Source organism: Bradyrhizobium campsiandrae (assembly GCF_014529705.1).
Lineage (GTDB): Bacteria > Pseudomonadota > Alphaproteobacteria > Rhizobiales > Xanthobacteraceae > Bradyrhizobium > Bradyrhizobium campsiandrae.
Map to the genome: position 1 here is coordinate 1 of NZ_JAANIH010000003.1, position 57,671 is coordinate 57,671.

General features: G+C 64.7%; 47 protein-coding genes and 1 pseudogene (1 of these 48 running past the window's edge). 14 read left to right on the forward strand and 34 right to left on the reverse strand.

Features of this window, described 5'->3' with window-relative positions:
* The 3 genes and pseudogenes from G8O24_RS02590 to G8O24_RS02600 form a co-directional block, all read right to left on the reverse strand.
* A pseudogene (locus G8O24_RS02590) lies at positions 1 to 250 on the reverse strand (glycosyltransferase family protein); the annotation flags it as partial.
* Between the two features lie 203 nt (positions 251 to 453).
* Entirely contained in the window at positions 454 to 2,031 is a 1,578-nt protein-coding gene (locus G8O24_RS02595; RefSeq protein ID WP_188096185.1) for a lipopolysaccharide biosynthesis protein, read from the reverse strand.
* 109 nt (positions 2,032 to 2,140) lie between these two features.
* A complete protein-coding gene (locus tag G8O24_RS02600; RefSeq protein WP_188096187.1) occupies positions 2,141 to 2,833 on the reverse strand; it encodes a hypothetical protein in 693 nt (230 codons plus the stop codon).
* 303 nt (positions 2,834 to 3,136) lie between these two features.
* Between G8O24_RS02600 and G8O24_RS02605 the strand changes: the two genes are divergently transcribed.
* Positions 3,137 to 6,733 carry an autotransporter outer membrane beta-barrel domain-containing protein gene (locus tag G8O24_RS02605; protein WP_244645705.1) on the forward strand — a complete coding sequence of 1,199 codons (3,597 nt, stop codon included), beginning with the start codon at positions 3,137 to 3,139 and terminating at the stop codon, positions 6,731 to 6,733.
* A gap of 118 nt (positions 6,734 to 6,851) precedes the next feature.
* On the opposite strand, the gene gspM is transcribed toward G8O24_RS02605, so the two are convergent.
* The 9 genes from gspM to G8O24_RS02650 form a co-directional block, all read right to left on the reverse strand.
* Complete coding sequence (gspM, locus tag G8O24_RS02610) at positions 6,852 to 7,445, reverse strand: type II secretion system protein GspM (protein ID WP_244645706.1); 594 nt, start codon at positions 7,443 to 7,445, stop codon at positions 6,852 to 6,854.
* The gene (locus G8O24_RS02615; RefSeq protein WP_188096189.1) at positions 7,442 to 8,479 is read right to left on the reverse strand and encodes a PilN domain-containing protein; all 1,038 of its coding nucleotides are present in this window, start codon (positions 8,477 to 8,479) and stop codon (positions 7,442 to 7,444) included. Before G8O24_RS02615 ends, gspM begins: the two co-directional genes overlap by 4 nt.
* 1 nt (position 8,480) lies before the next feature.
* Positions 8,481 to 9,389 carry a type II secretion system minor pseudopilin gene (locus G8O24_RS02620; RefSeq protein ID WP_188096191.1) on the reverse strand — a complete coding sequence of 303 codons (909 nt, stop codon included), beginning with the start codon at positions 9,387 to 9,389 and terminating at the stop codon, positions 8,481 to 8,483.
* A gap of 182 nt (positions 9,390 to 9,571) precedes the next feature.
* Complete coding sequence (locus G8O24_RS02625) at positions 9,572 to 10,276, reverse strand: general secretion pathway protein GspJ (RefSeq protein WP_188096193.1); 705 nt, start codon at positions 10,274 to 10,276, stop codon at positions 9,572 to 9,574.
* Positions 10,277 to 10,284: 8 nt separating this feature from the next.
* Positions 10,285 to 10,683: a prepilin-type N-terminal cleavage/methylation domain-containing protein gene (locus G8O24_RS02630; RefSeq protein ID WP_188096195.1), complete on the reverse strand. Its 399-nt coding sequence runs from the start codon at positions 10,681 to 10,683 to the stop codon at positions 10,285 to 10,287.
* Positions 10,661 to 11,170 (reverse strand): prepilin-type N-terminal cleavage/methylation domain-containing protein, encoded by a 510-nt coding sequence (locus G8O24_RS02635; protein ID WP_188096197.1) that lies wholly within the window; start codon positions 11,168 to 11,170, stop codon positions 10,661 to 10,663. The genes G8O24_RS02630 and G8O24_RS02635 overlap by 23 nt, the downstream gene beginning before the upstream one ends.
* Positions 11,133 to 11,588 carry a type II secretion system major pseudopilin GspG gene (gene gspG, locus G8O24_RS02640; protein WP_188096199.1) on the reverse strand — a complete coding sequence of 152 codons (456 nt, stop codon included), beginning with the start codon at positions 11,586 to 11,588 and terminating at the stop codon, positions 11,133 to 11,135. Before gspG ends, G8O24_RS02635 begins: the two co-directional genes overlap by 38 nt.
* Before the next feature lie 37 nt (positions 11,589 to 11,625).
* Positions 11,626 to 12,837 carry a type II secretion system F family protein gene (locus tag G8O24_RS02645; protein WP_188096201.1) on the reverse strand — a complete coding sequence of 404 codons (1,212 nt, stop codon included), beginning with the start codon at positions 12,835 to 12,837 and terminating at the stop codon, positions 11,626 to 11,628.
* A 310-nt stretch (positions 12,838 to 13,147) separates the two neighbouring features.
* Positions 13,148 to 14,836, reverse strand: a complete 1,689-nt coding sequence (locus G8O24_RS02650; protein WP_191093029.1) for a GspE/PulE family protein — start codon at positions 14,834 to 14,836, stop codon at positions 13,148 to 13,150.
* 186 nt (positions 14,837 to 15,022) lie between these two features.
* Between G8O24_RS02650 and gspD the strand changes: the two genes are divergently transcribed.
* Positions 15,023 to 17,362 (forward strand): type II secretion system secretin GspD, encoded by a 2,340-nt coding sequence (gene gspD / locus G8O24_RS02655; RefSeq protein ID WP_368736591.1) that lies wholly within the window; start codon positions 15,023 to 15,025, stop codon positions 17,360 to 17,362.
* 145 nt (positions 17,363 to 17,507) lie between these two features.
* Here gspD and G8O24_RS02660 read toward each other — a convergent pair whose 3' ends face one another.
* Positions 17,508 to 18,155 (reverse strand): tetratricopeptide repeat protein, encoded by a 648-nt coding sequence (locus tag G8O24_RS02660; protein WP_311972293.1) that lies wholly within the window; start codon positions 18,153 to 18,155, stop codon positions 17,508 to 17,510.
* Positions 18,156 to 18,194: 39 nt separating this feature from the next.
* Between G8O24_RS02660 and G8O24_RS02665 the strand changes: the two genes are divergently transcribed.
* A complete protein-coding gene (locus G8O24_RS02665; protein WP_188096207.1) occupies positions 18,195 to 19,388 on the forward strand; it encodes a CaiB/BaiF CoA transferase family protein in 1,194 nt (397 codons plus the stop codon).
* On the opposite strand, the gene G8O24_RS02670 is transcribed toward G8O24_RS02665, so the two are convergent.
* From G8O24_RS02670 to G8O24_RS02705, 8 genes are all read right to left on the reverse strand, one after another.
* On the reverse strand, positions 19,366 to 20,904 hold the full coding sequence (locus G8O24_RS02670; protein WP_188096209.1) for a tripartite tricarboxylate transporter permease: 1,539 nt from the start codon (positions 20,902 to 20,904) through the stop codon (positions 19,366 to 19,368). The genes G8O24_RS02665 and G8O24_RS02670 overlap by 23 nt on opposite strands.
* 11 nt (positions 20,905 to 20,915) lie before the next feature.
* Positions 20,916 to 21,458: a tripartite tricarboxylate transporter TctB family protein gene (locus G8O24_RS02675; RefSeq protein WP_188096211.1), complete on the reverse strand. Its 543-nt coding sequence runs from the start codon at positions 21,456 to 21,458 to the stop codon at positions 20,916 to 20,918.
* A 71-nt stretch (positions 21,459 to 21,529) separates the two neighbouring features.
* The gene (locus tag G8O24_RS02680; RefSeq protein WP_188096213.1) at positions 21,530 to 22,504 is read right to left on the reverse strand and encodes a Bug family tripartite tricarboxylate transporter substrate binding protein; all 975 of its coding nucleotides are present in this window, start codon (positions 22,502 to 22,504) and stop codon (positions 21,530 to 21,532) included.
* Positions 22,505 to 22,736: 232 nt separating this feature from the next.
* Positions 22,737 to 26,630: a beta strand repeat-containing protein gene (locus G8O24_RS02685; protein WP_188096215.1), complete on the reverse strand. Its 3,894-nt coding sequence runs from the start codon at positions 26,628 to 26,630 to the stop codon at positions 22,737 to 22,739.
* A gap of 562 nt (positions 26,631 to 27,192) precedes the next feature.
* Entirely contained in the window at positions 27,193 to 27,990 is a 798-nt protein-coding gene (locus G8O24_RS02690; protein ID WP_188096216.1) for an enoyl-CoA hydratase/isomerase family protein, read from the reverse strand.
* 32 nt (positions 27,991 to 28,022) lie between these two features.
* Entirely contained in the window at positions 28,023 to 29,216 is a 1,194-nt protein-coding gene (locus G8O24_RS02695; RefSeq protein ID WP_188096218.1) for a pyridoxal-phosphate-dependent aminotransferase family protein, read from the reverse strand.
* A 115-nt stretch (positions 29,217 to 29,331) separates the two neighbouring features.
* Positions 29,332 to 30,615: an MFS transporter gene (locus G8O24_RS02700; RefSeq protein ID WP_188096220.1), complete on the reverse strand. Its 1,284-nt coding sequence runs from the start codon at positions 30,613 to 30,615 to the stop codon at positions 29,332 to 29,334.
* Between the two features lie 54 nt (positions 30,616 to 30,669).
* A complete protein-coding gene (locus G8O24_RS02705; protein WP_188096223.1) occupies positions 30,670 to 31,872 on the reverse strand; it encodes a pyridoxal-phosphate-dependent aminotransferase family protein in 1,203 nt (400 codons plus the stop codon).
* A 132-nt stretch (positions 31,873 to 32,004) separates the two neighbouring features.
* Between G8O24_RS02705 and G8O24_RS02710 the strand changes: the two genes are divergently transcribed.
* The 4 genes from G8O24_RS02710 (at position 32,005) to G8O24_RS02725 (ending at position 37,641) form a co-directional block, all read left to right on the forward strand.
* Entirely contained in the window at positions 32,005 to 32,754 is a 750-nt protein-coding gene (locus G8O24_RS02710) for a GntR family transcriptional regulator (protein WP_188096225.1), read from the forward strand.
* 106 nt (positions 32,755 to 32,860) lie between these two features.
* Positions 32,861 to 35,830, forward strand: a complete 2,970-nt coding sequence (locus tag G8O24_RS02715; RefSeq protein ID WP_188096227.1) for an FAD-binding and (Fe-S)-binding domain-containing protein — start codon at positions 32,861 to 32,863, stop codon at positions 35,828 to 35,830.
* Positions 35,823 to 36,251, forward strand: a complete 429-nt coding sequence (locus tag G8O24_RS02720) for a GlcG/HbpS family heme-binding protein (protein ID WP_188096229.1) — start codon at positions 35,823 to 35,825, stop codon at positions 36,249 to 36,251. The genes G8O24_RS02715 and G8O24_RS02720 overlap by 8 nt, the downstream gene beginning before the upstream one ends.
* A gap of 508 nt (positions 36,252 to 36,759) precedes the next feature.
* The gene (locus G8O24_RS02725) at positions 36,760 to 37,641 is read left to right on the forward strand and encodes a right-handed parallel beta-helix repeat-containing protein (RefSeq protein WP_202988739.1); all 882 of its coding nucleotides are present in this window, start codon (positions 36,760 to 36,762) and stop codon (positions 37,639 to 37,641) included.
* A 191-nt stretch (positions 37,642 to 37,832) separates the two neighbouring features.
* Here the strand turns inward: G8O24_RS02725 and G8O24_RS02730 are convergent, their stop codons facing one another.
* Together G8O24_RS02730 and G8O24_RS02735 are read right to left on the reverse strand one after the other, a co-directional pair.
* The gene (locus tag G8O24_RS02730; protein ID WP_188096231.1) at positions 37,833 to 38,615 is read right to left on the reverse strand and encodes an enoyl-CoA hydratase/isomerase family protein; all 783 of its coding nucleotides are present in this window, start codon (positions 38,613 to 38,615) and stop codon (positions 37,833 to 37,835) included.
* Positions 38,616 to 38,726: 111 nt separating this feature from the next.
* The gene (locus tag G8O24_RS02735; RefSeq protein WP_188096233.1) at positions 38,727 to 40,817 is read right to left on the reverse strand and encodes a molybdopterin oxidoreductase family protein; all 2,091 of its coding nucleotides are present in this window, start codon (positions 40,815 to 40,817) and stop codon (positions 38,727 to 38,729) included.
* Positions 40,818 to 41,066: 249 nt separating this feature from the next.
* On the opposite strand from G8O24_RS02735, the gene G8O24_RS02740 reads away from it, so the two are divergent.
* Genes G8O24_RS02740 through G8O24_RS02755 form a run of 4 tightly spaced genes read left to right on the forward strand, consistent with a single transcriptional unit; the run spans position 41,067 to position 45,321 of the window.
* Positions 41,067 to 42,014 carry a tripartite tricarboxylate transporter substrate binding protein gene (locus G8O24_RS02740; RefSeq protein ID WP_188096610.1) on the forward strand — a complete coding sequence of 316 codons (948 nt, stop codon included), beginning with the start codon at positions 41,067 to 41,069 and terminating at the stop codon, positions 42,012 to 42,014.
* Positions 42,015 to 42,026: 12 nt separating this feature from the next.
* Complete coding sequence (locus tag G8O24_RS02745) at positions 42,027 to 42,497, forward strand: (2Fe-2S)-binding protein (RefSeq protein WP_188096235.1); 471 nt, start codon at positions 42,027 to 42,029, stop codon at positions 42,495 to 42,497.
* Positions 42,494 to 44,626, forward strand: coding sequence for a xanthine dehydrogenase family protein molybdopterin-binding subunit (locus G8O24_RS02750; RefSeq protein ID WP_188096238.1), 2,133 nt, complete (start codon positions 42,494 to 42,496; stop codon positions 44,624 to 44,626). Before G8O24_RS02745 ends, G8O24_RS02750 begins: the two co-directional genes overlap by 4 nt.
* The gene (locus G8O24_RS02755; protein ID WP_188096239.1) at positions 44,623 to 45,321 is read left to right on the forward strand and encodes a molybdate ABC transporter substrate-binding protein; all 699 of its coding nucleotides are present in this window, start codon (positions 44,623 to 44,625) and stop codon (positions 45,319 to 45,321) included. The genes G8O24_RS02750 and G8O24_RS02755 overlap by 4 nt, the downstream gene beginning before the upstream one ends.
* 131 nt (positions 45,322 to 45,452) lie before the next feature.
* Here the strand turns inward: G8O24_RS02755 and G8O24_RS02760 are convergent, their stop codons facing one another.
* The 7 genes from G8O24_RS02760 to G8O24_RS02785 all read right to left on the reverse strand — a co-directional run bounded on the left by G8O24_RS02760 (position 45,453) and on the right by G8O24_RS02785 (position 50,810).
* A complete protein-coding gene (locus G8O24_RS02760) occupies positions 45,453 to 46,745 on the reverse strand; it encodes a TRAP transporter large permease (protein ID WP_188096241.1) in 1,293 nt (430 codons plus the stop codon).
* Positions 46,736 to 47,281 carry a TRAP transporter small permease gene (locus G8O24_RS02765; RefSeq protein WP_188096243.1) on the reverse strand — a complete coding sequence of 182 codons (546 nt, stop codon included), beginning with the start codon at positions 47,279 to 47,281 and terminating at the stop codon, positions 46,736 to 46,738. The genes G8O24_RS02760 and G8O24_RS02765 overlap by 10 nt, the downstream gene beginning before the upstream one ends.
* Positions 47,282 to 47,348: 67 nt before the next feature.
* A complete protein-coding gene (locus G8O24_RS02770; protein ID WP_188096245.1) occupies positions 47,349 to 48,320 on the reverse strand; it encodes a TRAP transporter substrate-binding protein in 972 nt (323 codons plus the stop codon).
* Between the two features lie 22 nt (positions 48,321 to 48,342).
* A complete protein-coding gene (locus G8O24_RS02775) occupies positions 48,343 to 48,501 on the reverse strand; it encodes a hypothetical protein (protein WP_188096247.1) in 159 nt (52 codons plus the stop codon).
* 387 nt (positions 48,502 to 48,888) lie between these two features.
* Positions 48,889 to 49,617, reverse strand: coding sequence for a Crp/Fnr family transcriptional regulator (locus tag G8O24_RS02780; protein ID WP_188096249.1), 729 nt, complete (start codon positions 49,615 to 49,617; stop codon positions 48,889 to 48,891).
* 248 nt (positions 49,618 to 49,865) lie between these two features.
* Complete coding sequence (locus G8O24_RS45100) at positions 49,866 to 49,991, reverse strand: hypothetical protein (RefSeq protein ID WP_283815490.1); 126 nt, start codon at positions 49,989 to 49,991, stop codon at positions 49,866 to 49,868.
* A 105-nt stretch (positions 49,992 to 50,096) separates the two neighbouring features.
* Positions 50,097 to 50,810, reverse strand: coding sequence for a Crp/Fnr family transcriptional regulator (locus G8O24_RS02785; RefSeq protein WP_188096251.1), 714 nt, complete (start codon positions 50,808 to 50,810; stop codon positions 50,097 to 50,099).
* A 153-nt stretch (positions 50,811 to 50,963) separates the two neighbouring features.
* Here G8O24_RS02785 and G8O24_RS02790 point away from each other — a divergent pair, with 153 nt between their 5' ends.
* Complete coding sequence (locus G8O24_RS02790) at positions 50,964 to 51,281, forward strand: c-type cytochrome (RefSeq protein WP_188096612.1); 318 nt, start codon at positions 50,964 to 50,966, stop codon at positions 51,279 to 51,281.
* A 13-nt stretch (positions 51,282 to 51,294) separates the two neighbouring features.
* Here G8O24_RS02790 and G8O24_RS02795 read toward each other — a convergent pair whose 3' ends face one another.
* Genes G8O24_RS02795 through G8O24_RS02805 form a run of 3 tightly spaced genes read right to left on the reverse strand, consistent with a single transcriptional unit; the run spans position 51,295 to position 54,311 of the window.
* Complete coding sequence (locus G8O24_RS02795) at positions 51,295 to 52,398, reverse strand: ABC-type transport auxiliary lipoprotein family protein (RefSeq protein ID WP_188096253.1); 1,104 nt, start codon at positions 52,396 to 52,398, stop codon at positions 51,295 to 51,297.
* A 3-nt stretch (positions 52,399 to 52,401) separates the two neighbouring features.
* The gene (locus G8O24_RS02800) at positions 52,402 to 53,172 is read right to left on the reverse strand and encodes an ABC transporter ATP-binding protein (RefSeq protein WP_188096255.1); all 771 of its coding nucleotides are present in this window, start codon (positions 53,170 to 53,172) and stop codon (positions 52,402 to 52,404) included.
* A 2-nt stretch (positions 53,173 to 53,174) separates the two neighbouring features.
* Entirely contained in the window at positions 53,175 to 54,311 is a 1,137-nt protein-coding gene (locus G8O24_RS02805; protein WP_188096257.1) for an ABC transporter permease, read from the reverse strand.
* Between the two features lie 168 nt (positions 54,312 to 54,479).
* On the opposite strand from G8O24_RS02805, the gene G8O24_RS02810 reads away from it, so the two are divergent.
* Together G8O24_RS02810 and G8O24_RS02815 are read left to right on the forward strand one after the other, a co-directional pair.
* Positions 54,480 to 54,755 (forward strand): hypothetical protein, encoded by a 276-nt coding sequence (locus G8O24_RS02810; RefSeq protein WP_188096259.1) that lies wholly within the window; start codon positions 54,480 to 54,482, stop codon positions 54,753 to 54,755.
* The gene (locus tag G8O24_RS02815) at positions 54,756 to 55,244 is read left to right on the forward strand and encodes a phage holin family protein (protein ID WP_188096261.1); all 489 of its coding nucleotides are present in this window, start codon (positions 54,756 to 54,758) and stop codon (positions 55,242 to 55,244) included. It abuts the gene before it with no gap.
* Between the two features lie 9 nt (positions 55,245 to 55,253).
* On the opposite strand, the gene G8O24_RS02820 is transcribed toward G8O24_RS02815, so the two are convergent.
* Positions 55,254 to 57,671, reverse strand: partial view of a bifunctional acetate--CoA ligase family protein/GNAT family N-acetyltransferase gene (locus G8O24_RS02820; protein WP_188096264.1) — the 3' portion only. The gene runs 273 nt beyond the window's last position; only the last 2,418 of its 2,691 coding nucleotides appear in the window; its start codon lies off the right edge, out of view; its stop codon occupies positions 55,254 to 55,256.

A 57,671-nucleotide genomic window follows, 5' to 3' on the forward strand; every position in this document is an offset into this window, starting at 1 on the left:
CCTCGGTGCGATGATGCTCGATCTGGGCCTTGAGGATTTCGGCAGCGGTGGCGCGCGCGTTCATGCCTTGCTCGCGAGCCCAGACCCGCTGGACCTCCAAATCGTCGCCGTAAGCGAAGAACGCCCAATCGGCGCGCTGATCGATCGGCAGCAGGATGTGGCATCCGGCATGCCGGAACTGCTTGAAGACATCCATCTTGGCAGCAAAGGTCGCGCAATTCCTGGTCAGGTCGCGAAGCCGCGCACGCATCCCGGGATAATACCTGCAGTTCTGGAAAAGCCTCACAAACGAGTCCGATTGTCTTGGATGGGATGTCTTGGATGGGATGTCTTGGATGGGATGACCTGGATGAGATCACCTGGAGAGGATGATTTGGGGTGGTGTGGCCCGATCAGGGCAGGTCGCCGGCACTCAACCGCCCGGATCGGTGAAGGTCAAGCAAAATCCGTGGGTTAGCGGGGGATAGCGGAGATCAATGTTTCCCGGAATCCCTTGATGATCAAAAGGCTTGCCGCCGCAGAGGCAAAGATCAGCCAAATCGCGCATTCGGCGAGGAAATGGATCAGTCCTGCCCCTGGCGCCAGCCACGCGGCAAGGACGCCTGCGCACCAGCCGGACAGCACGATGAAGGCGGAAACCAGGACGAGAAAGGCGGTGTGCCGAACAGGATGTTGCAGTGTCTGTCCCATGACCACGAAGGCCAGCAGGCCGAGCTGAATGAGGATGTCGCTCGCGACGATGGCAACGGCGGTGCCGAGCGGTCCGAGCCAGGGCGTCAGGACAACGGACAGTGCCAGGAACACCACGAACTGCAGTCCCTTGCTCCGGATCAGGAGATTTCCGCGATTGCTATGGGTGGCGAAGGCGAGCGCCAGCCACGAGGGCGCAGCGGCGGCGGAGCCAAGCAGCAGGACGACGGCAAGGGGTGCATCGTAGGGAATACTGCCGTGGGTCCAGAGGCTGAAGAAATCGCCCCAGAAGGGAAGGATGCCGGCCACGATCAAGCTGGCAAGCACGGTCACGAAAACCGACCCCCTCGCATAGAGCCGGCTCAGGCCCTTGCGGTCCCCAGTTGCGTAGTCGTGACCGAGTTCGGCGGCCAGCGGCATCGCCAGTTGCAGACCGAGCCCGCGTACGAGGCTCGCGATGACGCGGGTCAGGGCCCATTGCGCCACCGCCACGCGATCGGCCACAAGCGCGGAGACCAACAGCACCGGCAGGTTCACAAGCGCGAGTTCAGTGAGGTTCGCAATCGAAAACGGAAGCGCTCGGCCGAACTGAGCAATGCTCCAGCGCAGCGAAGCGAATGAGAGGCGCGGCCGCACGGCGGCGGTGAGAAATGGAAACAGGCGTGGCGCATCGATCAGCAAGAAGCCGGCGAGGCAGATCTGCAGTGAGACGAAGGCGATCGCGACCGCCAGCACGGTTCCGAACCACATCAACGCAATCAATTGCGCGATCTGCCCGAGCAGGAGCGAGACGTTCTGCGCCCAGATCGTCCGGCCATACTGGCCGCGCGCGCGGTAGAGGCCGGAAACGAGGTTCGAGGGCAAGGTCAGTAGCGTGCCGAGCGTAATGACGACAAAAGCGGAATCGAACGAAGCCGTGTCGCGAAAGCCCAGCAGCACTGAGGGCTGGAGCAGTTGCGTGGCTGCAAGCAGCAATACGCTCAGCACCGCGACGAGCGTGACGTAGATCCGCAACATACGGGCGAAGTATCTTGCCGTGCGCCTATCGCAATCGGCGCGCGACCTGAATGCCAGAAAGCGGTTGATCGCGCGAAGCTGCAGTCCCGAATCCGCCACGACGACGAGGCCGCCCGCGGCATAGATCGCAAGCCACGCCGCGAGCAGGTCGCCGGTCCAGACATGCAGGAACGCCGGGATCAGCAGCAGTTGCTGGGTCAATCCCAGCGCCATCTGCACCAGATTCGCCGACCAGCCGTGAATGAGCCGGCGGGCACGCCCCCCAGCACCGATACCATCAGGACCATCGACCTTGCCGGGCGCGTCAGTCTGCGTGTCGGTCAAGCCGCATCCTTCTCGGCCATGTAAGCGTTGAAGTCGCGTCTTAAGGCGGTTGAACGGCTTAGGCAATGGCGCGCCGAATTCATCCCCGCCGCGCCGGCCGATGCCGCGCTCAGAGCCCGTCCGCCTCGCCGTTCTTCGGCGTGGAACGCGGCACAAAGGGAGCGAACGAGCTGCCGGCCGTGGTCGGCACCGTCAGCCTGCTGCCGCTGTCCGCGGGGGCGGCCGCAGGCGATCCCACGGGCGCGATTGTTCCGTCCGGCCGCTGGAGCGTCAGCACCTCGCTGCGATCGCCCTGCTTGAACGTCACCTCACGCGGCTGAACCGAGGTCAGCGACCAGCCGCCCAGCGCCTCGCCTTGCCGCATGCGGACGACCTTCTGGTCGGCGCGGTTGACGAGGATCGCGATGGCATCCCCCTCGCCCACCACAGCCCCGACCAGCAGCAGCGGCGGCGGTTCGATCGGGTTTGGCGGGGACGCCGCCTGAACCTCCTCGACCGGGGCGGCCGCGACCGCGCGCGGCGGCGGTCGCCGCATGGCCGAGAAGATCGGTCGCTCCTGGGTTGCGGTCAGCGCCGACAGCGGCACCGACCACAGCGGATTGCCGCGCGGCGCCGGCCTGGCTGCAGCCGGAGCAGGTCCGGCAATCGGCCTCACCGCGCCGACATCGACGCTCTCGGCGGGACTGCCGGCGACGTCGTCGGACAGGATGTCCAGGCGCGACGATGTCGCTGCCAATGCCGCGGCGGTGCCAAGCACCGCAGCCAACGCGGCCAGTCCCGTCGATCTCAGCCAGGCGGACATCGCTGCTTCCCTTGCTGCCGGTCGCGCGCGGCAACCGTCCCAAGCTAAAGCCGATACGCCTCGCCTTCAACCCGCTCCCGGCCGCTCGGACCTTGCCTTCCGGTCCGCCCGTTGCAGTGCGTAAAAATGTTGCTTGACGGCCACGACGGCCGAAATAGCAACCGAAACGAGCGGGAACTTGATGCAAATCGATGGCCGTTCATTGCCCCCGGTTGCGGCGCCGTGGAATCATGGCGCCGGGCGCGGCCTTCCCCTGCCTGCATTTGGCTGCACTGATTTGCTTTGGCGATTTGCGAAGGGCTCATGACCGGACCGACCATGGCGCGCGGAAGGATCGATCACCGGCTGCGCGCCGTCGCCCGGCATACGCTGGCCACCCTGCTCGCGACCACCGCGCTCGGCGTCGTCGCGGCGCACGCCGTCGACGGCAGCTGGGTCGGCGGCACGTCCAACGAGTGGACGGACGGTACCAATTGGAGCTCGACGCCCGCCGTGCCGGACGGCACGGCGACCTTCTCGACCACCGGCCCGACCGCCGTCATCACCAGCGGCATCGTCAATATCGGCAACGTGATCTTCACCGCCGCGCCCAACGCGCCGGCCTATACCATCTCCACCGGCGACATCTTCGTGGTCAACGGCGCCGGCATCTTCAACAATTCGACCAACACGCAGACCTTCACCGTCGGCGCCAGCATGGTGTTCCTGAACACGAGCAGCGCGAGCGCCGGCAGCAATGTCGTGACGTACAGCGTCAGCGGCGGCGCGATGAGCTTCAACGACAGCTCGACCGCCGGCACGGCGCAAATCGCCAATGGCGGCGACATCGAGTTCAACAACACCAGCAGCGCCGGCACCGCGACGATCGTCAACAACGCGGTGGTCAATTTCAACGACACCAGCTCGGCGAGCGGTTCCAGCATCACGAACGCTGCGACGGGCTTCGTGACCTTCAGCGGCTCCTCCACCGCCGGCACCGCAGCGATCGACAACTCAGGATCGTTGAGCTTCACCGGCCTTTCGACCGCCGCCAGCTCCACCGTGACCACCCAGAGCGGCGGCATCACGAGCTTCACCGGCACGGCGAGCGGCGGCAGCGCCCGCTTCATCACCAATGCCGGCGGCACGGTCGACATTTCGGGCCTGACCAACGGCGGCACGACGTCAGGCTCGATCGCGGGCGCCGGCAATTACGTGCTCGGCGCCAACACGCTCACCACCGGCAGCCTCAACACCTCGACCCAGGTCGACGGCGTGATCTCCGGCAGCGGCGGCGGGCTGACCAAGGTCGGCACCGGCACCCTGACGCTGACCGGCGCCAACACCTATACCGGCGCAACCACGATCTCGGCGGGAACGCTGGCGCTCTCGAATTCCGGCAGCATCGCCTCGTCGAGCGTCGTCACGGTGAATGCGACCTTCGACATCTCGGCGCTGACCCCGGCATTCGCCGCGATCACGACGCTCGGCGGCGCTTCGAGCGGCATCGTCAACATGGGCAGCAAGGGGCTGTTCATCACCAACGGCTCGACCGAGTTCGCCGGCGTGATCCAGGGCACCGGCGGGCTGGAGGTGTTCGGCGGAACGCAGACGCTCTCGGGCGTGAACACCTACTCCAACACCACCCAGATCGATGCCGGCGCGACGCTCGCGCTGAAGGGCAGCGGATCGATTGCGAACTCGGCGAGCGTCACGTTCACGCCCGGCGCAGGCGGGACATTCGACATTTCGCAAACGACCTCCGGCGCGTCGGTGAACGCGCTGGTCTCCGCCACCGGTGGCAGCTTCGTTTCGCTGGGATCGAAGACGCTGACGATCACGGGCGGCAGCCTTTACGGCGGCGTGATCCAGGATGGCGGCATCGCAGGCGGCGCCGGCGGCAATCTCGTCATCGCAAACGGCGCCACGCAGCAGCTCTACGGGACCAACACCTACACCGGCACCACGACCATCGCCGCGGGCGGCCAGCTCGATCTCATCAATTCGGCCGGCAGCAACGGCAGCATCGCGACTTCGAGCAACGTCATCGCCAACGGCCTCTTCGACATCTCGGCCCTGACCGCCGGCTCTTCCATCAGATCGCTGTCGGGCTCGGGCAACGTCAATCTCGGCGCCAACACGCTGAGCATCACCAACGGCAACGGCACCTTTGCGGGCATCATCGGCGGTGCGGGCGGCGGCCTGACCATGGCCGGCGGTACGGAGATCCTGACCGGCGCCAGCACCTACACCGGCGCCACCACCGTGAACGGCGGCAGGCTGGAGGTGGACGGCTCGATTCTGAGCGCCAGCACCGTCAATGCCGGCGGCACGCTCGCAGGCACCGGCGCGGTCGGTAACGTCGCAGTGACCGGCGGCACGCTCGCGCCAGGCAGCACGGCCAATCCGTTCGCGCCGCTGACGATCAACGGATCCCTCAGCTTCACCGCCGCCTCGACCTATCTGGTGGAGGTCTCCTCCACCAGCGCGAGCCGCGCCAATGTCACGGGCGCCGCGACGCTCGGCGGCGCGAGCGTGAGCGCGGTGTTCGGCTCCGGCACCGTCAAGAAGCAGTACACGATCCTGACCGCGGCCGGCGGCCTCGGCGGCAGCACCTTCAATCCGACCGTCGTCTCCAACATCCCCTCGATCAACGCGAGCCTGAGCTACGACGCCAACGACGTCTTCCTCAATATCGGCATCAACTTCGCGCCGGCCGGCGGCGGCCTCACCGTCAACCAGCAGAATGTCGCGAACACGCTGGCCAATTTCTTCAACACCACCGGCGGCATTCCCGCCGCCTTCGCCGCGCTGACGCCTGCGGGGCTGACCACCGTCTCGGGCGAACTCGGCAGCGGAATCATCCAGGCCGCGATCAACGCCGACGGCCAGTTCATGAACCTGATGCTCGACCCGACGGTGGTCGGCCGCTCCGCCGGGTTCGCCAAGGCCGGCAGCGTGGCGCAATTCGCCGACAGCGACGAAGCGGCCGCCTATGCCGCGATGCGGCTCGCCAACGCCAGCGAGCGCGAGGCCTATGCGATGGCGAGGAAGGCGCCCTCGCTGCTGTCCGCGCAGCCGAGCAGCCGCTGGAGCGTCTGGGCCGCCGGCTATGGCGGGGCGGCCGAGGTCGGCGGCAACGCCACGGTCGGCTCGCAGGACCTCACCGCGCGCGTCTGGGGCGGCGCGGCCGGCGCCGACTACAGAGTCTCGCTGGACACGCTGGTCGGCTTCTCGCTGGGCGGTGGCGGGCTGAACTACTCCCTCGCCAATGCGATGGGCGCGGGCTCCGCCGACCTGTTCCAGGCCGGACTCTATGGCCGGCACAATTTCGGCCCGGCCTATGTCGCCGCCGCGCTCGCCTATGGCTGGCACGACGTCACCACCAACCGCGCCGTCATCGGCGCCGACCAGCTCCAGGGCCGCTTCAAGGCCGATACCTTCTCGGCCCGCTTCGAGGGCGGCTATCGCTTCGCGACGCCTTTGATCGGCATCACGCCTTACGCGGCGGCGCAGGTGACAAACTTCAACCTGCCCAACTATTCCGAAGTCAGCCTCAATGGCGGCGGGCTGTTCGCGCTGAACTACGCTTCGCAGTCCATCACCGACACGCGCTCCGAGCTTGGCCTGCGCACCGACAAATCCTATGCGATGCAGAACGGCGTGCTGACCTTGCGCGGCCGCGCCGCCTGGGCGCACGACTACAATCCGAGCCGCGCCGTCACCGCGTTGTTCCAGACCCTGCCCGGCACCAGCTTCGTCGTGAGCGGCGCCAGGGTCGACGCCGATTCCGCGCTTCTGAGCGCCGGCGCCGAGATGAAATGGCTGAACGGCTTCTCGATCGCCGGCACGTTCGACGGCGAATTCTCCGGCAACGTCACCAGCTATTCCGGCAAGGGCGTGTTCAAATATAGCTGGTAAGCATGATCCGGACCCGAAGGGCCGCGTTAGCGCGAAGTGTGCAGCGGTTGTCCGAAAAGATCGCGCTCAAACAATAACGCGATGACGATTCATCCTGATCTCATCGCGCTTTGGCGACCTATTTCCCCGCCTGCCACTGGCCGGAGACGCCCAGGATCACCCTGACGCGACCGGGGCCAGCCTCGTTCTGCGCGGTGGCCTGCGGCACCTGGACATCGAGCTGATCGACGAACAGGAACGGCATGCCGGCTTCGAGATCGTAGAGCACCTTTTGCAGCGCGGGCTGGTCCAGCTCGCAGCTGACGACGAGACCGACGAAGCCGTCCTTGGTCTGCGCGCCCGACACGTCGACCTGCGAGGACTGCACCGAGCCGCCCTGACTGCCGACCGCGGCCGCAACCCGCTGCAGCAGATTGGCGCCCGCCACCGTCACCGTCGGCCCTTCCAGGAAGGGCGTGCCGGGATGCTCGGCCGAAAGCACCGCGGCATTCTTGGCGGCCCCCTTGCGGCCGCGCAGCTGGTCGAGCAGGTCGGAGGTCTGCGCCAGGGCCTGGCGGTGGGCGATCACGTCGGCCATCGACAGGCCCGCCATCAGAAGCAGCCCGCCCGTCACCGTGAGGTAGAGCATGACTGCGATCAGCGGCGAAGAGGTCAACCACCGCGCGGCCGTGGTCTCGCTCGCCATCCCACCACTGCTCTTGCTGCTGCTCATGGCGCGTTCCTCGCCACGATCTGCGCCTCGATGTGGAAGCGCTCGCCGGGATCCGAGGGAGTGCGCGTTGTCGGGGCGTAGAAGGTGGCGCGGGTGAAATGCTGGGACTGCTCGATCAGCGGGATCAGCGAGGGCGCATCGCGGGTGATGCCTGATATCTGGAGCTTGTTGCCGGCCAGATGCATCTCGGTGACGAAGGTGTGGTCGGGCAGGAGACGGCTCAGCGATTCCAGCACGATCACGCTCGCCGGCGTGTCGTATTTGCGCCGCTCCAGCAGCGCCAGCGGCGAACGCTCGCCGCCTTCGACACCGCGGATCGCGGCGCGGCGCTGGGTGATCTGTCGTGCGAGCTCGCTCTCCTGCGCGCTCAGGCTGTCGGCGAGATAGCCCGCGATGACCGAGCCGAGAACGGCCGCGATCGCGGCAACGGCCAGCACCGCTTGCAGCGTTCGGCTGAGCCGCACCGGATCGATCGCGCCGCGCGATTTCTGCTCGAACACTTTGATGCGCCCGCCTTCAGGCGCTTCGGTCAGAACCGCGATCGCGGACGGATGCAGGCCGGACAGAGCCTCGACATAGCCTGTCGCGAGCCGGCGTGGCGCGGCCGCGATCATCGTGGTGATGCTCTCGCGGCCCTGCGCCACCGGCGCGCTGCAACCGAACACGGCTTCGCCCGCGCTCCAGGGCGTCAGCCGGTCGATCTGCGCCCGCACGATGCCCTCGAGGAAATCGGCCGCACGCATCGGCAGCTCCAGCGGTCGGAACAGAAAGCGCGCCGGCCGCAGCACGATCTCGACGCGGCAGCCAAGGACGACCGGCGCAAGATCGGCGCCGGCGAACTTGCCGTCCTCGAACACAATCGCCGTCGGAGCGCCCTCCGTCTTTGCGGCCTCCAGCGCGAACGCGCCGGTCTCGCCCTCGACCAGCCGCACCAGGCGTGGCCGCACCATCCGCTCCAGGCCGGCAACCGCGGCGTCCGCCACCGTACCGGTCCAGGCATCGAAAATGGCGCGAAGCGTGCCGAGCGAACTCATCTCACAGGGGCTTTCCGGCCGAGCCGTCGAACGCATTGTGCCACGACAAGACACGATAGGGTTCATCGCCGTTTTCGAGAAGCAGGATCACGATCTCGGCCGAGCTCTGCCGGCGCGACGGCGCCTCGGCGGTCACGTTGACCCGATAGGCCTTCGAGCCCTCGATCGTCGCGCTGGCGCTGCCGGCAAGCCCGATCAGGGACCGCCGGTCCACATTGGGATCGACCCGGTCGCGCAGCAGCCGCTGCAGATTTTGCGGCGTCATGTCCGGCAGCGCCGCCACCACCTGAGGCGCAGCGTCCACCACGTTCACGGTGCGCATGTTGCTGAACACGGTGACGAAGGGCAGCACCCGCTCGATCACGACAGGCGGGATGCCGCGCACCAGCCACAGCTCGTCGCTGTGGGGAAACGGCGCATGGCGCGGCAAATAGGGCGCGCCGAGCGTGCGATAGAAGGAATCCTCCGGATTCTCCAGGCCTGGCTCGGTCGACGACCGCCACGCCAGGATCCGATCGGCGTAGTCAGACGCATCCGCCGCGGAGACGCCCAGCCCGACCATCAGGCCCGCGAGCACGGCCTTCGGCGCCATGTTGAGATCGATCCGCGCAGCCTCCGAGCGGAAGGTCACGGCCACCCGGCCAGCTCCGATACGGGCATTGAAGGTGCCGCTGGTCGGGCGCGTCGCCTCGTTCTGTGCGGTCAGCCGATAGGCCGCGAGCTCGATGCCGGCGTTCGTCAGGGCATCGGCCTGCAAGTGGTCGGTGTTGACCGCGACGGTGGCCGCCGAGTTGGTGACATAGGTCAGGTAGATCAGTGCGAGCCCGGCCAGCGCAGCCAGCATCCAGAGCACCACGACGACGATGAAGCCGCGCTCGCTGCGTGCATGGAGGAGACGATGCGGCGGCATCGGCACTCGGCTCCCTCTCCCGCTTGCGGGGGAGGGCTGGGGTGGGGGTGTCTCCACATTGGGATTGTAAGAGACCACACCTGAAATCCCCGCTCGGCGAGACCCCTCACCCGCCACGCTCTGCGAGCGTGTCGGCCTCTCCCGCAAGCGGGAGAGGCGAAGGAGACCCATGACCCCGCCGCTCACAGCTGTTGCTCCTCTTTCTGCGCCTGTTGTGGCCGGCTGGCCGGCGTCACGCAGGTCGTCGGATTCTTGGCCCGCGCGCACTCGGCCGGCGCCGTGATATGCGGCACCACCGCGGCCGAGACCGCCAGCATCTGGCCGGTGCCGCCGTCGCGCACCGTGATGCGGATGCGATCGGGCAGTTGTCCCTGCCCATGCCAGGTCGGCTGCCACGTCCGGTCAGGCCCGGCATAGGCGAAGCTGACACGGAACGGCGCGCGGATCAGCACCACCTGGTCGACGAAACGTATCTGCCCGCCCGTTGCCATCGGCTGGAACGGCGCGCGCTCGCGCACCAGCGCGAGCCCCTCGGAATCGGCCTTCTCGACCAGGCGGATGAATTCGAGGCCCGGGCGCAGGCTCGGGCCGAGCGCGGTGCGCAGGAACGTCACCGACAATTCGGCGCCGTCGAACAGCGGCGCCTTGGCATCGCCATTCACGGCGATCTGCTCGGCGACGGAAAGATCGGCAACGATGCGGTCGATCCCCGTGGCGAGCCGCTCGGCACGCTGCACCCGTGCAATGCCGCGATTCCAGTTGGGCAGCCATTGCGCCGTCACGGTGGCCAGTGCAGCCAGGATCACGGTCATCAGAAGCGTCGCCAGCAGCACCTCGAGCAGCGTGAAGCCGGCCTCGGAAGCAAACGCGCGGTGCCGGCGTTTCATTGAGGCCGTCATCGATTTGGCCTCGGCGCCAGCTTCACCGTCGTAACCTGGATCGCGGCGCCATCGGCGCGCTGGAGACGCAGATTGACCACCAGCGGCACGAAGCGATCGGTCCCGGGATCGCCGCCGGCGACGTTCATTGGCGCGACATCGACGCGCCAGCGGCTGCCGGCCAGCTCCCCGCTCTGCCGGCCGGGCTTCAGCAATCCGCGCGCCGGCAGGTCCGCCAGCAATGTCTCTGCCGTACCTGCCAGCGCCAGATGCTCGTCGATCGAGCGCGTGCCCTTCGTCGAGACGGCGATAGCCGAGCCGATGGTGCCGAGCACGATGGCGATGATCGCGAGCGCGACCAGCGTCTCGATCAGGGTGAAGCCGGCGGTGCCGTCAGAGCAGCTTCTGCGGGACAATCTCGACACCTCCGGTCAGCCAGTTGACCCTGATCTCATAGCCCATGCCCGGACGCGCCAGTGCGATCGTCCCGCCGCACGACATGCCCGACGGAAAGAAATCGATCGTTCGTCCGGTGGCGCGATCGGCGCAGCGCGCGGCCAGTGTCGCCTGCACGACGACGTCGGGCGGCAGGCGGATGGTCTGCCCGGTGACGCCGGAGCGGATCGCGCGCGCCTCCGCATCCACGAGGGTTGCGACCCAGACCTGGCGGCGCAGCGCGGAATTGCGGTCGGACTTCAGCAGAGCCGCGGTCTCGACCGCGTAGCTCTCGAGCTTGGCCCGCGTCGTCGAGCGCGGGATCCCCGGCAGGATGATCGCCGCGAGAAGGCCGACGATCGCAAGCGCGCACAGGATCTCGATCAGCGCGAAGCCTTGCTGACCAAAGCCTTGCGCATCGCAAACCGGTTCAGCGCGCGCCGCTGACAATGTCGGCTGCCGTTCCACTGCCGCCCTCCTGACCGTCTGATCCGAGCGAGATGATCTCGTAAGGAGCATTCGCGCCCGGCGACCGATAGACATAGCCGTGGCCCCAGGGATCGTTGGGCACGACGCCGCCGCGCAGGTAAGGCCCGTTCCAGCCCGGCAGATTGTTGCTGCGCGTCAGCCCGATCAGGCCTTCGTTCGAGGTCGGATAGCGGCCGAGATCGAGGTAATACAAATCGAGCGCGCTGGAGAAGCTCTCGATCTGGATCTTCGCCGCCTTCGCCTTGGACTCGCTGAGATAGTTCAGCACCCGCGGCCCGACCAGCGCCATGATCATGCCGATGATGGTGATCACGACGAGCATCTCGACCAGGGTGAAGCCGGCCTCTCCGGAAGGCGTGCGCCGCAGACGGCGCCGCGACGATGGATGTCTGGTCACTTCAGGCCCCTCCCATTCCCGTTCACGCCATCCTCGACTAACCGACGATCTGGCTCACCGACATCAGCGCGGTCATCACCGATGTGATCAGGCCGCCGACGACCAGCGAGATCGCGATGATCGCCGCAGGGCCGGCAATACCGACCGCACGATCGAGCGTGCGTTGCAGCTTGGCCTCGTAAAATTCGGCGACCCGGCCGGACAGCATCGGCAATTGCCCGGTCTCGTCGCCCAGTCTCAGCATGCGCACCGCCATCGCCGGCAACGCCTCCGTCTCGGCCAGCGCATCGGAGAGCTTCGAGCCGTGGCGGACGCGGTCGGCGGCATCGCTCCAGACCGTGGACGATCCCGTCGTCGCCATCATGTCGACGAGGATGCGCAGCGTGGTGGTGAGGTTGACGCCGCTGCCGAGCAGCAGGTCGAGGTTGCGGCAGAACAACGCCGTGCGATACGCGCCCATCACGTTTCGGATCGCCGGCGCCTTCGTGAACAGGTTGGTGATGCCGCGGCGAACGCGCTCCTGTCGCAGCAGCAGCCATGCCGCGGCGATGAAGGCCGCCAGCCCGGCCAGCACCGCATCCGAATTGCCGCGTAGGAAAGTGGAGATGTTCAGGAATACGCCGAGGATCGGATCGACCCTGGCACCGAAATCCTGCAGGACGCTGGCGAACTGCGGCAGCACGAAGGTCAGGAAGAACAGCAGCACGCATCCGGCCGCGCCGAGCACGAAGACAGGATAGCGGATCGCGTCCGTCAGGCGCCGCCGCAACGCCTCGCTGCGCGCGCGTTCGCCGGCGAGCACCTCCAGCACCTGGTCCAGCGACCCCGAGGCTTCGCCGACCCGCACCAGGGCGATATACATCGGCGGAAACAATCCTTCATGCCGCGCCAGCGCCTCGCCGAAACTTTCACCGGAGACGATGCGCGTGCGGATGTCGGCGACGACGGGCCGCAGCCGCCCGACATCCGGATCGGCAGCGAGCAGCTCCAGGCCGTCATTGATGCGGGCGCCGGCGCGCAGGAGCAGCGCGAGGTCGCGGGTGAAGGTGGTGACGTCTTCCGGCCTCGGCCTGTTGAAGATGCTGAGCGCGCCGCGCGCGGCACCGCCCTCTTCCGGCGTGACGTTGTCGACCAGCACGAGGCCAAGCCGCTCGATCCGCTGCGCCACGTCGCCCGGCGCCGGCGCGGCGATGGCGCCGGAGACCAGTTCGCCGTTGGCATTGAGGGCGCGGTAGCGATAATTCGGCATGTGTTCTAAAGCTGCGTAGGCTTAGGTTGAAACAAGCGGCCGCACGGTCGGTGCACCTCTCCCGCTTGCGGGAGAGGTCGGCGCGTCCCGGGCGATGCAAAGCATCGTCCCGCGCGCCGGGTGAGGGTTCTATCCTCTGGGGGGGTCTCGATTGCGGAGACACCCTCTCCCCAGCCCTCTCCCCCAAGCGGGAGTGGGAGCCCAGCGCCGATGCCGCGGCATCGTGCAACGATACGCACTGGCCCTGTCCACAGGCGTGAGAGGGAGCGCACTTCCCTCGTCGCAACATTTGAACCTGATCTCATCATGCTCAGCGCACCGTCGTCACCCGGAAGACTTCGGGCACCGTCGTCAACCCGGCCCGGCATTTGGCGACTGCATCCTCCAGCATCGTCGTCATGCCGCCGCGCATCGCGGCGGCGTCGATGGAGTGCGAGTCGGTCTGCGGCCCAATCAGCGCGCGCACCTCATCGGACATTTCGAGGATCTCGAACACGCCATTGCGGCCGCGATAGCCGGTGCCGCCGCAGCGCTCGCAGCCGCCGGCCTCGTGCACGACCTCGCCGCATTTGAAGCCGATCACGGCAAAGCGCGGATCCCTGGCGAGATCGGCCTCGGTCAGCGCGTGCGGCGCCTTGCAGCGGTCGCACAGCATGCGCACCAGGCGCTGCGCCACCACCGCGCGCAGCGTCGATTTGAGCAGGAAGCCTTCGACGCCGAGATCGATCAGGCGCGGCACGGCCGCCGCCGCCGTCTCGGTGTGCAGCGTCGTCAGCACGAGATGGCCGGTGAGCGCGGCATGGATGGCGATGTGCGCAGTCTCGGCATCACGGACCTCGCCGACCATGATGACGTCAGGGTCCTGACGCACGAAGGCGCGCATGGCGGAGGCGAAGGTCAGGCCGATCGACGGCTTGACCTGCGACTGGTTGATGCCGGGAATTTCGTACTCGACGGGATCCTCGATGGTGAGGATCTTGCGCGTCGGTTCGTTGAGGATCGACAGCATGGTCGCAAGCGTCGTGGTCTTGCCGCTGCCGGTCGGGCCGGTGATCACGATCATGCCATGCGGCATCGCGAGCAGGCGCGTCATCACGCTCTCGTCGCGAGGCCGCAGCCCGAGCCTGTTCATATCGAGCAGGCCACGGTCGCGCGGCAACAGGCGGATCACGGCGCTTTCGCCATGCTGGGTCGGCATGGTCGCGACGCGAACGTCGATCTCATTGCGCCCGAGGCGCACGCGCGCCGCGCCGTCCTGCGGCAGCCGCCGCTCGGCGATGTTGAGGCCGGCAAGAATCTTGATGCGCGAGATCAGCGCTTGCGGCGGAATGCCTTGCGGCGCCGGCAGCGCGCGCAACAGGCCATCGACGCGCATGCGCACCGTGAGCCCGGCGCGGAACGGCTCGACGTGAATATCGCTGGCGCGCAAATCCAACGCACGCTCCAACAAATCGTTGAGCGCCCGCACCACCGGCGCGCCGCTGGCGAGATCACGCAGGCTCTCGATATCGTCGTCGGACCGCTGCGCGGCGTTCTTGCCGCTCTCGTCGACATTTGCGTCATCGGCATCGGCCCGCTGATCGAGGACCGTTGCTATGTCCTCATACGACGCCACCACGACATCGACCGTCGCTCCGAACACGATCTCGGCAGCGCGCATGGCAGCCGTGTCGGACGGATCGGCAACCGCCAGGTGGAGACCCCCGTTCGGCACGCTGAAAGGAAAGATCGTGGACTCGCGCAGGAAGCGGCGCGAAAAACCATCCAGGCGGGGCGTGGTCGTGAGCAGTTGCGGAAGACTGAGCCGCGGCAACCCAAAATAGTCCGACACTTCGTCGGCGAAGTCGGCTGCGGAGAGATCGGTCGCTTCCCAGAATTCGCGCAACGGGCGCGTGAGTGCGGTCGTGCCTGACGTCTCAACACGAGCATGGGCCCGCGGCGGCAGCGCATATTTTTCCAGGAGGTGCTGGCGGAAGCCATCAGCGGAGCGAACTTGCATCGCATTCACTGCTCTGACCTTGTCACTCGAATGCAACAGCTTCCGCGTGTCACCGAGGTGCTTTGCGCTTGACACATTTTCTTAGCAAAAACATAATCGTGGCGCAAATTGTCGAGCGCCCGAGCCAAGGGGGATCGGACGCAGCTCACGGTCACCTCCAGCGTTGGCAGGCGTATCTTGTGTGACGTGGTCCAGCCGCTTTTGCGCCGCCGCTCCGCGTTGACCGGAACGCTGCTGCTGTTGTCGTCGGCCCTCCTGCTCACAGCCTGCATCGTCACATCAGATCAATCGGTTGAAGCGGATCCGAAGGATCCGCGCGCCCAGGATATTGCCGACAAGATCCGCGCCCTGGACCTCCAGGCGCGGCAACCTGCCGACGCAGCAGCGAGCGGCATTGGCCAGGCGAAATCATCGAAACCGGCGATCTATCTGAGTGATGGTGCAACGCCGCAAGGTGGGGCGCTGCCCGAACGCGACAATGGCGGCAGCGGCTACGACCTCAATTTCGAGAATGCCCCCGTGGCGACCGTCGCAAAGGTCATCCTTGGTGACGTACTCAACACCGGTTACACGATCGATCCTCGCGTGCAGGGGACCGTGACACTTGCCTCGGTGCGCCCGGTCCCCAAGGCGGATGCGATCTACGTTCTGGAGAATGCGCTGCGCATGTCCGGCGTGGCGCTGGTGCGTGACCGCACGGGATATCGCCTGTTGCCGGCGCCCGAAGCCGGTCCCGGCGGGATCGACCGATCGGCGGGCGGCGAAGCCGGCCAGGGCATCACCGTGGTGCCGCTGCGCTATACCTCGGCACAAAACATCTTCAAGCTGCTCGACGCCTTCGGCGTGAAGGCCTCGACCATGCGTCCCGACAATTCCCGCAACACCCTCATCGTCAGCGGCAGCGGGGCCGACCGGGCGAGCGCGGTCGACACCATCCTGTCGTTCGACGCCGACTGGATGCGTGGACAATCGGTCGGCATCTTCCCGGTGCGCAATTCCTCGCCCGAACCCGTCATCAGCGAGATCGAGAAGATCATGGACTCCGGCGAAGGCGGGATGAGCCAGAACATGATCAAGCTCCAGCCGATCGCGCGGCTCAACGCGATCCTCGTGGTGACGCAGAAGCCGGACTATCTGAAGCGCGCACAGACCTGGATTGCGCGGCTCGACCGGTCCGACACCGACGGCGTCAACCTGAAATCCTATCCATTGCGCTACGGCAGCTCCAAGGCCGTCGTCGCGATGTTGAACGACATGCTGTTCAGTCAAAGCGCAACGAGCAGCTCGACGCTCGACAGCGCTTCGAGCCAGGTCGCGCCCGGCGCGGGCGTTACGACCTCGTCCTCCGGCCCCGCCAATCCGGTCGCCGCGCTAAGCGCGCTGCCGACCGCTGCGGCCGGCGCCGCGACGCCGGTGACCGGCCCTGCGGGATCATCGTTCAGCGTCCGCCCGGCTCCGGCTGCATCCGCAGCGCCGGCGCAGGACAGCAGCTTCGCTGGCGCATCGGGCGGCAGCTCGAAGCCCGGCATCAGCGGTATCCTCCAGAACGTGCGCATCACCGCCGACGTCACCAACAATGCCGTGCTCGTCTATGCCAGCCAGGACGCGCAGCGCATCGTCGAGCAGACCATCCGCCAGATCGACCGGCCGCAGCGCCAGGTCGCGATCGAGGCGACGATCGCCGAGGTGACGCTGAACGACCAGTTGAACTACGGCGTGCAGTACTTCCTGGCGAGCAAGCAAGGTTCGATCTCCAACACCATCTCCGGCGTCAGCAATGCCGCAACTGTCGGCAGTGGCGCCGTGGAAGCGGCTTCCAGCGCCGTCAACGCCGCCTCCGGCGCGCTGCTCGGTCGCGTGCTGCCGGGCTTCAACTTCCTGGTCGGCGCCGAGAACTCGCCGCGCGTCATTCTCGACGCGCTGCACGGCGTCACCAATGTCAAGGTGCTGTCGAACCCGTCGCTGGTGGTGCTCGACAACCAGGCGGCGACCTTGCAGGTCGGCGATCAGGTGCCGTTCTCGACCGGCACCGCGACCGTGCTGACCGCCAACAACACCGTGGTCAACACCATCGATTACAAGAACACCGGCATCATCCTGCGCGTGCTGCCGCGCGCCAACGCCAACGGCAACGTCGTGCTCGACATCGAGCAGGAGATCTCGAGCGTGGCCGCCGGCAGCGCGAACTCGCTGACGCCGACGATCTCGCAGCGCCGGGTCAAGAGCTCGATCGCGGTGACGAGCGGGCAGACCGTGCTGCTCGCCGGCCTGATCAGCGAAACCGAGAACAAGCAGCGCCAGGGCATTCCGGTTCTCGATTCCATTCCCGGCATGGGCGATGCCTTCGCGCACCAGACCAACGCGCGTGCGCGCACCGAGCTGATCCTGTTCATCCGCCCGACCGTCATCAAGGACGGCGTCGATGCGCATGTCATCGCCGAGGAGATGCGCAGCAAGATGAACGGCCGGCTGGTCGGGACCAGCAATCCGGTGGTCACCGTCAGCCCACCCAGGGCCGCGCACTGACGGCGCGACCAGGCTCGGGCGGCTGGCGCGGCTAAGCGCCGATGCGATCGGGACAAATCCCGACCACGGCGCAATTCGTCTGCCGCCACCGTCTACTGTGCATGGGGTTGTTTTCGACTTTTTGGCGTAGGGACTGCGATCGGCGTCAGCGCTCGCGGCTCGGCGCCCATTCCAGCGCCCGCAGCCGGGCCTCGGCGATCTCGCCACGCGTCATCTTGGTCGTCACGGCGTCGCGGATCCGGACCCGGGACTCCCGCACCCGTGGCGGCGAGGCCGCGGCCGACAGGTTCAGCCATTTGGAGGCTTCGACGATGTCCTGCGGCACGCCGAAGCCGCGGTCGTAGAGCAGCCCCAGCGCATATTGCGCGCGGGCATCGCCCTGCTCCGCCGCCCGGCGGTACCACATCGCAGCTTCGGTGTAGTTCTGCGGCACGCCGCGGCCGGTCTCGAACAGGAAGCCGAGATAGGACTGCGCCGCCGCATTGCCGCGCTCGGCGAGCGGAATGAAGATGCGGGACGCCGCCACATAGTCCTGCCGCTGCAACGCGGACACGCCCTGGCCGAGAGATTGGGCCTGGACCGGGATCGCGCCCAGGAGCACGAGCGCCGCGGCGACGACCCATCGCGACAGCCCGGCATGCTGCCGGAGCCCGCGTCTGCCGAACGAGATCATGCCGTTCCTTCCCTGCATGCGCACGAGACTAATCCCACCGACCGTTCCCTGCCAGATCTTCTTGAGATCGGCGCATGGCTGGCTGCTCCAGTCGACGGTTGCCGCATGATCTTTCGGCACTATGGTGGGCCTGCAAATTTATCCCGGAGCCTCTCAACAATGCCCTTTCCGCATGCCTCGGAAGCCCTGTCGCGCTTCACCGTGCTCGATCTGACCCGGGTCCGGTCCGGGCCGACCTGCGTGCGCCAGCTCGCGGATTGGGGGGCGACCGTGATCAAGATCGACGCACTGACCGAGGATGCCGGCGGCGAGCAGCCGGGCGGCCCGCGGCAGGGCTCCGACTTCCAGAATTTGCACCGCAACAAGCGGGCCATGACGCTGAACCTGAAGGACGAGCGCGGGCTCGCCGTGTTCAAGCGCCTCGCCGCCAGGGCCGACGTCGTGGTCGAGAATTTCCGGCCCGACGTGAAGAAGAAGCTCGGCATCGACTATGAGAGCCTCGCCGCGATCAACCCGCGCATCGTCTATGGCAGCATCTCCGGCTTCGGCCAGGACGGCCCCTATCACAAGCGCCCCGGCTTCGATCAGATCGCGCAAGGCATGGGCGGGCTGATGTCGATCACCGGGGCGCCGGGGGAAGGCCCGATGCGGGTCGGCATTCCCGTCGCCGACCTCACCGCGGGCCTGTTCTGCGCCATGGGTATTCTCACCGCGCTGCTCGAGCGCGAGGTCTCCGGCAAGGGACAGTGGGTGCAGACCTCGCTGCTGCAGGCCCAGATCTTCATGCTCGACTTCCAGGCCGCGCGCTGGCTGATGGAGAAAGAGGTCGCCAAGCAGGCCGGCAACAACCATCCGACCAGCATCCCGACCGGCGTGTTCAAGACCTCGGACGGCTACATCAACATCGCCACCACCGGCGGGCGGATCTGGGAGCGTTGCGCGCAGGCGATCGGCGCGCCGGAGCTCTACAGCCATCCCGACTATGCGACCGCCCCTGCCCGCTCCAAGAACCGCGACGCGCTCAACGCCGAGATCGAGAAGCGCACCGTGACCAAGTCGACCGAGACCTGGGTCCGTGAGCTCAACGAGGCGGGCGTTCCGTGCGGGCCGATCTATGCGATCGACCAGATGTTCGAGGACGCGCAGGTCAAGCACCTCGGCATCGCGCAGGACGTGCCCAACGACGAGGGCCGCCATATCCGCCTGGTCGGCCAGCCCGTGACGCTGTCACGCACGCCGAGCAAGATGGTGGCGCGCCCGCCTGAATTCGGCGAGCAGACCGACGAGGTGCTGAAGGAGTTCGGCTTCGGCACCGAGGAGATTGCAAAGCTCAGGGACGCGAAGGTGGTGTAGGCGCGTCTGCCGTCCTGGTCCGCCGCGTCCGCCCAACGCGGGCGAGCAGCCCGTCGATGACAGGCCAGAACAGCAGCACGATGGCCAGCGTCGTGATCGAGCCGACCAGGCCGTTCGACCAGAACACCTTGAGGTCGCCACCGGAGCCGATCATCGACAAGCGGAAGGCATCCTCGGCGCGGTTGCCGAGCACCAGCGCCAGCGTGAACGGCGCCAGCGGAATGCCGATCTTCTTGAAGACGTAGCCGACGAGGCCGAAGCCCAGCATCAGCCAGATGTCGAACATCGCGTTCTGGATTGCATAGGCGCCGATCGCGCACGACACCACGATCATCGGCGCGACCGCGGCAAACGGCACACGCAGGATCGAGGCGAAGATCGGCACCGTCGTCAGCACCAGCACGAGGCCGACGACATTGCCGAGATACATCGAGGCGATCAGGCCCCAGACGAAATCCTTGTGCTCGACGAACAGCAGCGGCCCCGGATTGAGCCCCCACACCATCAACCCGCCGAGCAGGATCGCGGCGGTGCCGGAGCCGGGAATGCCGAGCGCCAGCATCGGCAGCAGCGCCGAGGTCCCGGAGGCATGCGCCGCCGTCTCGGGCGCAAACACGCCTTCGATGCGGCCTTTGCCAAAGCTCTCGGGATCCTTGGCGAAGCGCTTGGCGAGATTATAGCCCATGAAGGACGCCGCGATCGCGCCGCCCGGCGTGATGCCGAGCCAGCAGCCGATGAAGGAGGAGCGCAGCAGCGTCATCCAATATTTCGGCAGGTCCTTCCACACGCCGAGCACAACGCGCAGCGAGATGCTCGCCGCGTGTCCGCGCAGCGCCAGCCGCTCCTCCATAGTCAGCAGAATCTCGCTGATGCCGAACAGGCCGATCACGGCGACGAGGAAGTTGATGCCGCGCAAGAGCTCAGCCGAGCCGAACGTCATGCGCAGCTGGCCCGACACCGTATCCATGCCGACGCCGGCGAGCAGGAGGCCGAGCGACATCGAGATGACCGTCTTGTGCCTGGCTTCTCGCCCCAATCCGACAAAAGAGCAGAAGGTCAGGAGGTACACTGCGAAGAACTCGGGCGGACCGAACTTCAGCGCGAAGGACGAGATCATCGGCGCGAGGAAGGTAATCAAGAGCACCGCGACCAGTGACCCGATGAAGGACGAGGTGAAGGCGGCCGTCAGCGCCTCGGCCGCCCTGCCCTGCTGCGCCATCGGATAGCCGTCGAAGGTGGTCGCGACCGACCAGGCCTCACCCGGGATGTTGAACAGGATCGAGGTGATCGCACCGCCGAACAGCGCGCCCCAATAGATGCAGGACAGCATCACGATCGCCGAGGTCGGGTCCATCGTGAAGGTGAGCGGCAACAAAATAGCGACGCCGTTGGGACCGCCGAGCCCGGGCAGCACACCGACGAAGATGCCGAGCACCAGCCCGACCATCATCAGCACGAGCGTCTTCCACGTCAGCAGGACGGCAAAGCCGTGGAGCAAGAGGCCGAAAGCTTCCATCGCGGCCCCGCCTAATAACCGAAGGCCGCTTCGAGCGGCCCCTTCGGCATGATGACGTCGAAGGCCATGTCGAAGGTGACGAACATGACCGCCGTGAACAGAAATGCAGTGAGGAGCGACTTCCACAGCGCGATCTTGCCGACGAGGCGCATGAAGCCTGCGATCAGGAGAAAGCTTGCGACATAAAGGCCGAGAAACTGCGTCACCAGGCAGAACAGCAGCGTCGGCACGAACACCGCCATCACGCGGCGCGCCTGCGCGCGCGTGACGAAAGTCTCGCTTGCTTTGCGACGCGCTGCGAGCGCGGCGATCAGGCCATAGAGGCTGCCGCCACCAAGAACCAGCGAGAGATAGAACGGAAAATAACCGGGCTCAGGCCCGGTCGAATCCCAGGACGCGCCGGTGCGCCAATTGTCGTAGCCGAGGGTTGCGGCAAGCGCGAGCAGCAGGAGACAGACGATGATTTCCACCGCATGGGTGCTCGCGAGGGATGGCGAGTTGTCTTCAGGCGCGGTCGGGTCGTCGACGACGATTTCAAGATCGGTTTGGGACATGCTCGGATGCAAGGCTGGAGTGTTTCACCTCTCCCCGCTCTTACGGGGAGAGGGAGAAAAAGAAGAGACAGCTACTTCGCGACGAATCCGGCTTCCATCATCAGCGACTTGTTCTGGGCGTCGTCCTCCTCGAGGAATTGCACCATGTCCTTGCCGGTGAGGAAGATCGGCTTCAAGGCCTGCTTTTCCATATAGTCCTTGTATTCGGCAGTCTGCGTCACCTTGTGGAACAGTTCGACATAGAACGCCTGCTGCTCCGGCGTGACCTTGCCAGGCAGGAACATCGCGCGCAGCATCAGATACTGCACGTCGACGCCCTCCTCCTTGCAGGTCGGAATATCGGCCCAGGACTGCGTGTCCGTCACCTTGGCTGTGTAGGAGATGCGCTCCTTGTCGAACACGCAGAGCGGACGCACCTGGCCCGCACGCCACACCTCGAGGTTCTCGGATGGATTGTTGACGTTGGATTCGGTGTGGTTGCCGACCAGTTGGGTCGCAGCTTCGCCACCGGACTTGTAGGGCAGATAGGAGAACTTCACGCCGGTCTTCTGCTCGAGGAAGACGGTCAGCACGTGGTCCTCGCGCTTGGAGCCGGTGCCGCCCATTTTGAACGGCGAGCTCGCAGCCTTGGCGGCCTCGACGAATTCCTTCACCGTCTTGGGACCGGCGCTGTTGTCCCACAGCACGAACTGGTCGAGCGCGATCACCGAGACCGGGGTCAGCTCACGCCAGTTGAACGGGATCTTGGCCGAGAGGGGCAGCATGTAGATCAGCGAATAGGCGATCAGCACCTTGTTCGGATCGCCCTCGCTGGACTTCATGTACATCAGCGCTTCCGCGCCCGAGGCGCCGCCTTTGAGCGAGACGACCACCGGCTGCTTCATCAGATTGTTCTTCTGGATCGCGGCCTGCATCATCCGGGCCATCTGGTCGGAGGCGCCACCCGCACCCGCCGCCACCACGATCTCGACCGGTTTGGTCGGTTCCCAGCCGGCCACGGCCGGCGCAACCCAAAGCGCAGCCGCCAAAGTCATTGCGGCCCTCATTCCATGTCCCACGTGCGTCCACTCCAAATTCTTGTCTATGTTTTTGTTCGGATTGGCAATTCGCCAAAGCCAGAGACGGACCGCATTGTGCGGGCGAACGCCGGCCAGTTCAAGCCGCCCGGCATCGTACCGCTTATGACTTTGGAATGAGATTGAATGCAAGCGCGAGCCGTCAAAAAAGCGCGGGCCCTCGGGACCCGCGCGCGTCTCGCAAAACCGGTGTGTCGCGCGACTAGACGATCAGGATGTCGTGCGGGTTTATCACCGCGCCGACCTGGACGGCCACGATCGCATGCGCCGAGCCTTGCGTACCGTCAGCGCTCAAATAAAGCGTGTGGTTGGCCGTATCGAAGTGGAATTCGGCCGCGCCGGAGAAATTATTGTCGGCTGAGCTCTCGAATGTTGACGTCACGTCCATTCCTGCCGTCAGGCCGCCGCTAAAGCCACTCGCCGAAATCGCAATGCGATCGTGCTCGGTGGTGTTGTTGAAATCGGTGATCTGGCCGGGCGCGGTCGGCGGCTGGAGGAAAGCGAAGGTATCGTTGCCGCCGCCTCCGGTCATGACGTTGCCGCTGGTAGTGCCGATGAGGACATCGTTGCCGGCGCCGCCGATGAGTTGCTCACCGCCCTGGGTGGCGATCAGGATGCTGTCGCCAGCCCCCGCACTCAGGCTGCTGGCAGACGGCGCATTGTTGACGATCGTTGCGGTCGCAATGTTGGCCGACGTCGTGATGCCGTCGGAGGCCGTGTAGTTGAAGGAGCCGCCAAGGGTCGCGTCATCGGTGAAGAACGCATCGCCGAAACTGACGGCGGTACCACCTCCAGAACTCGAAGTGACACTTCCAAGACCGACGTGGTCGGTGGCGTCAGGATCGGTGTCGTTCGAGCCCAGAGCCCAGCCCGGAATATCGACCGTGCCGCCGGCACCGATGTCGGTAACCACGGTCTCGCTCACCGCGGTCGGTGCCTCGTTGACGCCGTTGATGGCGACCGAGACATCCTGCACGGTAGAGGCACCGTTGCTATCGAGGATGGTGACCGCATAGGTCTGCACCAGCGTTTGCCCCTGCGCCAGGAACTGGATGTCTGCGTTGTCGACCGTGTAGTGCCAGGCGACTGACCCGTGCCCCGGCGCGTCCGATACCGGATCGAGCGAGAATGTCCCGACATAGCCGCTGCCCTGGGCCGTAAAGCTGGCCGTATGCGTATCTGCGGCCTCGGCGTCGGAGAAAGAGATTGACCCGTCGGTGGTCTCCGCCGCAGGTCCGGTCGTCGGCGCGACCGAGATGGCATCGAGCAGCTGGCCGGAACCGTCGGTGCCGAAGTCGAACTCCAGGGACGTCGAGCCACCGCCTGTGTGGCCAATGACATCGAACGTGTATTTGGTGAAACCAAGCGCCTCCTGGGTCGAACCCAAGATCTGCGCGCCGTCCCAGAACGCGGAGAACGAGGTCGATGACGCATCGGGATCGCCGGCGACCTCAAAGCTCAGCGTGTAGTGCTGTCCGGCAACCGTGGCGACATTCTGCTGCAGGAAACCATCGCCAAGCAGCGCTGAATAATTGCCATACTGCCCACCCAGCAACAACAGGTCGGCCGCAGCGCCCGCAGCGGTCCAGCCGCTTACATTGCCGGTCTCGAAGCCGCCATTGACGAGGACCGACGGGCCGGCTCCCTCGGTCAGCGTTCCGAGCGCATTGGCGGCGGTGATCACGGGCGCATCATCGGCACCGACCATGTTAAACGTCAAAGTGGAGTCGTGGCTCTCGCCGAGGCTGTTGGTGACGGTGATCGTGAACTGGTCGCTCGCATTGTCTCCGTTCTGGAGCTGATCAAGCGCCGGGCTGGCCGTGTAATGATAGGTGCCGTCGGCCTCGACGATCAGCGAGCCATGTGCGCCGGCGATCGATGTGCCGACATTGGCGGCATTCCCGTCAACGGCGGTGATGCTGAGCGACAGACTTCCGTCGCCGGGACTGTCGGACGCGTCGAAGATAGCGTTGCCCGCGGCAACGATCTGGCCGGCGTCGGTTAGCGGCGTGTCGTCGATCGTCGCGCTGACGGGATTGACGATCATTGCGTCGGCAGCGCCGGTCGCGGTGACCGTGACCTGCTGGGTCGAGGTCGCTACGCCGTCGCTCACCGTGACGTCGTAGACGACCGTCAGCGTCTCGCCCGCGCCAAGGAAGTCCAGGTCCCGGTCCGCAATATTGAAGCTCCAGTCGATGCCTCCGGAGCCCGAGCCCGTGGAATCGTGGAGCACCGTCGTCAGCGCCACCTGCAGGTCATTTAGCGTCTCGCCGGCAACCGCGGGATGTCCCGACCACACCGCAGAATCGAGCGCCACGCCGACCGAGTGAACATCGGACAAATCGACGTCCGCAAAATTCAGCGTCTGGACCGCCGTCGAGTCGGGCGAGGACGAATTGGTCACGCCGGGCTGCTCGGACAGCGAGGCCGATTCGGGCCCGCTGGTGATGACGGGCGCATCATTGGCTCCGGTGATCACCACAGATACAGTCTGCGTCGAACTGGTCGAACCGTCTGCAACCTTGATGTGGTAGTTCACCGTCAGCGTTTCGTTGGCCGCGAGATAATCGAGATCCTTGTCGGCAATCGCAAAATTCCAGTCGATGCTACCCGAGCCGGTACCCGTGGAATCGTGCAGCACCGTCGTCAACGCCGCGGCAAGATCGGCCTGCGTCGCCGCTGGCGGCGTCGGTCCGGAGGTCGAGTCCAGCGCCACGGTCACGACGTGCGTGTCGCTGGTGTCCTGGTCGGTGAAAGCGAGCGTGCCCGCAGGACTGGTTGGCGTCGTGTCCGGCGCCGATGAACCCGTGGTGGCGTCCTGCTCGGTCGCGGTCGACGATTCCGGACCACTCGTCATCACGACCGGATGATTGACGCCGAGAATGGTGACCGTGACATCCTGCGTGGCGGTGCCGCCGTGAACGTCGTTAACAGTCACATGATAGACGAGCTCGAGCGTCTCGCCGCCATTGAGGAAATTGGTCGCCCCGTTGGCGAGCGCGAAGTTCCAGTCGACCTCGCCGAGCACATGGCCGGTTGAATCCTCCAGCGCCGTGCCGAACGCGGCGAGCAGCTGCGCGTTCGTCAAAGGGATCGCACCGCCGCCCGAACGGCTGGCGCTGACCGTGGTTGAGACGGTGTGCATGTCGGCGAGGTCGACATCGCTGAAGAACAGATCGCCATGCGCGGTGAGATTGCCTGACAGATCGACATTGTGATCCTCGACCAGAGCGGCCGATTCCGGGCACGACAGGTACATCGGCTTGTCGTTGGTGCCGACCACGGTGACCGTCACCGTCTGCGTCGAGATACCACCGGCATGATCGTCGAGTTGCACAGTGTAGGTGATGTCGAGATGCTGGCCCGCAGCAAGATAATCGAAAGCGAGATCGGGCGCCGAGAAGGTGGTGTTGATCGTACCGGCGCTGGAGCCGGAATTCTTGACGACGTTGTCGACGTGAAGGAACGCCATCAGCTCGGCATCGCCGAGCGGACCCGGCAACAGGCCCGCAGTGGCGCCGGAGGCGGATACGCCCGTAACGGTCGCGGTGTGGCCGGTATTGGTGAGATCGTCATCGGTGAAGTTGAGCGCGACGTGGACCGTGTCTGATGACAGCGACAGCGTCTGGTTCGCCTGCTCGGTGACGGTCACCGCTGTCGTGGTGTTGATGACCGGCTTGTCGTCGGTGCCCGTGACGGTGATCTTAACGGTCTGGATGGCAGTGCCGCCGTGATTGTCGGAGACCGTGATGTCGTAGGTCAGGACCAGCGTCTGATTCTTCGCAAGGAAATCGAAATCATCGTCCGCGTCGCTGAAGCTCCATTTGAGCTGGCCCGAGCCGCTGGAATCGCTGAGGATCTGTGAATGCATCGCTGTCTGGAAATGCGCCAGCGATGCCGCCGGAATGATCGTTCCGCTGGATAAGACCGCGGATTGCAGCGTCGCCGAGGTCGTGTGGGTGTCAGTCTTGTCGCTGTCCTTGAAACTCATCGTCCCGGACAGCGTGTGCAGCACCGTCGAATCGGTGGTGTCGGTGAATTCGGTGAAGCTGCCCGTGGCGGATGAGGACGTGAAAACCGGCGTATGATTGGTCATGAAAAAATCCCTGCCTGCGTTTGCCATGAAGGCGCCGCCGCGTCAGGACGCGGCGACACGACTAACCGGTCCGAGAGATCGGACGAGATCCAACAGTCCTGACTTCAGAGTCTCAAGTGTCGTGGCTTGGTGTCGTGGCTTGGTGTCGTGGCTGGGGCCGTGCCTGGCGTCGGGATGGTCAGCGGCGATCAAATTTCTGGCGCGGCTCGCATCGTCGAACGTTCGTGACTACGATTTCAGTTCAATGACTTTCAGTTGCAGCACGGTGGGCCGAAACATCTTACGCAATACATGTCACTCGACGGGACTTGAAAATCACCCGACCGGCCCGTTCGCTTGAAAACAGGACGGTGGAATGCAACCTCCGCGATCTTATGCCCGAGGTCGTCGTGCCGTCAACGTGAACGGGCACGCCAGCCGGCGCGCAATCGCAGTTCCGGGCGAGGGAACTGCTTGAAAGACTGGCGACAATTGGAAATTCGGCAAGCGGCTCACGACCCCGAGAACGATCGCCCCGCTGCGCGCAGCGCTCGACAAATGGCGCAAAAAGCAAAGAGCTGCGTTACTTGCCCTTCCAGACCGGCGTGCGCTTGTTGAGGAAGGCGTCCATGCCCTCGCGGAAATCTTCGCTCATATAGGCCTTGAGGATCAGATCCTCGCCCTCTTCGCGCGACAGCGTGGGACGGATGCGGCGCACTGCCTCCTTGGTCGTCTCCAGCGTCAGCGGCGCGTGGCTCGCGACGAGCTTTGCCATCTCGTCGGCGCGGCGCTGCAGCGTCTCGACGTCAGGCACGATCTCGGTGAGCAGGCCGAGCGACAACGCTTCCTGCGCCTCGACCAGGCGCGCCCGGAAGATCAGGTCCTTGGTGCGGGCGGGACCGACCAGCGCAACGACGCGGCTGATGTTGGACATCGACAGGCAATTGCCGAGCGTGCGCGCGATCGGAAAGCCCATCCGCGTCGTCTCGGTGCCGATGCGTAAGTCGCAGCAAGCCGCGATGCCGGCGCCGCCGCCGGTGCAGGCCCCCGCAATGGCGGCGATCACGGGCACGCGGCACTGTTCGAGCGTGCCGAGCACGCGATCGATCCGCGCCTCGTAGTCGAGCGCATCCTGCGCGGTCTTGAACGCACGAAACTGGGAAATGTCGGTCCCCGAGGCAAATGCCTTGTCACCGGCTCCGGTGAGGATCAGCGCCTTGATCGAACGATCGGCGTTGATCTCCTGGCAGATCTCCGCCATGCGGTCATACATGGCGAAAGTCATGGCGTTGCGCGCCTGGGGGCGGTTGAAGGTGATCCGCGCGATGCCGTCGGTGACGGAGTAGAGCAGGTCTTCGTTGGTCGTTGTAGGTGCGTTCATCGCGCGCTCACTTCTTCTTCCAGTTGGATCGTTCAAGCCACCTGCGTCATCGGCACCACGTCGCGTCCCTTCAGGACGTCCATGGCCGCCAGCACGCCGCCGCTCCGGTGCGGAATCTTTGCAAGATCCAGGCCCATCTCGACGCCGGCGAGCGTGCCCATCAGCATCAGATCGTTGAAATGGCCGATATGGCCGATGCGGAACACCTTGCCCTTGACCTTGTTCAGGCCGGTGCCGAGCGACATGTCGAAGTTTTCCAGCACCACCTTGCGGAAGGCGTCGGCATCAAAGCCGTCGGGCACGCGCACGCCGGTCAGTGCCGGCGAATGCGCGGCGGGATCGGCGCACTGCGTCTCGAGGCCCCAGACCTTGGCCGCGGCGCGCGTCGCGGCGCTATGGCGCTTGTGGCGCGACCAGACGTTTTCGAGGCCTTCCTCTTCCAGCATCTTCACCGCTTCGCGCAGGCCGTAGAGCAGATTGGTCGCGGGCGTATAGGGGAAGGTGCCGAGCTTGTTGAAGGAGATCACCTCCTGCCAGTCCCAGTAGGAGCGCATGCCGGGATTGGCCTTGGCGACGGTGAGCGCCTTCTCCGAGACGGCGTTGAAGCCGAGGCCGGGCGGCAGCATCAGGCCTTTCTGCGAGCCCGCGACCGAGACGTCGATGCCCCAGGCATCGTGCTCATATTCCATCGAACCGAGGCCGGAGATGGTGTCGACCATCAGCAGCGCCGGATGCTTGACGCGGTCGAGCAGCTTGCGCACTTCGAGCGGCGGCGTGACGCAGCCGGTCGAGGTTTCGTTGTGGACGACGCAGACCGCCTTGATGGCGTGCTGCTTGTCGGCGGCAAGACGCTTCTCGATCGCGGCGAGATCGGCGCCATGGCGCCAGTCGCCCGGGATGAAATCGACATCGAGCTTGAACTTGTCGGCGATGCCCCGCCACAGCACCGCGAACTGGCCGGTCTCGCACATCAGGACCTTGTCGCCGGGCGCGAACACATTGACCATGGCCGCTTCCCAAGCGCCGGTACCGGACGAGGGGAAGATGATCACGGACTGCTTGGTGCGGAATACGCGCTGCATCGCGGCGAGGACGGCGAAACCGAGCTCGGCGAACTCCGGACCGCGATGGTCCAGCGTCGGCATGTCCATGGCCCGCAGCACGCGGTCGGGCACGTTGGTCGGTCCTGGAATCTGTAGGAAATGCCTTCCAGTATGCACGGTCATAGGCGTCCTTCCCGGTCTAGCCTTGTTTTGATGGCCGCCGAATAGCACCATTTGACCGGCTTGTCCCCTCTCCTAAAGGCGTCTCCCATGCATAAGCGGCGGCCCTCCGCCGCCCCTACTCCGCCGCCACCACCCTGCCGGCCAGCGACGGCCCTTCCGCGTCGGCAAATGGACGTTCCGGGTGCATCAGGAATGCGGACACGCCCCCGAGCAGCAATAGCCCCATCGACATCAGGAACGGCAGATACCAATTGCCGGTCGCATCGATCACGAAGCCCGCGACGAGCGGCGAGACGATCGCCGCGAAGGCCGAGCCGGTGTTCATGAGCCCCGACGCGGTTCCAGAATATTTCGGGGCGATGTCCATCGGGATCGACCACATCGGGCCTATCACGAGCTCGGCGCAGAAGAAGCCGGCCGACAGGCACAGCGCCACCACGGTGATGTCGTGCACGAACAGGATCGGGAAGAGCGAGAGCAGCGCCCCCGCAAACCCCGTTACGGTGACGCTGAGCCGCGCCAGGCGGACATTGCCGGTCCGGTCGAGGATCTTGTCCGAGATCACGCCACCGACACTGTCGCCGACCACACCGGCGAAGAAGACCCCGGAGGCGAACAGCGCCGAGTTCTTGATGTCGAGATTGTAGTTGTTCTTGAAGAACAGCGGCAGCCAGTTGAGATAGAGCCACAGGCACCAGCCGTAGCAGAAATAGGTCAGCGTCACCGGCCACATCCGCCCGAGCAGCGGCCCCCAGGGCACGCGCGGCCGCTCGCCTGAGGGGCGCGGCGGCAACGCGGCGAGCTCAGCCTCGGTGATGGAGGCGTGCTCCTTCGGTTCGTTGCGGAAATACCAGACCCAGATCACGCCCCAGACGAGGCTGACGAGACCGAGCACGACGAATGCGCCACGCCAGGTCAGCCAGAGGATCAGCAGCGCCACCACCGGCGGCGTCACGGCGTTACCGAGCCGGGCAAAGGAATGAGTCAGGCCTTGCGCAAAGCCGCGGCGGTTGGCCGGCGTCCAATATTGCATCGCGCGCGTCGCGGTCGGAAACGTCGCGCCTTCACCAAAGCCGAGCGCGAAGCGCGCGACGAACAGCGCGGCAAGGCCGTTGACGAAGCCAGTCGAGATGGTGGCGGCCGCCCAGATCATGCCGCACCAGAACAGCGTCTTGCGCGGGCCGAAATGATCGCCGACCCAGCCGCCGATCACCTGAAACAAGAGATAGGGATAGGCGAAGGCGGAGAAGACGAGGCCGAGCTGGGTGTTGGAGAGCCCCAGCTCCTTCTGGATCTCGCTCGCAGCCGTGCCGATGTTCACGCGGTCGACATAGGTGATGAAATACATCGCGCAGAGCATCGCCAGCACGACGTGCGTGGCCTTGAACCTGACACCCATCTCGACCCTCCTGAACGTTTCTTATGCTTGCTGCTCGCGTGTCCGGCGCGACGTCTAAGTGCCGACCACTTTCAGGTGCGGGGACGCATTGCCCTGCGGGCGCTGCTCCAAGAGCTTCATGGCGACATCGACACCGCCGGAGCGATGCGGCACGCCGGCGACCGAGAGGCCCATCTCGACGCCGGTGAGCGCGCCGAGCAGCGTCAGCGCATTGCATTCGCCGAGATGGCCGATACGGAAGACCTTGCCGGCGACCTTCGAGAGTCCTGAGCCGAGCGACATGTTGTAATTCTCGAGCACCACTTTGCGGAACTGATCGGCGTCATGTCCCGGCGGCATCAGAACAGCGGTGAGCACCGGCGAGAACTCCGAGGGCTCCAGGCAGAGCACTTCGAGGCCCCAATGATTGACGGCGGCGCGCGTTGCGGCAGCTAGGCGCTGATGCCGCGCGAAGACGTTGTCGAGCCCTTCTTCGAGCAGCATCGCGATCGCCTCGCGCAGGCCGTACAGCAGGTTCGTCGCCGGCGTGTAGGGGAAGAAGCCGTTGGCGTTGGGCTTGAGCATCTCCGCCCAGTCGAAATAGGACCGCGGCATCTTGTTGGTCTTCGATGCGGCCAGTGCCTTCTCCGAGATCGCATTGAAGCCGAGGCCGGGCGGCAGCATGAAACCCTTCTGCGAGCAGCTGACGCTGACGTCGACCTTCCACTCGTCGTGCCGGTAGTCGACCGAGCCGAGCGAGGAGATGGTGTCGACCATCAAGAGCGCGGGATGGCCGCTGCGGTCAATCGCGGCGCGGATCTCGGCGATGCGGCTGGTCGCACCGGTCGAAGTCTCGTTGTGCACGACCATCACGGCCTTGATCGCGCGCGCCTTGTCCTCAGTGAGCTTTGCTTCGATCACCGCCGGATCGGCACCGCGGCGCCAGTCGCCGGGCACGAAATCGACCTCGATGCCGAAGCGACCGGCCATCTGCCGCCACAGCGTGGCGAAATGGCCGGTCTCGACCATCAGCACCTTGTCGCCTGGCGACAGCGTGTTGACGATCGCCGCCTCCCAGGCGCCGGTCCCGGACGAGGGGAAGATGATGACCGGCCCCTTGGTCTGGAAAATCCTCTGACTGCCCTCGAGCACGGTGCGGCCGAGCACGCCGAACTCCGCGCTCCGGTGATCGATGACGGGCATGTCCATGGCACGCAGGACGCGCTCGGGGACCGGGCTGGGGCCCGGAATCTGAAGGAAATGGCGTCCCTGATGCATGAAAACCTCCCTGGCGGCGGATTCTGGCCGGCTCGAACGCTATTTCGCATTCATTTTTTGTCCTTTCAATCGAAATTTGGTATTCAGTTGTGGGCATCGACGTGACCCAATGGGTAAACTACTGTGCTGCAAATGAAATCCACGATTCCCGACACCGGGGTGCCGATCACCCCGCCCGCCGGCAATGGCGGCGACCGCGAGGAGAACCGTCAGGAGGCCTCGCTTCATGGCGAGATCCTGCTGCGGCTGCGCGACCACGTCGTGGAAGGCAACATTCCCGACGGTGGCCGCGTTCCCGAGCGACAGCTCTGCGAGATGTTCGGCATCTCCCGCACGCCGCTGCGCGAGGCACTGAAGGTACTCGCCGCCGAGGGGCTGATCGAACTTCTGCCCAACCGCGGCGCCCGGGTGCGCCAGCTCAGCCAACGCGACCTCGAGGAGCTCTTCGACGTAATGGCCGGCCTTGAAAGCCTCGCCGGGCGCCTCGCCTGCGAGGCCATCACGGACGAGGAGATCACCGCGGTCGAGCAGCTGCATTACGAGATGTACGGCCACTATCTGCACCGCGACATGCACGGCTATTTCCAGGCCAACCAGCGCATCCATGAGAGCATCGTCGCGGCCGCGCGCAACGAGACGCTCAAGACCGCCTACGCCAATTTCGCCGGCCGCATCCGCCGCGTCCGCTACTCCGCCAATTTCGCCCGCAAGCGGCAGCGCTGGGCGGAGGCGATGCGCGAGCATGAGGCCATCCTTGATGCCTTGCGTCGCCGCGCCGGCAGCGAGCTCAGCGACATCCTGTTCCAGCATCTGCGCAACAAGCGCAAGGCTGCGATCGAGCACCTGACCGAGCCCCATGAGGATGGCCCGTCGGCACCCTGAAGGCCACCGGCTTGCTCATTTTGAATTCATAATATAATCGGTCATGAACGATAATGAATAACTCAGCAGGGCTGAGCTGCCTCGCCAAGTCAGTCCGGAACCAGGGATGACAAACGCCTCCTCACTCGAACGGCGCCTGCGCTCGGAACTGACCGGCGACGTTCTGTTCGACCCCTACAGCCGCGGCCGCTACGCCACGGACGCGTCCTTCTACCAGATCGTGCCGTCAGGCGTGGTCGTCCCCAAATCCATGGACGAGGCCCTGCGAGCCCTGGCGATCGCGCGTGATGAGGGGATCAAGGTCACCCCGCGCGGCGGCGGCACTTCGCAATGCGGCCAGACCGTCAATGACGGGCTCGTGGTCGATCTTTCGAAGCATCTGAACAAGATCCTGTCGCTCGATGTCGCCGGCCGCACCTGCGTGGTCGAGCCCGGCATCGTGCTCGACGACCTCAACCGCCAGCTCAGGAAGCACGGCCTGTGGTTTCCGGTCGACGTCTCCACGGCCTCGCGCGCCACCATTGGCGGCATGGCCGGCAACAATTCCTGCGGCGGCCGCTCGCTGCGCTACGGCACCATGCGCGACAACACGCTGTCGCTGGAGGCATCCCTTGCCGACGGCACGCTGAGCCGTTTTGGCGAGGTCTCGCGCGACCTCTCGGACAGCGACGCCGGCGAGACCATGCGCGCCCTGTTCCGCGACATGCTCGATCTGGGCGCCCGCGAGGCCGACGAGATCGCAGCCCGCTTTCCAAAAGTGCAGCGCCGCGTTGGGGGCTACAATCTCGATGCGCTGGTACCGCGCAATGCGCCGAATAACATGGGGCATCTGCTGGTCGGCTCCGAAGGCACCCTCGCCTTTACCACCAAGGTCGAGCTCAAGCTCTGGCCGGTGATCCGCAACAAGGCGCTCGGCGTCTGCCATTTCGGCAGTTTCTACGAGGCGATGGATGCGGCCCAGCATCTGGTCAAGCTGAAGCCGATCGCGGTCGAACTGGTCGACCGCACCATGATCGCGCTCGGCCGCGACATCGCGATGTTCAAGCCGATCATCAACGCTGCCATCAAGGGCGATCCGGACGCCGTCCTGGTGGTCGAATTCGCCGAAGAGGATCAAGCCGACAATCTAGCGCGCCTGAAGCAACTCACCGCATTGATGGGCGATCTCGGCTTCGGCTGGACTAACGAGCCGCGCAAATGGGGCGGCGTGGTCGAGATCACCGAGCCCGCGCTCCAGAGCGGCATTGCCGATTTCCGCGCCGCCGGCCTCAACGTCATGATGTCAATGAAGCAGGAGGGCAAACCGGTCTCGTTCGTCGAGGACTGCGCCGTCCCGCTGCCGCACCTCGCCGACTACACCCAGCGCTTGAACGAGGTATTTGCAAAGCACGGCACCAGCGGCACGATGTATGCGCACGCCTCCGAAGGCTGCCTGCATGTGCGCCCGGTGCTGAACCTCAAGCTGGAGAAAGACGTCAAGGCGATGCGCGCCATCGCCGAGGAGGCCTTCGCGCTGGTTCGCGAGTACAAGGGCTCGCATTCCGGCGAGCATGGCGACGGCCTGGTGCGCTCGGAATTCCACGAGACCATGTTCGGAGAACGCCTCGTCGCCGACTTCCGCGAGGTGAAACACCGCTTCGACCCTGACGGCGTGCTCAATCCCGGCAAGATCGTGGACGCGCCCAAAATGGACGACCGCTCGCTGTTCCGCTTCAAGCCGGACTATCGCGTAAGCGAGCTCAAGACAAAGCTCGACTGGTCGGCCTATCCGGGCGCCGGCGGCGGTTTCCAGGGCGCGGTCGAGATGTGCAACAACAACGGCGCCTGCCGCAAGCTCGAGGGCGGCGTGATGTGCCCATCCTACCGTGCCACGCGCGACGAGAAAGACGTCACGCGCGGCCGCGCCAACACGCTGCGGCTCGCGATCTCGGGCCAGCTCGGCCCCGATGCGCTGTCGTCCGACGAGATGATCGAGACACTGAAGCTTTGCGTCTCCTGCAAGGCCTGCCGCCATGAATGCCCTGTTGGCGTCGACATGGCCAAGATGAAGATCGAGGTGCTGGCCGCCCGCGCCGCCACACATGGCCTGACCTTGCGCGATCGCCTGGTCGGCTATCTTCCGCGCTATGCCGGCCTCGCCTCGCGGTTTGCACCGCTGGCCAATTTGCGCAACCGCAGCCGGCTCTTGCGAAGGCTGTTCGAGCGCTTTGCCGGCATCAGCGCGCGCCGCGCTCTTCCAGCCTTCCGCCGTGACGTGTTCGTGCCGCCAGCCGACAGCGTCGGGCCGCAGGCCGGCCGCGAAGTCGTGCTGTTCGCCGACACGTTCAATCGCATCTACGAGCGCGAGAATCTCCAGGCTGCCTTGCGCGTGCTCGCGGCCGGCGGCTATCGCGTGCATATGCCCAAGCCCTCCAGCAGCCGCCCGCTTTGCTGCGGCCGCACCTTCCTGTCAGCCGGTCTCGTCGATGAAGCGAGGTCCGAGCTCGACCGGCTCGTGGCCACCTTCGCGCCCTTTGCCGCGCGCGGCGTGCCGATCGTCGGCCTCGAGCCGAGTTGCCTCTTGACGCTACGCGACGAACTCGCCTCGCTGCGCAAGGACGATAACGCCAAGGCCGTCGGCGCGCATGCGCTGACATTCGAGGAATTTCTGGTGCGCGAGGCCGAAGCCGGCCGGCTGCAATTGCCGCTCGGCACTGTGGCCGAGAAGGCCGTCCTGCACGGCCATTGCCACCAAAAATCGTTCGGTGCATTCAAGCCGGTCGAGCAGGTGCTGCGGCTCGTCCCAGGGCTCAAGGTCGAAACCATCGAGTCGAGCTGCTGCGGCATGGCCGGTGCTTTCGGCTATGGTGCGGACACCTATGACGCCTCGATCGAGATGGCCGAACTGTCATTGCTGCCCGCCGTGCGGCGCGCGGACCAGAGCACGCTGGTCGTCGCCGACGGCACCTCCTGCCGCCACCAGATCCACGACGGCGCCCAGCGCGAGGCGCTCCACGTCGCCCGCGTGCTGGCAATGAGCCTCGACCGCGCTCAACCCAATTCCACCCCCATCACAAAGGACACCCACCATGGCTGACCTCACGCTCGACACCGCCCGCAAGATTCTCGACGCAGCCTTCGGCAAGGCGGCCGAGCTGAAGCTCAAGCCGCTCGTCGTCACCGTCCTCGACGCGCGCGGCGTGCTCAAGATTGCTGCGGCGCAGGACGGCACCAGCCTGATGCGCGCGGAGATCGCCCACGGCAAGGCCTACGGCGCGCTCGCCATGGGCCTGGGCTCGCGCGCCCTGTTTCAGCGGGCGCAGGAGCAACCCTATTTCGTCGACGCCGTGAACACCATCGCCAGGGGCGCGCTCGTCCCCGTCCCCGGCGGGGTGCTGATCATGGATGGCACGACGCTTCTCGGCGCGGTCGGCGTCTCCGGCGACACGTCGGACAATGACGAAGCCTGCGCTGTCGCCGGCATCCAGGCGGCGGGGCTGAAGGCCAACGCGGGGTAGCGTTCGCCATGCCACCGGGGGGCTGCCGCATCTAAATGCCAGGCAGTTTGCAACGCACAGTTCGATCGCCTTTCGGTGGCCTTTGCCTTTGCTGGCGCCGTGCAAACCATTCGTTCGCAGACATATACCGCTGGTAGAAGCCCCGCCGAATACGGCTTCTTCTTCGATCTCACGGGATCTGGGAGCGGAGATGTTGAGCCAGCTCTGCTGACATACCCTGATCGACAATATTATGACGGCTCCCGTGGCGCACTTCCCGCGGCGCCGCCGAAACACACGGCGTTGTGGACGAAGTCATTTTGGTGGAGATCTGCAATCGTCCCGAAACGAAGAACCGCTTTGATGATCTACGTCGAGTTGCACTGATGCAGCTCGACATCCAGGCAGGTATTTCTGACCTTCAAGCCGTTCCGAGTATGTCGAGCGTCGTAGAGTAATGGGAATGCATCGCAATAGCCCTTTTTCCTGACGGCGGGGGAACCGAGCCGCCCAAAATTTGGAGATTGAAATGAGGATCTATTGGTCTTGCTTATCCGCACTTTTGTTTTTCCTGATCAGCGCAATACCCGTGCAAGCCCAAGCCAGCCGCACCTGGGTTTCGGGTGTCGGCGATGATGCGAATCCATGTAGCCGAACCGCCCCCTGCAAAACCTTTGCCGGCGCGATCTCGAAGACAGCTGCAGGAGGGGAAATCGATGCGTTGGATCCAGCTGGCTACGGGGCGTTGACGATCACCAAAGCAATCACCATTGACGGCGGAGGAGGACAAGTGGCCTCCGTGCTGGTCTCAGGCACGAACGGCATCAATGTCTCTGCGGGAGCCTCCGACGTTGTTATTCTCAGGAATCTGCGATTCAACGGCATAGGGACCGGCCTGACCGCGATCAACTATATTTCTGGGTCGGCACTGGTCGTTGAAGATTGTGCGATCTACGACTTCACCACCGCCGGCATTGGAGCCACGCCATCAGCCACCGCGAAGCTGATGGTTACAAACACAACCATTACGAACACAGCAATCGGCATCAATTTGGCGCCCACCGGCTCCCTTTCAGGTCAGGTTGACCACGCGAACATCCAGGTCATGACGACCGCTGGAATCAAAGCGAGCGGGCCCGCCAATATCACGCTATCCAATTCCACTATTTCCAATGCAGCGACCGGCGTACTGGCTGCGTCAGGCTCAATCCTGGGTATCGACTCCTCTCAGATCAACAACAACGCCACGGGATTCTCGACCACCGGTGGTTTCATGCGCGTTAGCCGTAACATCGTTTTCAACAACAACGCCGACTTCTCGATCTCGGGCGGGACGATTGCCTCGGCCGGCAACAACATCGTGGCTGGCAACGGCGCCACCGTACCCAATGGGACCGTCACTCAGAGATAGCCGCACTGCGCAAGCGGATTGTTCGGTTAGGTGTTGGCACGTCGACAGGAAACTGCCTTCATAATCATGGCCGCCGGGTGGCGCCCTAGTCGCGACCCGGCGGAACAACTCATTCTGAGGACCACAGGCAGACGGCCGCAACCCACAACAAGCGATTGACCTCTGTCAATCAGAATCCAAAAGCGAATCCGTCACCTTCCCGTCCAGACCGGCTTCCTCTTCTCCCCAAACGCCTTCAGCCCCTCCTTGGCGTCCTCGGTCATCGCCAGCAGCGCGATCTGGCTTTCGGTGTAGGCGATGCTCTCGTCGAACGACATCGCGGCTATGGCACGCATGGCGTATTTGCCGCGGCGGATCGCGGTCGGCGATTTGTCGACGATGCGGCCGATCAGCCAATCGACCTTGGCATCGAGCTCGGCCGCGGGCACGACGTAGTTGAGCAGGCCCGCCTCCCGCGCGGCCTGTGCATCGAACGGCTCACCGGTGAGCGCCCATTCGTTGACGAGACGTCGCGGCGCGATCGCCTGCAACAGGCTCAGCACCTGCATTGGAAACACGCCGACCTTCACCTCCGGCAGGCCGAAAATGACATGATCGGCCGCAACCGCCATGTCGGTCATGCACAACAGGCCCATGCCGCCGGCCATGCAGACGCCGCCGACGCGCGCGACCGCCGGCTTGGTCGCGTTCTGCGACAGGCGCAGGAGATCGGCATAGTCGACGTTCGGCCTCGAATGATCCATCGCAAAAGCCGCCCCGGAATTCTGCAAGTCCGCTCCGGCGCAAAACGCCTTATCGCCCGCGCCTGATAACACGATGACGCGAACGTCCTTGTCGTCATGCGCATCACGATAGCCGCGTGTGATGCCGGCAATCACGTCGCCATTCAGCGCGTTGCGCTTCTCCGGCCGGTTGATGGTGATCCAGAACGCCTGCCCGCGCTTCTCGGTGATGACGGCTGTGGTGTCGGTCATGACGCTCGTTCCTTGCTTCCGGTTTGCGGCCATTTGCGGCAGCTTCGGCGCGAGGTGCAAGGGCAATCTGTCGGGAAGCGTCGCTTTAGCGCCTCGACACAAATCTGCGGCTCAAGCCGCGGCCGCTTTCCGGATCCAGACCTTGTTGTCGTGGAACGCAGCGCCGCCGATCGGAGCAATCGTATCGGCACCGGTCAGCACGTTGATGCCGCGGCCGCCGATGTGATTCCTGTTCGGATGCACGGATTCGGCGATCAGTACGCCGCGACGTACGCCCTCGAACAGCGCGGCGATCAGCGTCGTCTCTCCGCGGGTATTGCCGAGTGTCACGGCGTCACCGTCAGCGATATCGAGCGCGGCCGCGTCCAGCGGATGGATCATCACGCTCGCCTTGCCCTCGCGCGCCTGCGAGGACGGCGTCTCGTTGAAGGTGGTATTGAGGAAGCTGCGCGACGGGCTGGTCGCAAGCCGGAACGGATGGGCCTGATCAGTGTGCTCGATCACGGCCCAATGGTCCGGAAGCGATGGCATCTTGTCGAAATCGCCCATGATCTGGCCGAACGGCGGATGCGCCCAGTCGGCCTTGAAATGAAATTTCCTGTCGGGATGAGCGAAGCCGTCGAGATAATGCGAGGTGCGGAAATCCGGCTGCAGATCGCGCCAGATATCGGACTCGAGGGCGGCGATGTCGCCGTGGTCGCTCAGCTTCAGCGTCGTGTCGATCAGTTCGCGCGGCGTCATCTCAAAACCCGGGTGCTTGGCGCCAAGCCGCGGCGCCAGCGCCTGCAGCACCTGGTGGTTGGAGCGGCATTCGCCGGGTGGATCAATCAGCTTGGGGCCAACGGAAATATGCTGGTGTCCGCCGCCGTAATAGAGATCGTCATGCTCCATGAACATCGTCGCCGGCAGCACGATGTCGGCCATGAGCGCCGTCTCGGTCATGAACTGCTCGTGCACCGCGACGAACAGATCTTCGCGCGCAAAGCCCTGCGCTACCCGCGCCTGTTCCGGCGCTACCGTCATCGGGTTGGTGTTCTGGATCAGCATCGCCTTGACCGGGCCCTTGCCGAGCAGGGCCTCGGCATCGCCGGTGAGGATGCGGCCGATCTGCGACTGGTCGAGCGCGCGGACCGTCTTGTCGAGTGCGTCATGACCCTCGATGACGGATTCGTTGAAATGCCACAGCGCGTAATTGTTGAAGAAGGCACCGCCGCCCTCGTACTGCCAGGCGCCGGTCACCGCAGGAATACAGTTCGCCGCATGCATCTGCATCGCTCCGTTACGCGAGCGCGTAAAGCCGTAGCCGAGACGGAAGAAGGTCCGCTTGGTCTCGCCGACCGCCTTGGCAAAGGCCTCGATGTCCGCCACCGGCACGCCGCAGATTGCGGACGCCCATTCGGGGCTACGCGTCTTCAGATGCGCCTCGAGCTCATTGGGGCAGTCGGTGTACTTGTCCATATAGGCACGGTCGGCATAGCCATCGCGAAAGAGGATATGCATCACGCCGCACGCAAAGGCGCCATCGGTGCCCGGCCGCAGCAGGATTTTGATGTCTGCCTGCTTCATGGTCTCGTTGTCGTAGATGTCGACCGCCGCGATCCTGGCGCCACGCTCCTTGCGGGCACGCGCGGCATGCGTCATCACGTTGACCTGGGTGTTGACGGGATTGGTGCCCCAGATCACGACAAGGTCGGACAGCGCCATCTCGCGCGGGTCCGCCCCCGCGATCTTGCCGGTGCCGATCGCAAAGCCGATGCGGCCGACATTGGCGCAGATGGTCTGATAGAAGCGCGAATACTTCTTCACATGCGTGAGACGGTTCAGACCGTCGCGCATCACCAGGCCCATGGTGCCGGCGTAGTAATACGGCCAGATCGACTCCGCGCCGAATTCGCGCTCGGCCTGGTTGAAACGATCGGCGATCTCGTCCAGCGCCTCGTCCCAGGAAATTCGCGCGAATTGCCCGGACCCCTTCGGTCCGGTCCGGCGCATTGGATACATCAACCGCTCGGGGTGATGGATGCGCTCGGCATAACGAGCAACCTTGGCGCAAACCACGCCGGCCGTATAGGTCTGCTTCTTTGAGCCGCGCACGCGACCGATGCTGCGCCCCTCGACCACCTCGACATCGAGCGCGCAGGCCGACGGGCAGTCATGCGGACAGGTGGAGTGGCGGATCTCGATCTTGGCGTGCTGGTTCATGGCCAATTTCGTAACACCAAAATACCTGTCAGCCGAGGGCCTTTATTCGCAATGCCCATGCAAAATGCTCAAACCCCGCGTGCAGCCTGTTCCTGCCGCGACCGCGAAATGCTCCGCCGTCACACCGAAACGAGCCCGATATTCCTGATCAAATGACCTTGCGGGGCGTCGACAGTCTGCGTCCGCTGCCGCTACACTGCCATCAAACAAAACGAATTCAGGGAGGTGGGTGTGACGGCCCGACACTTGATGCTGGCGCTGGCTGCCGGCCTGCTCTCCGCAAGCCCCTCACTAGCGCAGGACTATCCCGCGCACGCTGTCCGCATCGTCGTGCCCTTCGGTGCCGGCGGACCGGCTGATGTCGCGGCCCGGCTGATCGGCCAGGCGCTGCAGGAACGCTTTGGCCAGCCTTTCGTGGTCGAAAACCGCACCGGCGCCGGCGGCGTCATCGGCACGGTCGAGGCGGCGAAGTCGCCGGCTGACGGCTATACCTTGCTGATGATGTCCAACACCCAGACCGCAAATGAATCGCTGCTGACACCGGAACAGCGCAAATACGATCTGATGCGCGACCTCGCGCCGATCGCGCCGGTGAACTATTCCGATCTCGTCATCGTGGTGAACCCGCAGGTTCCGGCGAAGACGCTCGCCGAGTTCATCGCTCTCGCCAAGGCGCAGCCGGGCAAGCTGAACTACGCCTCCTCCGGCCAGGGCACGCCCTACCACATGGCCGGGGAGCTGCTCAAAGCGATCGCGGGAATCGACGTCGTTCACGTCCCCTACCGCAACAGCGGCGAGGCCCGCAGCGGCGTGATCGGCGGTCAGGTGCAGATGATGATCGACGCCGTGCCGGCGATGGCACCGAACATCGGCGAGAACCAGGTGCGCGCACTCGCCACGACCGGCAAGCAGCGTTCCGCCGTATTGCCGAACGTGCCGACCGCCGGCGAAGCAGGCGTAGCGGGCTACGAGGCCACCATCTGGCTCGGCCTGATGGCGCCCGCCGGCACGCCGAGACCCGTCATCGACAAGCTCAATTCAGCCGTGAACGCAATGGTGAAGCGGCCGGACATCGTGAAACTCTGGACGGAACAGGGCGCCGTTTCTATGTCGATGACGCCAGAAGAGTTCGACAAATTCCTGCGCGCCGACATCGCGAAATGGTCCGATGTCGTCAAAAAATTCGGTAAATCCTGAGGCCGTGCCGCAATGCCCGCCATTCAATTCCGCCTCAACGGCACGGCTGCCGTCGTCGATGTCGATCCCGATCGGACGCTGCTTGATGTCCTGCGCAACCGCCTCGGAATCGCGGGTGCCCATGTCGGCTGCGGCGCCGGTGAGTGCGGGGCTTGCTACGTGATGGTCGACGGCCGCGCGATGTCGTCCTGCGACATGCCGATGTGGTCGGTCGCGGAGAAGGACGTCGTCACGGTGGAAGGCCTCGGAACGATGGAGCTGCCACATCCACTGCAGCGCGCCTTCATCTCCGAACAGGCGATGCAATGCGGCTATTGCGTTTCGGGGATCCTGATCAGCGCAGCGGCGCTGCTGAAGCGCAATCCGTCGCCGACGGAGGGCGAAGTCCGGACAGCGCTCGATCGCAATCTGTGCCGCTGCGGATCGCACAACCGCATGGTCCGCGCCGTGCTGCGGGCAGCATCAGAGATGGCAGCGTCATGAGTGCGCCGCCACCTGCCCCGAAACTGCCCGTCAGCCTGGCCGCCAATCCAAGACTGTCATCCTGGGTCAGGTTCAGCGGAGAAGGCCGTGTGGCGATCTCGCCCGGCAAGGTCGAGATCGGTCAGGGCATTGTCACGGCGCTGGCGCAGATCGCCGCGGACGAGCTCGACGTCGCGATCGGCCGCATCGAGATGATCCGCGCCTCGACGGCGACGAGCCCGAACGAAGGGGTCACCTCCGGAAGCCTCTCGGTCCAGCAATCCGGCCGCGCGTTGCGTCACGCCTGCGCCGAGGTGCGCCAACGCTTTCTCGCCGCGGCTTCGGATCGTCTCGGCGTCGAGGCATCCCTGCTCGCGGTCGACGACGGCACCATCTCCGGGCCGGGCAATGTCAGGACCAGCTATTGGGAGCTGGCGGGCGACGTTTCGCTTGACCATGATGCCACGGTCGGCGCAGCGGCGAAATCTGCCGGCGCGCGCAGCGTAGCCGGGCACTCGATCCAGCGTATCGACATTCCCGACAAGGTGTTCGCCCGGCCGCGCTTCATCCAGGATCAAGCGCCGCCGGGGCTGGTGCATGGTCGTGTGCTGCGGCCGAAGATTTCCGGCGCGAAGTTGATCGCGCTCGATGAGGCGGCCACGCGGGCGGTCTCCGGGCTGATCGCAGTCGTCCGCGACGGTGGGTTCGCCGGCGTCGTCGCCGACAGCGAGGCCGCTGCGGAAGCTGCGCTGAAAGCTCTACGCAAGGGCGCCGCATGGTCGGCCGGCGAGCCCCTGCCCGATGAAAGCGATCTCGCTGGTTTCCTGAGAAGCCAGCCGGTCGAGCCCACCGTGATCGACACCAGGACAGCTGCGACGACGGGGAAAGCCGCGCTTACGCTCCGCCGACAATACACGCGTCCCTATATCGCGCATGGTTCGATCGCGCCGTCCTGTGCGATGGCGCAATGGGACGGTGGCCGCGTCCATGTCTGGACGCACAGCCAGGGTGTCTATCTGCTCCGCGCCGATCTCGCGATCGTGCTCAGGTTGCCGGACGAGAACATCGTCGTCGAGCACATGGAGGGCGCCGGCTGCTATGGGCACAATGCCGCCGACGATGTTGCACTTGACGCCGCCCTGCTGGCCAGGGGCGCCGGCGGCCGGCCGGTGCGAGTGCTATGGTCGCGCCACGATGAGATGTCCCACGCGCCGTTCGGCGCGGCCATGGCCATCGAGATCGAGGCCGATCTCGATGCCGGCAACGAGATTATCGGCTGGCGTCATGCGATCTGGAGCAACGGCCACGTCGCGCGGCCGGGACGCGCGGCGCAGCCCGCATTGCTTGCGGCGAGCGAGATCGCAAATCCCCACCCACGCATGATCTCGACGAATCCGCCGGCGGCCAATGGCGGCGGCGGGGACCGCAACTCCGTACCGCTCTACGATTTTCCAGCCTGGACGATCACGAGCCATCGCCTGCTGACCATGCCGGTGCGCACGTCGGCGCTACGGACGCTGGGCGCACAGGGCAATGTGTTCGCCATCGAATCCCTGCTCGACGAGATCGCGGTCCTGCGCGGCGAAGATTCGATCGCGTTTCGCCTGCGGCACCTGCGCGACGAGCGGGCGCGCGAGGTCATCCGCGCTGCGGCGCGCCGCGCAGCGTGGAAACCTGAGAGGCGATCCGGCATCGGACACGGCATCGGCTTTGCCCGTTACAAGAACACCGGCGCCTATTGTGCCGCAATCGCCGAAGTCGAAGGCACCAACGACATCCGCGTGAGGCGGCTGACACTCGCCGTCGACGTCGGCGAGGCCATCAATCCGGACGGTGTCGTCAACCAGATCGAAGGTGGCGCGATCCAGGCGACGAGCTGGGCGCTGAAGGAGCGCGTCCGCTTCGACCGGACCCGCGTCACGTCGACATCGTGGACGGACTATCCGGTCCTGACCTTCAGCGAGGTCCCGGCCGTGGATGTCGAGATCATCCAGCGCCCCGAAGTCGAGCCGGTCGGTGCGGGAGAGGCCGCGCACGGTCCGGTGACAGCAGCCATCGCCAATGCAGTCCATGATTGCCTCGGCGTGCGCGTGCGCGATCTGCCAATCACACGGGACAAAATCATCGCAGCGATGGAGCTTGCAACGTGACGACGGTGAACATCTTGAGCGGAGGTGCAGCGCAAGGGCTCGTGGGCGGCCTCAGCGATGTCTTCGAGGCGCAGACAGGCTGCAGCATCGACGGTGAGTTCGGCGCGGTCGGGCTGATGGCCGACAAGCTGCGCGCAGGTGCGCCGGCCGACCTCGTGATCCTGACGCAGGCCCTCCTTGCAAAGCTTGCCGCAGAGAAGGTCGTCGTGGCTCCCTCGATGGCCGACATCGGCCGGGTGGAAACCGCCCTCGCCGTCCGCAGCCGTGATCCCAGGGTCACCGCGGCAACCGAAGCCGATCTCCGCGAGGTGTTGCAGTCCGCAGACGCCATCTACGTCCCCGACACCAAGGCTTCGACCGCAGGCCAGCATGTCGCGAAAGTGCTGGATCAGCTCGGCATCGCCTACGAGGTCGCCTCGCGCCTGAAGATTTTTCCGAACGGAGCGACGGCGATGCGCGAGCTGGCGGTGTCCACCGCGACCCGGCCGATCGGATGCACCCAGGCGACCGAGATCATCGCGACCAAGGGCATAGAGCTGTCAGGCGCGCTGCCGCCGGGCTGCGAGCTGGTGACGATGTACACGGCCGGCGTCGCCACGCAGGCCGCCCATCCCAAGGAAGCGGAGGCGCTAATCGCGCTGCTGACTGGCGCAGATCACAGGGAGCTGCGCCAACGCGTGGGCTTTGCCCCCTAGCTTGCCGGGCCCATCTGTGCAGCTGGGCCGCCCGGAGAGCTTGCGATAGTCGGTCACGGACAGATCATCCCTGTTGCTGTCAAGCTATCGCAAGCGCGCTTCGCCGGCCAATGCCGGCGAACGCACGACTGCTATCCCTTGTAGCCCATCAGCAGGCGGGGCAGCCACAGCGAGAAGGCCGGGACATAGGTCACGAACATCAGCGCTGCGATCAGGGCGGCGTAAAACGGCAGGATGGTGCGCATCACCGCACCGACCGAGATGCCGCCGATGGCGCAGCCGACGAACTGCGTGGTTCCGACCGGCGGCGTGTTCAGGCCGAGGGCGCAGTTGATCAGCATCAGCATGCCGAATTGCACGGGATCCATGCCCGCCTTCATCGCGATCGGCAGGAAGATCGGGGTGCAGATCAGGATGGTCGCTGCCATGTCCATGAACGTGCCGAGCACGAACAGGATGACGTTGATCAAGAGGAAGATCATCCAGGGCTGCGTGGACACCTTGCTCATCAGATCGCCGGCGAAATCGGCGACCTCGTAGAGGCCCATCAGGTACTGGAACATGGTGGAGACGCCGATCAGCAGCAGCACCACCCCTGTCGTCTTCACCGCCTTGGCCGCGGCGTGCAGGAAGTTGTTCCAGGTCATGGTCCGGTAGATGAAGAACGTCAGCACGATCGTATAGGTGACCGCCACGGCCGCGGATTCAGTTGCCGTGAAAACGCCGGAGAGGATGCCCGTTAGGATGATGCCGACGATCAGGAGGCCGGGCAGCGCGGCTGCAAACGAGCGGACGACCTCGGCCCAGCCCGGGAACTTGCCGGCGGGATAGCCGCGCTTCACTGCGACCGCGTAGGCGGCAACCAGCATGCAAATCATCAGCACCAGCGCCGGCAAAAGGCCGGCCGCGATCAGTGCGCCGATCGAGACCTTGCCGCCGGCGGCGAGTGCATAGATGATCATGTTGTGGCTGGTCGGCATCAAGGCACCAACGAGCGATGCGTGGGTGGTGACGTTGACGGCGTAGTCGGTATCGAACCCTTCTTTTTTCATCATCGGGATCATCACCGCGCCCATCGCCGACACGTCGGCCACGGGCGAGCCGGAGACGCCGCCGAACAGCGTGCACGCGACCACGTTCGACATGCCGAGGCCGCCGCGGATGTGGCCGACGAGATTCTTGGCGAGCTGCACGATCTTGTCGGCGACGCCGCCATGCAACATCAGTTCACCGCTGAAGACGAAGAACGGAATGGCCAGGAACGAGAAGATGTTCATCCCCGACATCATCTGCTGGAAGATGACCGCAACGGGCAGGCCTTCATAGAAGATGGTGCAGATCGCCGAGAGGCCGATCGCGAAGGCGACGGGAACACCGAGGATCAGAAAGCCGAAGAACGTGGCGCCGAGAATAATCAGTTCCATGAAGGGACGACCTCTTCGCCGCGCAGCAGGGCAATGATGTGCTCGATCGAAAAGGAGACGATCAGAACGCCGGAGGCAACCAGTGGCACGTAGCGAACGACCTCGGGGAAGCCGAGATTGGGGATATGCACGGTCCCGACCGACGCACCGAGAATCCAGCCGTTGTAGACCATGGCGACGCCGAACAGAGCCACCAGGACATGGATCACCAGCTCGACCTTCTCTCGCAGGCGATCCGGAAGCATCACCAGCAGACTGTCCATGCCGATATGTCCGGCATCGCGAACGCCGACGGCGGCACCGACCAACGTGACGTAGAGGATCAGGACCAGTGCAAGGTTTTCGGTCCAGGTCGGGCTGGAGTTGAGGACGTAGCGTCCGAACACCTGATAGAACACGATGGTGACGATGACGAGCAGTCCGGCAACGGACAGATACATCCCCGCCCGGGCGATCGGCGCGTTGATCCGCGACAGCAGACTGGTGGACGGTCGCCCCGCCTCCTGTTCATGGTCTGCGACGTGTGGGTCTGTCATCCCGCCCCTCCCTGCAAAGGGTCCGGTGTCACCGCGCGGCGACGCCGGACCCGGTCCCGCTATGCTCTTACTTGGTGTCCTGGATGCGCTTGACGAGGCTCGAGAGCTTCTCGTCACCGGCGAACTTCTGGTACACCGGCTTCATCGCATCGACGAACTCCTGCTTGTTCGCGATCGTGACGACCTGGACGCCGGCGGCTTCCACGGTCTTGCGCGACGCCTGCTCACGCTCGTCCCAGAGCTTGCGCATGACCGGCACTGACTCCTTGGCCGCCTTGCGGATCATCGCCTGATCCTCCTTGCTCAGCGTGTCCCAGACCTTCTTGGACATCACGAGCACTTCCGGCGCCAGCGAGTGTTCGGTGACGTTGTAGAACTTGGCGGCCTCGAAGTGGCGCGAGGACTCGTATGAGGGCCAATTGTTCTCCGCAGCATCGACCAGGCCGGTCTTCAGGGCGGTATAGACCTCGCCATACGGCATCGGCGTCGGATTGGCGCCGAGGCTCTGGATCATGCCGACCCAGAGGTCGGACTGCTGGACACGGATCTTCAGGCCCTGGACGTCCGCAAGCGATTTGATCGGGGCCTTGACGGTGTAAATCGACCGGGCGCCGCTGTCATAGTAAGCAAGACCGATCAACCCCGCAGGCTCCATGGCCGCGAGGATCTCATCGCCGATCGGACCATCGAGAACATTGCGCATGTGCTGGGTGTCGCGGAAGACGAAGGGCAGGCACAACGCGATGGTCTCGGGCACGAAATTGTTGAGCGGCGACGAATTGATCCGCATCATGTCGAGCGCGCCGATCTTGAGCTGCTCGATGGTGTCCTTCTCCGAGCCCAGGGCTCCGTTGGGAAACACCTTCACGCCGAGCTTGCCGCCGCTCGCGGTGGCGAGTTGCTTACCCATGAACTTGACGGCTTCGACGGTCGGATAATCCGCTGGATGGACGTCAGCGGAGCGGAAATCGCGTGCAGTCGCGCATGGCGCCGAGACCGTCAGTGCAGCGGCGGCGATGATGCCGATGAGTGTCTTCATCTGTGCTTTCCTCCGGAGTTGATTATGTCGTCGTTGGGCTGGTGCTGCGGACCGCCTTGCGTCGCTCCGCTTCAGGTGTGAAGTCAAGCGTTGCAACTGCACCACCTTGGTCGGATTGTACGGCGGTGTCGAGTGGATTTGGCTGGTTGGTGATCGCGGTCCAGGACAGCGCGAGGCTCATCGCGCGCTCCCGTGGCGCCCTGCCTGCCGGCTCCCCGGCGATCGGGCGGCGCCATCGGCCAATGCCGGATGCGCGATAACGATGCTCATCGTCTCCATGACGTTCCTCTGGCCTTGTGCTCGACCGCTATTGGTTGCGGCTTGGCGGTTCGGGCGAGTCGATCGCCTCAATGTGCGAACGTGCCGGATATCGGCGCGATATCGCCAATGTCGTCCCTAGGGCGGGCGGCATTCTGAGTCCAAGCCAAATCCGGCATCGATCGATGCCGGACTTGCATTGATCCCCCCCACGAGGCGGCCGGGAGATCAATCGGCGAGAATTCTGCTTTTACGAATTATTCGCGACGGCGGCGCGCGATCACAACCGTGACGGCCAGACCCTGCAAGATCACTCGCCGTCGAGACCGCTCTCGGCAAGCTCACGCAGCGCATCGATATCGAGCACGACGATGGCACCATGCTCGAGGCGCACCCAGTTTCGTCCGGCCCAGGCACGCAATTGCTTGTTGATGCTCTCGCGCGTCATTCCCACCATCTCGCTGATCTCCTGTTGGGTGATCGCGAGGGTACCGCTGCCGGAGTCGAACTTGCGCTCCTCGGTCAGACCGAGCAGTGCGCTCGCGAGCCGGCCCGGGAGATTCTGCAGGATCACCTGCTCGACTTGCTGGCTGGTCCAGCGCAGCCGCGCGCAGAGCAGTTCGATGAACTTCATCGCGAGCGCCGGCTGACTCTTCACGAATGGCAGAAAGTCGCGTCGGTCGATGATGTAGAGTTCGCAATTGGTGTTGGCCGTCGCGTCTGCCGAACGTGGTGCGCCATCGAGCACGGCGATCTCGCCGAAGATCTCTCCGGGACCGATCAGATTGAGAATGGCATTCCGACCATCGGGCGACGAGGAGGAAATTTTCACTGTTCCGGATATCACCGCGAACAAATTGTTTCCGGGATCGCCCTTGGCGGCGATCGTCGCACCACGCTTGACTGTGGTGTGCTTGGCGTAGCGGCATAGCTGATCCAGCGCGTCCGGATCCAGATCTGCAAAGATCGGATGCTTGCGCAGGACCGAGAGTTTGTTACCCGACGACTGCCGGGGGTCGCCGGTCTTGTCCTGAGGCACGCCGGGACTCCTAAGACTGCGAAGCGCTGGAGTTCCTGCGTAGTCAACGTTATCGGGCTTTTCAACCGGAAAGCACGAACACAGCTTGAAGCAAGTGTTGTTAAAATGCCGCTATTGGCGCACCCGGAGGGTGCGTCAATGCATTTCGCACGATGCAGAGTTGCAGAGATGGCAGCTCATGGCAAACCTGAGCAGTGCGAGACAGGCTCAATGTTTGGGAAGCGGCGGCCCTTTACTCCTCGGGGAATTCAGCGCTTCGCATCCGAATCGAGCCGGCCTGCGCTGGTTTGTCGGTCCGCCCAGGCGAGCGCCGCGGCAAATATGGCAAACATTGTTACGACGGCAATGGTCACCAGCAACGCGTCAGTCGGCATCGAGTCCCTCCCCAATTTTGTTCCGGGGATTATTGGCGACGCCTGGTTGGGAGCATTGATCCGGATCAAAAATCAGCGAACATTGCGCTCCGGCACAGCCGGACTTCAGGCCGTGGCCAAGGCCTCGACTCGCGCCGGATCACGCAGACTTATCCCGCCATGGACGATCTCGATCACTCCGTGCCGCTCCAGCTTGGTAAAGGTGCGGCTGACGGTCTCGATGGTCAGACCAAGATAGTCGGCAATGTCCTGCCGACTCATTGGCAGGGGAACCGTATTTGACGGCCCGCTGAGCGGGACCAGCCGGGCACGCCAACCGAGCAGAAACGTCGCGATCTTTTCGTCGGCTGAGCGACGGCCGAGCAGGACCATGTGGTCTCGCGCCTGGCCCAATTCCCGAATCGCCAGCTCGTTGATCCGCTTGAGCAGATGCGGCCGGTCTTCGATGAAGCGGCCGAACGGCACCTTGGCGAACTGGCAGGCGGTCACCGCGCCAATTGCGTCGGCCGAAAAATTGTGGCGGCCAGACATGTTCATCCCCAGAAAATCTCCCGGCAGGGCAAAGCCTACGATCTGCCGGCGACCGTCGGGCAGCAGCTTGTAGAGCCGCATGACGCCTTCGAGAAGATTGAAGAACGAGGTCGTGATGTCCTCTTCGGAAAACACGGTCTCTCCCGTTGCGAAATGAACGCGACGCCCGAGATGCTCGAACTCACGAAGCTCGGCCGGGCCCAGCGACGCGCAAACCGCGAAGCTGCGGACCGCGCAATCGCTGCAAAAATGGCCGTTCGGCTCAATCATCGTCACGGAAGCCCTCATCCACCCTCCAGGCGTCAACGGAACCCCGCACCCGAGGGGATCCACCGCGCGGAATGCATTTTACTGCATCGGGCCAAACCCGATTGACTCAGGTCAAATTTGGCATTCATCCCCACCTTATTCTGCGTCGAGAGTTCGTCGGGACCAATTTCCATGTTGCAAAACGCACTGCGCTACGGCTTGACTGTTCTGCTTTTGATCACTCCCGCGTTGGCTGCGCCGACTGCCGAGCAACGCGGAAAGGCCTATGCGCGGGCCAATTGCGCACGCTGCCATGCGATCGACCGTCGTTCCGAAAGCCCGCTGAAGATTGCTCCGCCGTTCAGGACCCTGCACCAGCGCTACCCGATCGACGCCCTCCAGGAAGCGCTCGCCGAAGGCATCTATACCGGGCACGCTGACATGCCTGCCTTCGAGCTTGATCCAGATCAGATCCACGACCTTCTGTCGTACCTCAAGACGCTCGAGTAGGCCGACGGTGCGGTCACACCGCCTGCACTGTCCAGCCGATCAGCTCCTTGGCAATGCGGGAAAAGGCCACGTCGAACGCCGCGACGGCGGCTGACGGCTCGACCTGGTCGAGTTTCTCACTGGTCTCGATCAGACGTGATGCGACCACCTTACCGTTTTTGTCGACGATCCGCGCCGACAATTCGATCTCGGCCCGCGTCTCGCCGTCTGTGGCGATGCGAAAGCGCCTGATGTCGATCAGAAGCTGATAGTCCGCCTGCCCAAGGTCGGTCGACCGCAGCGGAGCGTGCGCAATATCGTAATTCTCGAAACTGTCGATCAGCCGCGCCTGCACCAGCTTTGGGATGCTGTCAGCCCAGAGGAAGTCGGCAAATCCCTTGATGTCCCCGACCGGCGAGAACAGCATCCGCTGCGTCTGGAGCATCGCAACAGCGGTCGGTTCCGGAATCGCCAGCGGCGCCGACAGCCTCTTGCCGGCTGTACCGAGATTTTGAGGTGCGCGAAGGTCATAGGTAATCTTCTGCGCCGGCGCGCCCCCACCGGTCATCTTCTCGAGGCCCGCCAGAATGCCGTCAAGCTTGCCCGTGTTGCGCGCAAGGCCGTCGGAGAAAGTCTTGAAATTGGCGATGGTGTCCTTGAGCGGACCGGAATTGTCCTCCAGGACGGTATCGACACGCCTGAGGGCATCGCGTGCCGCCTGTGTCATGCTCTGGCCCGCGCCGGCATCGGCGATCAGGGTCGGCGGCTCGCCGGAACTGGCGACGATCATGCCGCCCTCCAACGTCACCACTGGGACGCCGGTCAGTCCCTGGAATTCGAGCCCCACCTTGGTGTCGGCGCGCACCGGCGTCGTCGTGGCCACCGAGACCGTCGCATTGACGAAGCGCGGATTGTCAGGCGCAAGGCCAAGCTGGGTCACCTCGCCGACGCGGATGCCATTGAACAGCACGCCGGCGCCGACCAGAAGGCCCGGCACCGGCCCCTGGAACTGCACGTGGTAATTGGTGCGCGGCCCGATGCCACCGGTGTTGTTCAGCCAATAGACGAAGCCGAACACCGCGAGGATCGCCGCCAGCACGAAGCTGCCGATCAGCACATAGGGAGCGCGGGTTTCCATGTCTTATCTCATTTGTGTTTGCAGCATCTGCGAGCGTTTGCCGTGGAAATAGGCGCGCACCCATGGATGCTCGGATTTCAGCAATTCGCGTATCGGGCCAACTGCGACGATCTTGCCGTCGGCGAGTGCCGCGACGCGATCACAGACCGTGGTGAGGCTCGCCAGATCGTGCGTGACCATGAAGACGGTGAGCCCCAAGGTCTTTTGCAGTGTCCTGATCAGGGCATCGAAATCGCCGGCGGCGATCGGATCAAGGCCGGATGTCGGTTCGTCGAGGAACAGAATCGGCGGATCAAGCGCAAGCGCGCGCGCCAACGCGACCCGCTTGGTCATGCCGCCGGACAGCTCCGAGGGATATTTGTCGGCGTCTTCGGCGCGCAGCCCAACCATCTCGAGCTTGGCGATTGCGATCTCGTCCATCAGCTCCTGCGACAACGTGAGATTTTCGCGCAGCGGGAACTGCACATTCTGCCGGACCGTCAACGAGGAAAACAGCGCGCCCTGCTGGAACAGAATTCCCCATGTCGAAGCCGTGCTGCGATCGTGCATGCCCCCGATGGACTGCCCCATCACTTCGATGGTGCCGCTACGACGCGGGATGAGGCCGATGATAGTGCGCATCAACACCGACTTGCCGCCGCCGGACGCGCCCACGAGGCCGAGGATCTCGCCGCGGCGGACGTCGAGCGACAGATGGTCGAGCACGGTCTGGCGGCCGAAGCCGACCACGAGGTCACGAACCCGGATCGCGAACTCTGCTTGCGGCTCGGCCATTGCTACATTCCGATCGAGGCGAAGAAGATCGCAAACAGGCCGTCGAGCACGATCACCAGGAAGATGGACTTGACCACCGACGTCGTCGTCTGCCGGCCGAGCGACTCCGCACTGCCCTTGACGCGCAATCCCTCGCTGCAGGCAACGATCCCGATCACCAGCGCCATGAAAGGTGCTTTCAGGATGCCGACCTTGAAATGGGTCACGGAGACGGCCTCATGCAGCCGGGCGATGTAGATCGCCGGCCCCATGTCTCCGTAGAATTGCGCGACCAGCCCACCGCCGTAGAGCGCGGCAATCGAGCCGATGAAGGCAAGGATTGGCAGCGCGATAACGAGAGCAGCCACGCGGGGCAGGATCAGGACATCGACCGGACCAAGCCCCATGGTCGAGAGCGCATCGATCTCCTCGCGCATCTTCATCGAGCCGAGCTCGGCGGTGTAGGCGCTACCCGAACGTCCGGCCACCATGATGGCGACGATGAGCACGCCGAGCTCACGCAGGACGAGGATGCCGACCATGTCGACAGTGTAGGATTCCGCACCGAACCGTCGGAAGTGGAAGAATCCCTGCTGGGCGATGATGGCGCCGATCAGGAACGTGATCAACGCAACGATGGGGATCGCCTGAAACCCGATCCGGTAGAGCTGATAGACCAGCGATGTCAGCCGCAGTGAGCGTGGCCGGCGCACGACGCCAATCAACGCCATGAACAAGGAGCCGAGCATTTGCAGAAAGATCGCGACATCTTCGCGCGCACCGATCGTGGCCTTGCCGAGATCGTTCAGCCTGAGCAGGACCGGGTTGGGCGCGGCTGTCAGCGCCGGCGTGTGACGATTGACCTGCCGCACCTCCTCCAGGAGGCCGCTGAAATGTTCGGCCACGCCGGTGATGACGGCCGGCCTCCCGGACGATGCGGCTTGGCGCGACAGCTTTTCCAGGACCCAGGCGCCGAGCGTATCGAGTGCGCTGATGCCCGACATGTCCAATGTTACGGCGGTGGATTGAGAGACGTTCACCCCAACCGATCGGGACAGCATTTCGAGCGTTGCCACATTGGCAGCGATCCACGGCCCCTCCGGCCGCAATTCCAGCTTATCGCCAGACGGCGTTGCGAGTAGCAGAGGTTCCGAATTCACACGCATATCCTCATGAGACGACTGGTCCCCGATTGTTGCTGTTCTAGGCCGACATGGAGCCACCCGATTGACCTGCCTCAAACACCGACTCGCCGTGGCTCAGTTGACGCAAATCAATAGCCATTGGGCCCGCTCGCATAGGCTCCCGCCATGCAATGGAGACCGTTCATGTTCGATACCGGCAGAATGAGCGATGAGCTGAAAGCACTCAAGGTCGACGTCACGCGTCTGCTAAGCACCGCTGGCGAGAACATGTTCGAGACGTCAAAGGACCGCACTGAAGCCCTCGCCGAGCAGATCAAGGCCGCGCTGGCCGAACTCGGCGAGACCGTCAGTGAGGAACAGGAGCAGTTGCACGGCCTCATCACCGAGCGCCCAATGGCCTCGCTCGCCTCCGCCTTCGCGCTCGGAGTGGTCGTCGGCTTCATGCTGAGGAGACATTAGGTGAATACCGAGAATGTGGTCAAACACCTGCGCGCCCTGTGGCGCACGGACAGGATCATCGCGGATATCAGGCTCCGCCACCTGCTGGTCGGGCTGGGCCTGCGTGCCTTCGCGGCCCTGATTGCCGCATTCGGGCTGCTGATGCTCGAGCTTTCCGCTTATTTCGCGCTGGTCCAGATCTGGAGCGCGATCGCCGCGGCAGCGATCCTCGGAGCCATCAATTTCGCCATCGCCGCGATTCTCTTCGTCATCGCGGGGCGTCCGCCATCTGGCCGCGACATCGAGCTTGCCAATGAAATCCACGACACGTCGATCGAGGCACTTCAAGTCGAAGCCCGCGCGTTCCAGGTCGAACTGACTGGCGCGGTCCATCATCCACTGAGCACGATCGTGCCGGTGCTGGTCCCGCTGATCGCGATCGTCATCAAGAACATGCGAAAGCCTGCCCGTCAGCCCGCAGCAACCGCGACGTCCGAAGCTGGCCCCTAGCCACGGACCTCACAGCTTCAGCCGCACGTCGCAGATATCAGGCTCGGTCGGATCCGGCTTCACCTCGAAGCCGAGCTGCCGGCACATCTCGAGCATCACGATGTTCTCCTTGAGTACGTCGCCCGAGATGGTCTTCAGCCCTTCCGACTTCGCGTAATCGATGATCAGCTGCATCAGGGCCCAGCCGAGCCCCCTGCCCTTGAGATCGGACCGCAGCAGGATTGCGTATTCGCCGCTCTCGTAGATCGAGTCCGAGTGCAGCCGCACCACCCCGACCATCTCGTTCTTCTCGTCGAACGCGATGAACGCCATGGCGCGCGCATAGTCGAGCTGGGTAAGGCGCGCGATGAACTCGTGGGTAAACTCCTTCATCGGCGCAAAGAACCGCAAGCGTAGATCGTGAGGCGTCACGTGACGCAGGAACTCGTGAATGGTCGGCTCGTCCTCCGGGCGCAGGGGCCGCACCGAGATATGCCACCCGTCCTTCAGGGTAAGGCGCCGCTCCCATTGTGACGGGTAGGCGCGGACGGCGAAATTCGCCGGGCCTGAACCGGCAAATTTCCGTTGCGGCACCCCTACCGCGACGCGCGCATCGACGGCCGTCACGCCGGTTTCGTCCGCGAGCAGCGGGTTGATATCGAGCTCGCGGATTTCGGGGATGTCCGTCGCCATCTGCGCCAGCTTGACCAGCACCAGTGCAACCGCGTCCTGCTTGACGGCGGGCACATCACGATAGGCGCGGAGCAATCGCGACACGCGGGTGCGATCGATCAGATCCCGGGCGAGCTGCAAATCGAGCGGTGGCAGCGCCAGGGCCTTGTCGTTGATGATCTCCACCGCCGTACCTCCCCGCCCAAAAACGACGACGGTGCCGAAGGTGGGATCGTCGGCAAGACCTAAAATCAGTTCGCGCGCCTTCGCCTTGACCACCATGGATTGCACGATGACGCCGTCGATCCGCGCTTCCGGCCGCAGTTTCTTTGCGCGCGCGAGAATATCGGCGGCGGCCGCGCGCACCGCGCCCGGCGTGGTCAGATTGAGCACGACACCGCCGACATCGGACTTGTGCACGATATCGCGCGACAGGATCTTGAGCACGACCGTGGCGCCTTGCGCGAATATCTCTTCGGCGTAGGCAACCGCCTGCTCGACATCTGCAGCCGCATAGGTCGGCACCATCGCGATGTCATAGCACCCGAGCAGGTGCTTGATCTCGACCGGCTCAAGCCATTCTCGACCGTCGGCGATGGCCGCCGCGATGATCTGCTTCGCCGCCGCTACATCCGGAACGAAGGTATCGGGCATCGCCGGCGGAACCTGGCTCAGTTCGTCGACCACCTCGCGATGCCGGACCAAATGCATGAAGCCGCGCACCGCGTCATCTTCGGTCGGGTAGTTCGGAATGCCGGCGTCGGACAGCGTCGCAATGATCCCCTGATCGGCACCGATCCAGGCCGCCAGCACCGGCTTGGCCCAACTGCCGTGCTTCTGGCGATATTGGCCGACGAGCTCGGTCACCGTCGTCGCAATCTGGGCGGCCGAAGCGATCGCGGTCTGCACGTTGAGCACCAGGACCGCGTCATTGCCGGGGTCCTCGAGCAGCACCCCCAGCGCCGCCGCGTAACGCGACGCATCGGCATCGCCGACGATGTCGATGGGATTTGCGCTGGACCATGTCGGCGGCAGCACCGCGTCGAGCTTCTCACGCGTGTCCGGCGTCATGGGGGCGGCAATTCCGCCGAGGTCCGCCAGCCGGTCGACCGCAAGGACGCCGATGCCGCCACCATTGGTCAGAATGGCGAGGCGCTTTCCCGCCGGCGATCCTATGCGCCCAAGCGTCTCGGCACAATCAAACAGCTCACGCAGATCGGACACCCGAAGGACGCCGGCGCGGCGGAAGGCCGCATCGTAGACCGCATCAGCACCAGCGAGCGCGCCCGTATGCGTGGCGGCCGCCTTTGCGCCCTGCGCCATCCGGCCGGACTTCACAACGACGACAGGCTTCACACGCGCCGCGGCGCGTGCAGCCGACATGAACTTCCGCGCGTCCTTGACGGCCTCGATGTAGAGCAAAATGGCGCGGGTCTTGTGGTCCATCGCGAAATAGTCGAGCAGATCCGCGATGTCGACGTCGATCTGATCGCCGATCGTAACGATGCCCGAGAAGCCAACGCCGCGCTGCGCGGCCCAATCCACCATGCCACCCGCAATCGCGCCCGATTGCGAGATCAGCGCGAGGTTTCCAGCTCCAGGCATGTGGGCCGCGAAACTCGCATTGAGGCTGACGCCAGGCATCATAATGCCGAGGCAATTGGGGCCGATGAGCCGCATGCCGTATTTGCGGGCGGCCGAAATGGTGGCCTCCTCGAGCGATCCCGGTCCATGACCAAGCCCCGACGAGATGATCAGGGCGCCGGCGGAGCCGCG

Excerpts from the sequence above, each read along its gene's own strand:
- G8O24_RS02600 (WP_188096187.1), bottom strand. The coding sequence starts at position 2,833 with ATGTCCGCCTGGCTGAGATCGACGGGACTGGCCGCGTTGGCTGCGGTG.
- G8O24_RS02605 (WP_244645705.1), top strand. The coding sequence starts at position 3,137 with ATGACCGGACCGACCATGGCGCGCGGAAGGATCGATCACCGGCTGCGC.
- gspM (WP_244645706.1), bottom strand. The coding sequence starts at position 7,445 with ATGAGCAGCAGCAAGAGCAGTGGTGGGATGGCGAGCGAGACCACGGCC.
- G8O24_RS02615 (WP_188096189.1), bottom strand. The coding sequence starts at position 8,479 with ATGAGTTCGCTCGGCACGCTTCGCGCCATTTTCGATGCCTGGACCGGT.
- G8O24_RS02620 (WP_188096191.1), bottom strand. The coding sequence starts at position 9,389 with ATGCCGCCGCATCGTCTCCTCCATGCACGCAGCGAGCGCGGCTTCATC.
- G8O24_RS02625 (WP_188096193.1), bottom strand. The coding sequence starts at position 10,276 with ATGAAACGCCGGCACCGCGCGTTTGCTTCCGAGGCCGGCTTCACGCTG.
- G8O24_RS02645 (WP_188096201.1), bottom strand. The coding sequence starts at position 12,837 with ATGCCGAATTATCGCTACCGCGCCCTCAATGCCAACGGCGAACTGGTC.
- G8O24_RS02650 (WP_191093029.1), bottom strand. The coding sequence starts at position 14,836 with ATGCAAGTTCGCTCCGCTGATGGCTTCCGCCAGCACCTCCTGGAAAAA.
- G8O24_RS02665 (WP_188096207.1), top strand. The coding sequence starts at position 18,195 with ATGCCCTTTCCGCATGCCTCGGAAGCCCTGTCGCGCTTCACCGTGCTC.
- G8O24_RS02670 (WP_188096209.1), bottom strand. The coding sequence starts at position 20,904 with ATGGAAGCTTTCGGCCTCTTGCTCCACGGCTTTGCCGTCCTGCTGACG.
- G8O24_RS02675 (WP_188096211.1), bottom strand. The coding sequence starts at position 21,458 with ATGTCCCAAACCGATCTTGAAATCGTCGTCGACGACCCGACCGCGCCT.
- G8O24_RS02680 (WP_188096213.1), bottom strand. The coding sequence starts at position 22,504 with ATGAGGGCCGCAATGACTTTGGCGGCTGCGCTTTGGGTTGCGCCGGCC.
- G8O24_RS02685 (WP_188096215.1), bottom strand. The coding sequence starts at position 26,630 with ATGACCAATCATACGCCGGTTTTCACGTCCTCATCCGCCACGGGCAGC.
- G8O24_RS02690 (WP_188096216.1), bottom strand. The coding sequence starts at position 27,990 with ATGAACGCACCTACAACGACCAACGAAGACCTGCTCTACTCCGTCACC.
- G8O24_RS02695 (WP_188096218.1), bottom strand. The coding sequence starts at position 29,216 with ATGACCGTGCATACTGGAAGGCATTTCCTACAGATTCCAGGACCGACC.
- G8O24_RS02700 (WP_188096220.1), bottom strand. The coding sequence starts at position 30,615 with ATGGGTGTCAGGTTCAAGGCCACGCACGTCGTGCTGGCGATGCTCTGC.
- G8O24_RS02705 (WP_188096223.1), bottom strand. The coding sequence starts at position 31,872 with ATGCATCAGGGACGCCATTTCCTTCAGATTCCGGGCCCCAGCCCGGTC.
- G8O24_RS02710 (WP_188096225.1), top strand. The coding sequence starts at position 32,005 with ATGAAATCCACGATTCCCGACACCGGGGTGCCGATCACCCCGCCCGCC.
- G8O24_RS02715 (WP_188096227.1), top strand. The coding sequence starts at position 32,861 with ATGACAAACGCCTCCTCACTCGAACGGCGCCTGCGCTCGGAACTGACC.
- G8O24_RS02720 (WP_188096229.1), top strand. The coding sequence starts at position 35,823 with ATGGCTGACCTCACGCTCGACACCGCCCGCAAGATTCTCGACGCAGCC.
- G8O24_RS02725 (WP_202988739.1), top strand. The coding sequence starts at position 36,760 with ATGAGGATCTATTGGTCTTGCTTATCCGCACTTTTGTTTTTCCTGATC.
- G8O24_RS02730 (WP_188096231.1), bottom strand. The coding sequence starts at position 38,615 with ATGACCGACACCACAGCCGTCATCACCGAGAAGCGCGGGCAGGCGTTC.
- G8O24_RS02735 (WP_188096233.1), bottom strand. The coding sequence starts at position 40,817 with ATGAACCAGCACGCCAAGATCGAGATCCGCCACTCCACCTGTCCGCAT.
- G8O24_RS02740 (WP_188096610.1), top strand. The coding sequence starts at position 41,067 with ATGCTGGCGCTGGCTGCCGGCCTGCTCTCCGCAAGCCCCTCACTAGCG.
- G8O24_RS02745 (WP_188096235.1), top strand. The coding sequence starts at position 42,027 with ATGCCCGCCATTCAATTCCGCCTCAACGGCACGGCTGCCGTCGTCGAT.
- G8O24_RS02750 (WP_188096238.1), top strand. The coding sequence starts at position 42,494 with ATGAGTGCGCCGCCACCTGCCCCGAAACTGCCCGTCAGCCTGGCCGCC.
- G8O24_RS02760 (WP_188096241.1), bottom strand. The coding sequence starts at position 46,745 with ATGGAACTGATTATTCTCGGCGCCACGTTCTTCGGCTTTCTGATCCTC.
- G8O24_RS02765 (WP_188096243.1), bottom strand. The coding sequence starts at position 47,281 with ATGACAGACCCACACGTCGCAGACCATGAACAGGAGGCGGGGCGACCG.
- G8O24_RS02770 (WP_188096245.1), bottom strand. The coding sequence starts at position 48,320 with ATGAAGACACTCATCGGCATCATCGCCGCCGCTGCACTGACGGTCTCG.
- G8O24_RS02775 (WP_188096247.1), bottom strand. The coding sequence starts at position 48,501 with ATGAGCCTCGCGCTGTCCTGGACCGCGATCACCAACCAGCCAAATCCA.
- G8O24_RS45100 (WP_283815490.1), bottom strand. The coding sequence starts at position 49,991 with ATGCCGACTGACGCGTTGCTGGTGACCATTGCCGTCGTAACAATGTTT.
- G8O24_RS02785 (WP_188096251.1), bottom strand. The coding sequence starts at position 50,810 with ATGAGGGCTTCCGTGACGATGATTGAGCCGAACGGCCATTTTTGCAGC.
- G8O24_RS02790 (WP_188096612.1), top strand. The coding sequence starts at position 50,964 with ATGTTGCAAAACGCACTGCGCTACGGCTTGACTGTTCTGCTTTTGATC.
- G8O24_RS02795 (WP_188096253.1), bottom strand. The coding sequence starts at position 52,398 with ATGGAAACCCGCGCTCCCTATGTGCTGATCGGCAGCTTCGTGCTGGCG.
- G8O24_RS02800 (WP_188096255.1), bottom strand. The coding sequence starts at position 53,172 with ATGGCCGAGCCGCAAGCAGAGTTCGCGATCCGGGTTCGTGACCTCGTG.
- G8O24_RS02810 (WP_188096259.1), top strand. The coding sequence starts at position 54,480 with ATGTTCGATACCGGCAGAATGAGCGATGAGCTGAAAGCACTCAAGGTC.